Annotated in this window: 50 protein-coding genes (1 of these 50 running past the window's edge); 24 read left to right on the top strand and 26 right to left on the bottom strand. The window is 53.3% G+C overall.

What is annotated here, in order from left to right; translation table 11 throughout:
* From ACCI49_RS10950 to ACCI49_RS10925, 6 genes are all read right to left on the bottom strand, one after another.
* A protein-coding gene (locus ACCI49_RS10950; protein WP_371839000.1) for a DUF6515 family protein crosses the window boundary here: on the bottom strand, positions 1–168 show its beginning. It extends 510 nt beyond the left edge of the window; 168 of the gene's 678 nt are visible here — the first part of the coding sequence; the start codon lies at positions 166–168; its stop codon lies beyond the left edge, outside the window.
* 108 nt (positions 169–276) lie between these two features.
* Positions 277–1,146 (bottom strand): agmatinase, encoded by an 870-nt coding sequence (gene speB, locus ACCI49_RS10945; protein ID WP_371838999.1) that lies wholly within the window; start codon positions 1,144–1,146, stop codon positions 277–279.
* A gap of 72 nt (positions 1,147–1,218) precedes the next feature.
* A complete protein-coding gene (gene nspC, locus ACCI49_RS10940; RefSeq protein ID WP_371838998.1) occupies positions 1,219–2,412 on the bottom strand; it encodes a carboxynorspermidine decarboxylase in 1,194 nt (397 codons plus the stop codon).
* A gap of 73 nt (positions 2,413–2,485) precedes the next feature.
* Positions 2,486–3,679 (bottom strand): saccharopine dehydrogenase family protein, encoded by a 1,194-nt coding sequence (locus tag ACCI49_RS10935; RefSeq protein WP_371838997.1) that lies wholly within the window; start codon positions 3,677–3,679, stop codon positions 2,486–2,488.
* 57 nt (positions 3,680–3,736) lie between these two features.
* Positions 3,737–5,659: a biosynthetic arginine decarboxylase gene (gene speA / locus ACCI49_RS10930; RefSeq protein WP_371838996.1), complete on the bottom strand. Its 1,923-nt coding sequence runs from the start codon at positions 5,657–5,659 to the stop codon at positions 3,737–3,739.
* A gap of 245 nt (positions 5,660–5,904) precedes the next feature.
* The gene (locus tag ACCI49_RS10925; RefSeq protein WP_371838995.1) at positions 5,905–6,597 is read right to left on the bottom strand and encodes a DUF6515 family protein; all 693 of its coding nucleotides are present in this window, start codon (positions 6,595–6,597) and stop codon (positions 5,905–5,907) included.
* Between the two features lie 293 nt (positions 6,598–6,890).
* Here ACCI49_RS10925 and panC point away from each other — a divergent pair, with 293 nt between their 5' ends.
* Both panC and panD read left to right on the top strand, forming a co-directional pair.
* Positions 6,891–7,739, top strand: coding sequence for a pantoate--beta-alanine ligase (gene panC, locus ACCI49_RS10920; RefSeq protein ID WP_371839017.1), 849 nt, complete (start codon positions 6,891–6,893; stop codon positions 7,737–7,739).
* A gap of 14 nt (positions 7,740–7,753) precedes the next feature.
* Positions 7,754–8,140 carry an aspartate 1-decarboxylase gene (gene panD / locus ACCI49_RS10915; protein ID WP_371838994.1) on the top strand — a complete coding sequence of 129 codons (387 nt, stop codon included), beginning with the start codon at positions 7,754–7,756 and terminating at the stop codon, positions 8,138–8,140.
* 138 nt (positions 8,141–8,278) lie between these two features.
* Here the strand turns inward: panD and ACCI49_RS10910 are convergent, their stop codons facing one another.
* A complete protein-coding gene (locus tag ACCI49_RS10910; RefSeq protein WP_371838993.1) occupies positions 8,279–9,196 on the bottom strand; it encodes a polysaccharide deacetylase family protein in 918 nt (305 codons plus the stop codon).
* 272 nt (positions 9,197–9,468) lie between these two features.
* Between ACCI49_RS10910 and ACCI49_RS10905 the strand changes: the two genes are divergently transcribed.
* The 10 genes from ACCI49_RS10905 to ACCI49_RS10860 all read left to right on the top strand — a co-directional run bounded on the left by ACCI49_RS10905 (position 9,469) and on the right by ACCI49_RS10860 (position 18,779).
* Positions 9,469–9,834 carry a 2-thiouracil desulfurase family protein gene (locus ACCI49_RS10905; RefSeq protein WP_371838992.1) on the top strand — a complete coding sequence of 122 codons (366 nt, stop codon included), beginning with the start codon at positions 9,469–9,471 and terminating at the stop codon, positions 9,832–9,834.
* A gap of 343 nt (positions 9,835–10,177) precedes the next feature.
* Positions 10,178–12,115, top strand: a complete 1,938-nt coding sequence (gene acs, locus ACCI49_RS10900) for an acetate--CoA ligase (RefSeq protein WP_371838991.1) — start codon at positions 10,178–10,180, stop codon at positions 12,113–12,115.
* Positions 12,116–12,276: 161 nt separating this feature from the next.
* Positions 12,277–12,693: a RipA family octameric membrane protein gene (locus ACCI49_RS10895; RefSeq protein WP_371838990.1), complete on the top strand. Its 417-nt coding sequence runs from the start codon at positions 12,277–12,279 to the stop codon at positions 12,691–12,693.
* Between the two features lie 217 nt (positions 12,694–12,910).
* Positions 12,911–13,288 (top strand): VOC family protein, encoded by a 378-nt coding sequence (locus ACCI49_RS10890; protein WP_371838989.1) that lies wholly within the window; start codon positions 12,911–12,913, stop codon positions 13,286–13,288.
* A gap of 38 nt (positions 13,289–13,326) precedes the next feature.
* Positions 13,327–13,722 (top strand): DUF6632 domain-containing protein, encoded by a 396-nt coding sequence (locus ACCI49_RS10885; RefSeq protein WP_371838988.1) that lies wholly within the window; start codon positions 13,327–13,329, stop codon positions 13,720–13,722.
* Between the two features lie 170 nt (positions 13,723–13,892).
* Positions 13,893–15,392 carry a catalase gene (locus ACCI49_RS10880; protein ID WP_371838987.1) on the top strand — a complete coding sequence of 500 codons (1,500 nt, stop codon included), beginning with the start codon at positions 13,893–13,895 and terminating at the stop codon, positions 15,390–15,392.
* Positions 15,393–15,447: 55 nt separating this feature from the next.
* Positions 15,448–15,921, top strand: a complete 474-nt coding sequence (locus ACCI49_RS10875; protein ID WP_371838986.1) for an ankyrin repeat domain-containing protein — start codon at positions 15,448–15,450, stop codon at positions 15,919–15,921.
* 160 nt (positions 15,922–16,081) lie between these two features.
* On the top strand, positions 16,082–17,068 hold the full coding sequence (locus ACCI49_RS10870) for a serine/threonine protein kinase (protein WP_371838985.1): 987 nt from the start codon (positions 16,082–16,084) through the stop codon (positions 17,066–17,068).
* A 16-nt stretch (positions 17,069–17,084) separates the two neighbouring features.
* Positions 17,085–17,897 (top strand): serine O-acetyltransferase, encoded by an 813-nt coding sequence (gene cysE / locus ACCI49_RS10865; RefSeq protein WP_371838984.1) that lies wholly within the window; start codon positions 17,085–17,087, stop codon positions 17,895–17,897.
* Between the two features lie 81 nt (positions 17,898–17,978).
* Positions 17,979–18,779, top strand: coding sequence for a GNAT family N-acetyltransferase (locus tag ACCI49_RS10860; protein ID WP_371838983.1), 801 nt, complete (start codon positions 17,979–17,981; stop codon positions 18,777–18,779).
* 25 nt (positions 18,780–18,804) lie between these two features.
* Here the strand turns inward: ACCI49_RS10860 and epmA are convergent, their stop codons facing one another.
* The 3 genes from epmA to ACCI49_RS10845 all read right to left on the bottom strand — a co-directional run bounded on the left by epmA (position 18,805) and on the right by ACCI49_RS10845 (position 20,992).
* Positions 18,805–19,758, bottom strand: a complete 954-nt coding sequence (gene epmA / locus ACCI49_RS10855; RefSeq protein ID WP_371838982.1) for an EF-P lysine aminoacylase EpmA — start codon at positions 19,756–19,758, stop codon at positions 18,805–18,807.
* 56 nt (positions 19,759–19,814) lie between these two features.
* Positions 19,815–20,387: an elongation factor P gene (gene efp, locus ACCI49_RS10850; RefSeq protein WP_371838981.1), complete on the bottom strand. Its 573-nt coding sequence runs from the start codon at positions 20,385–20,387 to the stop codon at positions 19,815–19,817.
* A gap of 338 nt (positions 20,388–20,725) precedes the next feature.
* Positions 20,726–20,992 carry a class II aldolase/adducin family protein gene (locus ACCI49_RS10845; protein ID WP_371838980.1) on the bottom strand — a complete coding sequence of 89 codons (267 nt, stop codon included), beginning with the start codon at positions 20,990–20,992 and terminating at the stop codon, positions 20,726–20,728.
* A 493-nt stretch (positions 20,993–21,485) separates the two neighbouring features.
* Here ACCI49_RS10845 and epmB point away from each other — a divergent pair, with 493 nt between their 5' ends.
* Positions 21,486–22,532: an EF-P beta-lysylation protein EpmB gene (gene epmB, locus ACCI49_RS10840; protein WP_371838979.1), complete on the top strand. Its 1,047-nt coding sequence runs from the start codon at positions 21,486–21,488 to the stop codon at positions 22,530–22,532.
* A 120-nt stretch (positions 22,533–22,652) separates the two neighbouring features.
* On the opposite strand, the gene ACCI49_RS10835 is transcribed toward epmB, so the two are convergent.
* On the bottom strand, positions 22,653–23,264 hold the full coding sequence (locus tag ACCI49_RS10835; RefSeq protein ID WP_371838978.1) for a hypothetical protein: 612 nt from the start codon (positions 23,262–23,264) through the stop codon (positions 22,653–22,655).
* 790 nt (positions 23,265–24,054) lie between these two features.
* Here ACCI49_RS10835 and ACCI49_RS10830 point away from each other — a divergent pair.
* Positions 24,055–24,780 carry an autoinducer binding domain-containing protein gene (locus tag ACCI49_RS10830; protein ID WP_371838977.1) on the top strand — a complete coding sequence of 242 codons (726 nt, stop codon included), beginning with the start codon at positions 24,055–24,057 and terminating at the stop codon, positions 24,778–24,780.
* On the opposite strand, the gene ACCI49_RS10825 is transcribed toward ACCI49_RS10830, so the two are convergent.
* From ACCI49_RS10825 to ACCI49_RS10780, 10 genes are all read right to left on the bottom strand, one after another.
* The gene (locus ACCI49_RS10825; protein ID WP_371838976.1) at positions 24,777–26,315 is read right to left on the bottom strand and encodes an AMP-binding protein; all 1,539 of its coding nucleotides are present in this window, start codon (positions 26,313–26,315) and stop codon (positions 24,777–24,779) included. The genes ACCI49_RS10830 and ACCI49_RS10825 overlap by 4 nt on opposite strands.
* Before the next feature lie 96 nt (positions 26,316–26,411).
* Entirely contained in the window at positions 26,412–27,233 is an 822-nt protein-coding gene (locus ACCI49_RS10820; RefSeq protein ID WP_371838975.1) for a class I fructose-bisphosphate aldolase, read from the bottom strand.
* 31 nt (positions 27,234–27,264) lie between these two features.
* Complete coding sequence (locus ACCI49_RS10815; RefSeq protein WP_371838974.1) at positions 27,265–28,587, bottom strand: ABC transporter permease; 1,323 nt, start codon at positions 28,585–28,587, stop codon at positions 27,265–27,267.
* Positions 28,588–28,595: 8 nt separating this feature from the next.
* Entirely contained in the window at positions 28,596–30,596 is a 2,001-nt protein-coding gene (locus tag ACCI49_RS10810; protein ID WP_371838973.1) for an outer membrane lipoprotein-sorting protein, read from the bottom strand.
* A gap of 8 nt (positions 30,597–30,604) precedes the next feature.
* On the bottom strand, positions 30,605–31,339 hold the full coding sequence (locus tag ACCI49_RS10805) for an ABC transporter ATP-binding protein (protein WP_371838972.1): 735 nt from the start codon (positions 31,337–31,339) through the stop codon (positions 30,605–30,607).
* A 42-nt stretch (positions 31,340–31,381) separates the two neighbouring features.
* Positions 31,382–32,635, bottom strand: a complete 1,254-nt coding sequence (locus tag ACCI49_RS10800; protein ID WP_371838971.1) for a hypothetical protein — start codon at positions 32,633–32,635, stop codon at positions 31,382–31,384.
* Positions 32,605–34,389 carry a class I adenylate-forming enzyme family protein gene (locus ACCI49_RS10795; RefSeq protein ID WP_371838970.1) on the bottom strand — a complete coding sequence of 595 codons (1,785 nt, stop codon included), beginning with the start codon at positions 34,387–34,389 and terminating at the stop codon, positions 32,605–32,607. The genes ACCI49_RS10800 and ACCI49_RS10795 overlap by 31 nt, the downstream gene beginning before the upstream one ends.
* Positions 34,390–34,396: 7 nt before the next feature.
* Positions 34,397–35,806, bottom strand: coding sequence for a hypothetical protein (locus ACCI49_RS10790; protein WP_371838969.1), 1,410 nt, complete (start codon positions 35,804–35,806; stop codon positions 34,397–34,399).
* Positions 35,807–35,816: 10 nt separating this feature from the next.
* Complete coding sequence (locus tag ACCI49_RS10785; protein WP_371838968.1) at positions 35,817–36,926, bottom strand: NAD-dependent epimerase/dehydratase family protein; 1,110 nt, start codon at positions 36,924–36,926, stop codon at positions 35,817–35,819.
* 85 nt (positions 36,927–37,011) lie between these two features.
* Positions 37,012–38,427 carry a 3-dehydroquinate synthase II domain-containing protein gene (locus tag ACCI49_RS10780; RefSeq protein ID WP_371838967.1) on the bottom strand — a complete coding sequence of 472 codons (1,416 nt, stop codon included), beginning with the start codon at positions 38,425–38,427 and terminating at the stop codon, positions 37,012–37,014.
* 628 nt (positions 38,428–39,055) lie between these two features.
* Here ACCI49_RS10780 and ACCI49_RS10775 point away from each other — a divergent pair.
* Positions 39,056–41,143 (top strand): GGDEF/EAL domain-containing response regulator, encoded by a 2,088-nt coding sequence (locus ACCI49_RS10775; RefSeq protein WP_371838966.1) that lies wholly within the window; start codon positions 39,056–39,058, stop codon positions 41,141–41,143.
* An 82-nt stretch (positions 41,144–41,225) separates the two neighbouring features.
* Here the strand turns inward: ACCI49_RS10775 and ACCI49_RS10770 are convergent, their stop codons facing one another.
* Positions 41,226–42,887, bottom strand: a complete 1,662-nt coding sequence (locus ACCI49_RS10770) for an alkaline phosphatase D family protein (protein WP_371838965.1) — start codon at positions 42,885–42,887, stop codon at positions 41,226–41,228.
* Between the two features lie 311 nt (positions 42,888–43,198).
* Here ACCI49_RS10770 and ACCI49_RS10765 point away from each other — a divergent pair, with 311 nt between their 5' ends.
* Positions 43,199–45,142, top strand: coding sequence for a M1 family metallopeptidase (locus ACCI49_RS10765; protein ID WP_371838964.1), 1,944 nt, complete (start codon positions 43,199–43,201; stop codon positions 45,140–45,142).
* 497 nt (positions 45,143–45,639) lie between these two features.
* Here ACCI49_RS10765 and serB read toward each other — a convergent pair whose 3' ends face one another.
* Positions 45,640–46,755, bottom strand: a complete 1,116-nt coding sequence (serB, locus tag ACCI49_RS10760; RefSeq protein WP_371838963.1) for a phosphoserine phosphatase SerB — start codon at positions 46,753–46,755, stop codon at positions 45,640–45,642.
* 263 nt (positions 46,756–47,018) lie between these two features.
* On the opposite strand from serB, the gene ACCI49_RS10755 reads away from it, so the two are divergent.
* The 7 genes from ACCI49_RS10755 to ACCI49_RS10725 all read left to right on the top strand — a co-directional run bounded on the left by ACCI49_RS10755 (position 47,019) and on the right by ACCI49_RS10725 (position 55,447).
* The gene (locus ACCI49_RS10755) at positions 47,019–48,101 is read left to right on the top strand and encodes a hypothetical protein (RefSeq protein ID WP_371838962.1); all 1,083 of its coding nucleotides are present in this window, start codon (positions 47,019–47,021) and stop codon (positions 48,099–48,101) included.
* A gap of 129 nt (positions 48,102–48,230) precedes the next feature.
* Positions 48,231–48,647, top strand: a complete 417-nt coding sequence (locus ACCI49_RS10750; RefSeq protein ID WP_020411590.1) for a MerR family transcriptional regulator — start codon at positions 48,231–48,233, stop codon at positions 48,645–48,647.
* A 129-nt stretch (positions 48,648–48,776) separates the two neighbouring features.
* Entirely contained in the window at positions 48,777–49,946 is a 1,170-nt protein-coding gene (locus tag ACCI49_RS10745; RefSeq protein ID WP_108731530.1) for an isovaleryl-CoA dehydrogenase, read from the top strand.
* Positions 49,947–50,064: 118 nt separating this feature from the next.
* Entirely contained in the window at positions 50,065–51,672 is a 1,608-nt protein-coding gene (locus tag ACCI49_RS10740) for a carboxyl transferase domain-containing protein (RefSeq protein WP_371838961.1), read from the top strand.
* 72 nt (positions 51,673–51,744) lie between these two features.
* Complete coding sequence (locus ACCI49_RS10735) at positions 51,745–52,542, top strand: enoyl-CoA hydratase/isomerase family protein (RefSeq protein WP_371838960.1); 798 nt, start codon at positions 51,745–51,747, stop codon at positions 52,540–52,542.
* Positions 52,543–52,547: 5 nt separating this feature from the next.
* Entirely contained in the window at positions 52,548–54,548 is a 2,001-nt protein-coding gene (locus tag ACCI49_RS10730) for an acetyl/propionyl/methylcrotonyl-CoA carboxylase subunit alpha (protein ID WP_371838959.1), read from the top strand.
* Positions 54,548–55,447, top strand: a complete 900-nt coding sequence (locus tag ACCI49_RS10725; RefSeq protein ID WP_371838958.1) for a hydroxymethylglutaryl-CoA lyase — start codon at positions 54,548–54,550, stop codon at positions 55,445–55,447. The genes ACCI49_RS10730 and ACCI49_RS10725 overlap by 1 nt, the downstream gene beginning before the upstream one ends.
* Before the next feature lie 207 nt (positions 55,448–55,654).
* Here the strand turns inward: ACCI49_RS10725 and ACCI49_RS10720 are convergent, their stop codons facing one another.
* The 3 genes from ACCI49_RS10720 to ACCI49_RS10710 all read right to left on the bottom strand — a co-directional run bounded on the left by ACCI49_RS10720 (position 55,655) and on the right by ACCI49_RS10710 (position 57,299).
* Complete coding sequence (locus tag ACCI49_RS10720) at positions 55,655–55,906, bottom strand: hypothetical protein (RefSeq protein ID WP_371838957.1); 252 nt, start codon at positions 55,904–55,906, stop codon at positions 55,655–55,657.
* Positions 55,903–56,187 carry a hypothetical protein gene (locus ACCI49_RS10715; RefSeq protein WP_371838956.1) on the bottom strand — a complete coding sequence of 95 codons (285 nt, stop codon included), beginning with the start codon at positions 56,185–56,187 and terminating at the stop codon, positions 55,903–55,905. The genes ACCI49_RS10720 and ACCI49_RS10715 overlap by 4 nt, the downstream gene beginning before the upstream one ends.
* A gap of 569 nt (positions 56,188–56,756) precedes the next feature.
* Entirely contained in the window at positions 56,757–57,299 is a 543-nt protein-coding gene (locus tag ACCI49_RS10710) for a GNAT family N-acetyltransferase (protein WP_371838955.1), read from the bottom strand.
* A gap of 84 nt (positions 57,300–57,383) precedes the next feature.
* Between ACCI49_RS10710 and ACCI49_RS10705 the strand changes: the two genes are divergently transcribed.
* A partial coding sequence (locus tag ACCI49_RS10705) for a transposase (RefSeq protein WP_371838736.1) occupies positions 57,384–57,671 on the top strand: 288 nt, incomplete at its 3' end.

Genomic DNA, 57,671 nt, shown 5'->3' with positions numbered 1-57,671 from the left:
GGACACCCTGGGCCCACGATAGTAGCCACCCCCACGATGGTGATGGCGGGAATGATAGCGGTGATCCCCCCCACGCTCGTAGCCACGTGCGTCGGCTGAGGGGCTAAAGGCAAAAGCGGCCAGTGCCAGGAACGCACTGGCGCCGAGTACGACATTCAGTTTATTCACAGTCTCTCCAGCGAAGTGATTACTCACATCGACATACTAACCCTTATTCTGTCACTTAAGACAGCGTAATTGGTTAAGAAATGTCAAAGTGCTGGAGTGGAGCCCTGGTCAGCGATTGCGCTGGATAATACCCATCAGCTTGTACATCAGTTGTGCAGCAGCGAAATCATAGGCGTGGAAGCCCTCGATCGGCGCAAATTCCAGCAGATCGAAGCCAATTATCTCTCTCTGATGCGCCACCGATTCGAACAAGTTTAGAGTCTGGTACCAACCGAGACCACCGGGTACCGGAGTGCCGGTAGAGGGGAAGACCGATGGGTCCATACCGTCGACGTCTAGGGTAAAGAAGACTTTCCTGGGGAAATCCTCCGGTAACTGGAATTCCTGAAGGTTGTTGGGCACTAGTTGGTGGGCATCCAGGTAGCCCACGTTGTAGTCCTTGCGCGCCTGCACTTCCTCTTCGCAATAGGCGCGGATTCCCAGCTGAAAAAGGGGCACGCCGGCTTCCACTACCAGGCGCATAACACTGGCGTGGCTGTGTTTGTGACCCTCGTAGCGATCGCGCAGGTCGGCGTGGGCATCGATCTGTACCACGCCGAAGTCGGTTTCACCGGCATCCAGCAGGCCTTTGATAATGCCCCAGGTCACCGAGTGCTCACCGCCGATACCCACCGGTATCTTGCCCAGTGCCAGCACCTCTTTGGTGGCTGCGGCGATATTGTCCATTACCTGCTCGGCAGGGCCGGAAACCGAGACCGGCGAGCGGGTGTAAATGCCCAGGTCACAGGGGTTGGAGAAATTGTCGAAAGTCTCCAGCTGCCAGGAGGCTTCCAGGATGGCTGCCGGGCCCTTGCCGGTGCCGCCGCCGTAGGAGACGGTCTCTTCATAGGGAATAGGGATGATATGAAAAAGGGCGTCTTCCGGCTTCGGCTGCTCGATTTCGGAGCCGAGAAAAATGGGGTAATCGTTTTCTGACATTTTGTGTAGTTCCTCTGGCGGCGGGGCCTGATTGGTGTGATCCACCGCATCTCAATCTCGATCGGCTCGAGCTCAGGAGAGACGCCCCTTAAAGTCCTCATAGCCGAAGGTTTTAATCATTTTCAAGTCGTCAGTATCTGAATTCCACAGGGCAATGGCGGGTAAGGGGATGCCATTGAAGGTATTGGTTTTCACCATGGTGTAGTAGGCCATCTCCTCGAAAACCAAGCGCTCCCCGACCCTGAGTGGATTGTGGAAGCTGTACTCGCCAATACTGTCCCCGGCCAGGCAGCTTTGCCCACCCAAGCGGTAGGTGTGGGGCAGCTCGCCGGGGCGTGAGGCGCCGGTGATCTCGGGGCGGTAGGGCATCTCCAAGACATCCGGCATATGACAGGTGGCAGAGGCATCGAGGATGGCTTGGTTTTGTCCGTTCCAACCGGTGTCTACTATCTCGGAGACTAGGATGCCGGAGAATAGGGAAATAGCTTCGCCGGGCTCCAGATAGACCTGTACACGGTATTTATCGGCGAAGGCTCGCACGGCCTCCACCAGCTCTTCTACTTGGTAGTCTCGGCGGGTGATATGGTGGCCGCCACCGAAATTGATCCACTCCATCTGGGGAATGAGGTCGCCAAATTTCTCTTCTACCGCAGCGATAGTGCGCTGCAGCGGCTTGAAGTCCTGTTCGCACAGGGTATGGAAGTGCAGGCCGCTGATGCCTACCAGGGACTCCTCTTCAAACAGTGAACGCACAATACCTAGGCGTGAGCAGGGCGCACAGGGATCGTAGAGATCGGTGTGGCCCTCGGAGTGTTCCGGATTAATGCGCAGGCCGAAGCGCAATTCCGGGCGCTGCTTTTGTATATCCAGGCACAGCTCTCGATAGCGCTTCCACTGGGAGAAGGAGTTGAAGATTACATGGTGGGCGAACTGCAGTATCTCGTGCAGTTCCTCATCCTTATAGCCCGCACTGAACACATGTACTTCTTTTCCTTGGTCACGACCACCATATTCCTCAAAGCCGAGTTTGGCTTCATACAGGCCACTGGCACAGGTGCCGGATAGATATTCAGCCACGATATGGCCGGTACTGTACATGGAGAATGCCTTAAGGGCGGCCAGCACCTTGGCGCCGCTGCGTTTCTGCACTTCGGCGAGCACCGCCAGGTTATCGCGCAAGGCGATTTCATCAATGACAAAACAGGGCGAGGGTACGCGGTAGGGGTCAAAGCTGCCGAAATAATCTACGCGGGGAGTGAGGTCCATGGGGGGCGTTATTTCCTGATGCGGCGGGATGGGCGAAGGGGCCCATCCCAAGGAGTATGCAAAAAGTGCGCTGTTACTGGAAGGGCTTGTCTAACCAGGTTTCCTTCCAGGGCAAGCCGTACTTGTTCAGGTCGTCCATAAAGGGGTCCGGGTCCATCTGCTCCATATTCCACACGCCCGGCTTCATCCACTTGCCTTCCATCATCATCTTGGCACCGATCATGGCGGGTACACCGGTAGTGTAAGAGATCGCCTGGGACTGTACCTCTTTGTAGCAATCCTGATGGTCGCAGGTGTTGTAGACGTAGTAGATCTTTTCTTCGCCGTCTTTGGAGCCGCGGATAATATTGCCAATGCAGGTCTTGCCTTTGGTCAGTGGGCCCAGGCTGGCGGGGTCCGGCAACATGGCTTTGAGGAATTGAATAGGTATGATTTCCTGGCCCTGGAACTCCACTGGTTCAATGCCGGTCATGCCGATATTTTGCAGTACTTCCAGGTGCTTCAGGTAGCTCTCACCAAAGGTCATCCAAAAACGTGCGCGCTCGATTTCCGGGAAGTGCTTGGAAAGAGACTCCAGCTCTTCGTGGTACAAAAGGTAGATGTCCTTATCGCCAATGCCTTCGGGGAAGTTGAAGACACGCTTCTCTTCCATCGGCTCAGTGGTTACCCACTGGCCATTTTCCCAGTAGCGACCGTTAGCGGTGATCTCACGGATATTAATTTCCGGGTTAAAGTTGGTGGCAAACGGCAGGCCGTGGTCGCCGGCGTTGCAGTCGAGAATATCCAGCGTGTGGATACGATCGAAGTGGTGTTTCTTGGCGTAGGCAGTGAATACGCTGGTGACGCCTGGATCGAAACCGCTGCCCAGCAGTGCCATCAGGCCGGCCTTTTTGAACTTTTCCTGGTAGGCCCACTGCCATTTGTACTCGAACTTGGCCTCTTCCGGCGGCTCGTAGTTGGCGGTGTCCAGGTAGTGCACGCCGGTTTCCAGGCAGGCATCCATGATGTGTAGATCCTGGTAGGGCAGGGCCACATTGATGACCATATCCGGCTTCACTTTCTCGATCAGTTTGACCAACTCAGGTACGTTGTCCGCGTCCACTTCGGCAGTATCGATTTTCCGTGGCAGCATCGCTGCAATCTTGTCACACTTACTCTTGGTGCGGCTGGCGAGAGTGATATTTTCAAACACTTCCTCAACCTGGGCGCACTTGTGTGCAACCACCTGGCCGACGCCGCCGGCGCCGATGATCAGTACGTTGGCCATAAAGATCTCCTTAAACTGCAGCTTTTCTCGCCGCTATTTTCTCAAAGGCGTTGGGCCTTATTTCTCAAAGTAGGTGTAACCGCTCATGCTGGCGGTATAGGTTTGCAAAATCTGCTTGCGCTGGGCGGCTGTAATCAGCCCCTGTTTGACGGCGCGCTCCGCCAGGCGACGGAAGCGTTCGAACAGCGCTTTGGGTTGGTATTCTACGTAACTCAGTACGTCGGAAATACTGTCTCCGTGAATCTCGTGGCTGAAGTCGATACTGCCGTCTTCCTGGATACGTACACTCACTACATTGGTATCGCCAAACAGGTTGTGCAGGTCTCCCAGGGTTTCCTGGTAAGCACCGATCAGGAAGGTGCCGAGGATATAGTCCTCGCCATCCTTCAGTTCGTGCAAAGGCAGGGTTTTCTGCTCTTTTTCACGGCCGATAAAGCGGTCGATCTTGCCGTCGCAGTCGCAGGTGATATCGGCGATGATGGCGGAGCGGGTCGGCGCTTCGTCCAGGCGGTGGATTGGCAATAGTGGAAATACCTGGTCGATAGCCCAGATATCCGGCACCGACTGGAATACACTTACGTTCGCGTAGTAGATATCCGACAGCACCTCTGGCAGTGCTTGCAGGTCTGCGGGAATTTCCTCAGCCTCGTCGAGCAGTTTGCGAATCTCCTGGGCTCCTTGCAGGAACAGGTTTTCCGCATTGGCGCGCTCTCGCAGGCTCACCTGTCCGTGCAGGTATAGAGAGCGCACCTCATCGCGATAGTAGAGCGCGTCGTTGTAACTTTCCTGCAGATTTTTGGGGGTGATACTACGCACCGCATCCTGCAGATTGAGTAGCATCTGGTGGTCGCCATCGCTGATCTTGGTGTGCTCAAGCTCTACCGGTTCGAAGCGGGTGGTATCGAGGATATCGAATAGCAACACTGAGGAGTAAGCCACAGTGGCACGGCCGGACTCGGTGATAATCACCGGGTGTGCGACGCCCTCGCTATCGAGGGTGCCCATAATGGCTTCCACCACATCCACACAGTACTCATCCAGGGAGTAGTTCTTGGAGTGGGTGTAATTGGTCTTGCTGCCATCGTAATCCACCGCCAGGCCACCGCCCAGGTCCAGATACCCCATGGGTGCGCCTTCTTCAACTAGATCGGCGTAGTAGCGGCATGCTTCCAGCACGCCGGTGCGGATATCGCGGATATTCGGCACTTGCGATCCCAAGTGATAGTGCAGCAGCTTGAGACAGTCGAGCATATCGTGGTTGCGTAACTGGTCAACCATGGCGATCAGGTCATTACTGCCCAGGCCGAAAATACTGCGGTCACCGCTGGTGGCGTTCCAGTAGCCGCCCACCTTGGAGGCGAGCTTCACCCGCGCGCCTATATTGGGGCGCACCTGCTCGCGCTCGGCACAGCGGATAATGGTTTCTACCTCTGAGGGGGTTTCCACTACGAAAAAAACCTGCACACCCAGACGCTGTGCTTGTAGGCCGAGGTTGATAAACTCTTCGTCCTTGTAGCCGTTACAGATGATCAGGGATTCGGTGTTATCCAAAATGGATAGGGCTGCGATCAGCTCCGCCTTGCTGCCGGCCTCCAAGCCGTGATTAAAGCGGCGGCCGGCACTGGCGATCTCTTCAATCACTTGGCATTGCTGATTCACCTTGATCGGGAAGACTCCACGAAACACGTTACTATAGCCACAATCATTGATAGCGCGGGCAAAGGATTCGTTAATACGCGCGATCTGCGCATCGAGCAAATTCTCGATACGCAATAAAAGCGGCATGCCCAGGCCCCGCTCTGTAGCACCGCGGGCAATTTCCATCAAGGATACGTTGTGGGTCTCCCCATTGGGGGAGTCGACTTGTAGTGAGATTTCACCGTTTTCGTTCAAATCGAAATATCCGGCGCCCCAGTTGCGGATGCCGTAGAGTTCGGCCGAATCTTCGCAAGTCCAATCTTTAACTTGTTGCTTTTTCATGGCGCCTTTCTGTTGATATTTGGCGGGCGCGAATCTTGGGCCCAGCAGGGCCGGAAAGCAATAACTATAGATAAAAAAACGCTATTTTTAACCTCTGCACAACTAAATCGCTATTCGGTTTGTCGGGGTGCTATTGACGTGTTGTGACAATCCGGAATCTGTACCCGGGTATGGATGAAGTGGTGAAGGGAAGAGAGATAAAAAATGCGGCCCGAAGGCCGCGGGAGTGGGGGGATGGTAAAGAGTCAGAGCAGGCCGGGGTTCGGCACTACCCGGTAACCGCGCCGGGCCTCGTCCCACAGATAATAGGTGTCGTAGGCCACATAATAATTGTGACCGCCAACCACTACGGTGAGGGCTGAAGCTGGCAGGCTGTGTACTATGGCTCCATGGGGCGCATGGGCTACCACATAGCCGTGAGAGGCCGGGCGATAAAAAATGCCCTCACTGTAGTAAAAACCCGCTGCACCAAAGCTGATGCTGACAAAATTAGTGGGCAGGTGGCGCCAATGGTAGCCGTAACCGTAGTGTGCGGGACGGTGATGGGGGCGATGTCCGCGGTGGCCGTGGCGATAGCGGGGCCTATGTGCGGCGCGGTGCTCATGCCTGTGTCCCTTCCTATGACCTTTCCTGTGCCCCTGCCTGTAACCTTTGTTGTAACCGTCGTTGTAGGCGTGGCGAACCTCACGGCGGTGCTGCCTGCGCTGTTCCTTCTTGCGCTCCTGACGGCGCCGTTTCTTTTCCTGTTGGCGATTGTGATGTTTGTCGTGATGCTTTTTGTGCCCGCGCTCCAAGTGACGCTGCTCGCGTTGAGCTCTCCCTTGCCTGTGGTTGTCGTGGTCCATTGCACGTTGGTGTTCCCGATGAACTTCGGACAGAGCGGGGGTTGCTATCAGCAGCAGGCCCACAGTAGCGATGGCAGTCGCAAGATGTCTCATGGCAGCACTCCTGAGCCCGGATGGCTCTTTTATGTCGTTTGAGGTCTTTTGTATATCTTGGCGGGCAGTTTGCCCTGGTGGGTCTGAACACTTCCTGAACTGTTCCCACTCACTTTCGAAAGGAAGGGAAGGGGGAAGGCGGTGGACTGGCGATCCAGCCCGCATAGATTTCTCTGTGAGGGGATTGGGTTGTACACTCGGGGAAATCACTGAGAAGCGGCGATTTTGCCTTGTTGAGACACTTGGTCGCAGCGAGTATGATGCTGCGCTGGTTCATAGTGAGCGGTAGAGAGATGCAAGTCTTCCACCACGTAGCAAGCCTGCGCGAGGCGCTGGCCAACGCCCGCAGGGACGGAAAGATCGTCGGATTTGTGCCTACGATGGGCAATTTGCACGACGCCCATATTGAACTGGTCAAAATGGCCCAGCAACAATGCGACTTGGTCGTGGTATCTATCTTTGTCAATCGCCTGCAGTTCGGCCTGAACGAGGACTGGGATAAGTATCCGCGCACAATGGAACAGGATATGGCCAAACTGCGCCAAGCCAATTGCGACTTCCTGTTTCACCCGGATGAGAGTGAGATTTACCCCAATGGTATGGATCAGCAGACCCGCGTGGTTTGCCCAGCCATGACCGATGTGCTGTGTGGCGCTAGCCGCCCTGGTCACTTTGAAGGGGTAACCACGGTGGTTTCCAAGCTGTTCAATATTGTGCAGCCTGATAAAGCGGTATTTGGGATCAAGGATTTCCAACAGCTGGCGGTCATCCGTCGTATGGTGGAGGATCTGTGTATGCCGGTGGAAATTGTCGCGGCTCCGGTACACCGCGAAGCGGATGGCCTGGCAATGAGTTCCCGCAATGGCTATATCAACGCAGACGAGCGGCCCAAGGTGGCAGTGCTGAATCAGTCGCTGAACTGGGCAAAAAACGAGATAATTGCAGGGCGTCGGGAGTTTGCCGTCCTTGAAGAAGAGGCGCGCAAGCGTATCGAAGACAGTGGTTTCCGCGTCGATTATTTCTCCATCTGTTACAGCAAGGACTTACAGCCAGCTGCAGATGACGACAAACAAATTACGATTTTGGGAGCGATGTACACTAGTGCCGCGCGCCTGATTGACAACGTTTCCCTGGAACTCTGAAGGGGCATCCAACCATGCAAATCGAAATGTTGAAGTGCAAACTGCACATGGCCGCGGTGACCCAGGCTGAACTCTGGTATGACGGCTCCTGCGCAATTGATGAGGACCTGGTAGAGCTGGCAGGTCTACGCGAATTCGAGAAAATCGATATTTACAATGTGAGCAACGGTGAGCGTTTTCACACCTATGTGATCCTGGCCGAGCGCGGTTCAGGAATTATCTCCATGAATGGGGCCGCAGCTCGCCGTGTACAGGTGGGCGATCGTATTATTATTGCTTCCTATGCGCAGATGACCGAGGAGCAGGCTGATAACTATAAGCCCAAGCTGGTTTATCTGGATGAGCAAAACAAGGTTGAGCGCAGCACCAATACTATACCGGTACAGTTGGCAGAAGCCTGAGTCTCCTGGCTATAGGGCGCTGGTGCCCTGTAGCTTCTTCCCAGAACCTTGTACCTAGTGGCCATTTTCTTACTGCTTGTTATTTTACAGCGGCCCAGCTTCCCTCTCGGCAAAGAAAATTAAGGCATTTGGATGTCACTAATTTTCCGAGAGTAGCAGGACTTCTTGCTCGAACCTCTGCTCCAGATAGGACTCATCCAGTGTATAGTGCCACAGGCCTTTTCTCTGCCCCTTGCCCAGAGCGATCTCCCCAATTTTTCCAGGATTGTACTTTAGTGGTTTTTCCGTTTCGTATTTGGCAATTGGATCTTGATAGGCCTCTTCCATAGAGATAATTTCCCAGCCCTCCCCGCGCAGCTGCTCTATGAGATCGCCGATAAACAGTGCGGATATATCCATTTCATGCAATAACAATACATGTTTTGGCGAGCGCCCTAGGTGTTTAATCGCCAAATTATCGTAATAAGAGATACTTTGCATTAATACATCCACATACATGTGCGACAGTCGTTGTAAGTCTACCTCTTTACCTTCCCGAAGGGCCTTCTGGAATAGATCTTCGATATACCAATCGTAGTTGTTCAGCGTGATGTAGGCATTCTTGTAACCATATTTGCTTAGGGCCTCGCGCATGCCGTCGCGTTTCTCCAGAGTCTCCCCCTCCCTTAAATAAGGGAAGCGAAAATAGGGGGCAAAATTATGGAACTCTTTGAGTAGCCGGTGAGCTTGCAAAAAATCCTCATGATAGTTTGCAAGGTTTGTTTCCAGGAAATTTGGGTGACTGTGAGTATGGTTGGCGATCAGGTGACCGGCATTATCGTAAAGCTGCATCCTCTTCATGCCTTCGTCATTCAGTGCGCGACTATTAGAGAAAAAGGCAACCTGACCGATATGATACTTTTTGAGGTTTTCAATTAGGGTTTTGGCACGGGTCTGACCATCCATGTAGCCATTAGCGGAGCGTGGAGCATCATCAAAGGTAATAGCCAATTGTTTGGCATGGGAAATAGAGCTTAATGCTATCCAAATCAGCAAGGTAAAGATTAGATTTTTCACGGTTAATCTCCTTGGTCTCAGTGTCATAAGTTGCCCATCAGGATTTTATCGAATTTAAGCCCGGTTAGTTGTTAGGTTCCAGCTTATAATCTGTCTCAGAGCCCTGTAATGGATAGAGCAGCATCTTATTGGTTGCATTTACAGGGGCAATAAGTAGCAAGTTTGCAGTTTTCCCCTGTATTCAATGTTGTATAAACAGGTAAATTGCTATCCGGAATATAGTTTTGTTCACGGAAAGTAATACTCTTCGCGTACCAGTTATTGAGGCCTAAATGGTGAAAGTGCTTGTACTAAAAAGAGGGAAGGAAAGAATACACTGCGCTCGGGACCGTATGAGGCATGGATGCCGATTACGAGCTTACAGGGATGTATTCACAGCGAGTCTCGAGTGCAGTGTATTCTTTCCTTCTGACCCAGTAGTAAGTTCCTGCCTCCTGGGAAAGGGGGTGCGTTACAACGGTAGTGATGTTGCAGTCGACAACGCCGATTTTGACTGGTTAGTGGAAGCTCAGAATATTATCACGTTTTGCCCGGAAATTTCGGCTGGTCTAACGATTCCTCGCGCGCCTGCCGATGTGAAATATTACTCGTTGAGTCGAGGGGAGAAGTCAATAATGGTGAGGCTGGTAGTGAGTTGACTGCTAAAAATGATATTTTGATTTAAGTTGGCGGTTGTTTTCTATTAGTTAGTGAGCTTTCCGTTTCTCTCCAGTGGAGTTAATTCGAAAAGAAAATCCTTTAATTAGAATACTCTTGGGTTTATGCAATTTTTCTGGCTGCAATTGAGCCCCCTACTTTTTGCCGGGTGCTCTTCCAGTATTTATGATTTTCATATTATTGCAGCTGCCCCTAAAGATTGTGGCCCATTGGGAGGTGATTGTTTTGGGGCTAGGATGCTATAAAGGGGTTGAGCACAGGCTTTGGAAAAGCTTCAGTCTTCCTGAGACGATAAGCGCCGCACTAATAATAAAGGAGAATACGATGTCAGAGGTCCACACCCGCCCAGTACCTTCAGAATTTGCTGCAAATGCACTGATTGGCGCAGAAGACTACGAAAGAATGTATCGCCAATCAGTGGAAAACCCGGAGGCATTCTGGGCTCAGCAGGCCAAGGATTTCCTGCATTGGGACAAGCCGTTCACACAGGTGCTTGAAGAAGATATGCACAAGGGACATGCTGCTTGGTTCGCCGATGGACAGCTTAATGTCACGGTGAACTGTATTGACAAGCACCTGGCAACCCGTGGGGACCAGACAGCAATCCTGTGGGAAGGGGATGATCCGGCACACAGTCAGGCGATCAGTTACCGCAACCTGCACGAGAATGTTTGTCGCCTGGCCAACCTATTGAAATCCCGTGGCGTGAAGAAAGGCGATCGGGTCTGTATCTATATGCCGATGATCCCGGAAGCGGCCTATGCAATGCTTGCCTGTGCCCGTATCGGTGCAGTGCACTCTGTCGTATTTGGTGGCTTCTCCCCGATATCCTTGAAAGATCGTATTCTCGATTCCGATTGTCGCTTGGTGATCACCGCTGATGAAGCCATCAGGGGCGGTAAGCATATCGCTCTCAAAGCGAATGTGGATCAGGCCCTGAGTGAATGCCCCAATGTGCATACAGCGATCGTAATAAAGCACACTGGCACGCCTGTTGACTGGGATAGTCAACGGGATATTTGGTACGGGGAATCGGTGGCGCAGATGGACAGTGAGTGCCCGCCAGAAATCGTCAATGCGGAAGACCCGCTGTTTATCCTCTATACCTCCGGCTCAACTGGTAAGCCCAAAGGAGTATTACACAGCACTGCCGGCTATTTGCTGATGACCACCATGACCTTCAAGTATGTGTTCGATTATAAGGAAGGCGAGGTTTTCTGGTGTACCGCGGATGTAGGCTGGATTACTGGACACAGCTACATCGTTTATGGACCGCTCTGTGCAGGGGCTACCAGCCTGATGTTTGAAGGGGTGCCCACTTATCCGGACGCTTCTCGTTTTTGGCAGGTTGTGGATAAGCATCAGGTCAACATTTTTTACACAGCGCCAACCGCAATACGCGCGCTTATAGGCGCCGGTGATAATTATGTGACCGGCACTGATCGCAGCTCACTGAGGTTACTGGGCACCGTGGGTGAGCCGATTAATCCAGAGGCCTGGGAATGGTATTACAACGTGGTGGGGGATAAACGTTGCCCGATTGTGGACACCTGGTGGCAAACGGAGACCGGCGCCCACATGATCACGCCGCTTCCGGGGGCTATGGCACTCAAGCCCGGCTCCGCCAGTAAACCGTTCTTCGGTGTACAACCGGCTCTGTTGGATGAAAACGGTAAGGAAATCGAGGGCGCCGGCGAGGGCTCACTGGTGATAAAGAGAAGCTGGCCCTCTATGATCCGTGGTGTTTATGGCGATCGCCAGCGTATGATCGATACCTATTTTTCCATGTACCCCGGTTACTATGTCACCGGTGATGGTGCGCGCCGGGATGAGAGTGGTTACTATTGGATTACCGGGCGTATTGACGATGTACTGAATGTTTCCGGCCACCGCCTCGGCACCGCGGAGATTGAAAGTGCGCTGGTTCTACATGAAGATATCGCTGAGGCCGCCGTGGTGGGTTACCCACACGATATTAAAGGGCAGGGAATCTATGCATTTGCCACCCTCAAGTCCGGCCACCAACCCAGCGACATATTGCGTCAGCAATTGATCGATCTGTGTGCCAAGGAAATCAGTCCTATCGCCAAGCCCGATATTATTCAGTGGGCGCCGGGTCTGCCAAAAACCCGCTCAGGCAAGATAATGCGTCGTATTTTACGCAAGATCGCCTGTAACGAGCTGGATAACCTGGGGGATACTTCCACTCTTGCAGACCCTTCGGTAGTTGACGAGCTTATAGACCATCGCGAAAATCGCTGATACGAATCAACAGCATGAACGCTAAAACCGGCCTGCATGCTTACTAGTGCGAAAAAGAAAATGCCGGGCATTGCCCGGCATTTTCGCTGCTTAGTATGCCTTTAAATTCATAAAGTAATAACAAGCCTGGATAAAACCCAGAGCAGTAAAGGAGAATCCGCTTGGAGCAGGGACAGTATCTTTGTGAGCACTATCGTTTTGCCGCAGACCAGCGCCTTAAGGTTTTTAATTTTTTTGTAGTCCTTACCATGTTTGTCGAAGGTGGCATCTTTACTGCGGTGGAGAAGAATTTTCACCCCCTGATCCTGGCCCTGCTCGGTGGTTTTGTTGTAATTCTGGTGACGGTGTTCTGGTTGATGGATATCCGCAGCAGACAGTTGCTTAAGCTTGCGGTGCCCGCGCTGAAGAAACTGGAGCAGGGATTCCCGGAAGAGGCTCGAATTTTTTCCAATGACTCTGTGCGAAGGGGGGATGTTGCCCGCTACACTTTTGCATTTCGTGTACTTTTGATCGGCCAGCTTATCTTCGGCCTCGGGGTGGCGGTTTATGGATTACATCAATGGTATATTACCCCGTAGAGACCCCTCCTCGCCTGTTTATTTCTTGCAAGGTAAAAAATATCTGGTCGACCGCTGAATATGCTGGTATCCGGCCTGACGTTAACTTCCTTATTTCACCCCACCTTATGAGCTGAGAGCTCGACATGATGCTTTGTAAGGAAGGCGTATTCCGCTCCCCTGAGCTATCTTGCAAGTTGGTGGTATAGCCGCCGCAATTTTTAGGGGATATTTGCCAATGTTGGATCACATAAGGATTCCGGTACAGGATTTCCCGCGCAGCAGGGAATTCTACCGCCAGGCTCTGGCGCCTTTGGGCTATGAGTTGGTGATGGAGTTTGATCACTCGGCAGGGTTTGGTTGGGCGGATAAGCCGGAATTCTGGATTTGTGAGGGTGCCACTCCAGGCCCGCAGTTGCACCTCGCCTTTCGCGCTGAAGAGCGCGAAGTGGTGCGTGACTTTTATCGCGCGGCACTCCACGCGGGCGGCACTGATAATGGTGTTCCGGATGTGTATGAACAGTACCACCCAGACTACTATGCCGCCTATGTCTTAGACCCGGATGGCTACAATTTGGAAGTTGTTTGTCATCTGCCAGGTGATCTACAGGACTAACCCTGACTGCTGAACATTTCGGATAAACGGAAAAAATCATGGATGATATTACCCGTGCTAAGTACCTGCCGATAGCCCTGGTAGTAGTTGGCTTAATTTTTATTGTTGCCATTTACCCGATGATGATGTGGATCTGGCCTTCGGGTTGGGGTTGGACACCGCGGCAACCGGAATATGAACAGATGATTTTGGGAATCTATGCGACTCTGGGTGTATTCCTGATTCGTGCGGCAAAAAATCCTGCAGCCAATGTCAGCCTGATCTGGTTTACCATTTGGTCGAGCCTGGTGCACGCGACCATTATGCTGTTTCAGGCGTTGGTCGACCACACCGAACGAGCAAATTTGATGGGAGATATACCCGCACTTTATTTGGTTGCTGCAATACTCTGGTACTTGATGCCCAGGCACAAATTCAAACAACAGGATGCTTGAAAAAATGTAACGCCAGGGAATTATGCTTAGGGTCCCTAGAAAGTAATTTATTATTAATTCTTAATTAATTTCTACTATAAGAATGATAATAAGGTCTAATTTCCCGTTCATTGTGCGCCCCTATAAGTTCTGCTCCTGTAATAGAGAAAACTATAGGGGCGACTCCTCCGATGAAATACCTTCCTTTATTTGTATTAACTATTGGCTTGATAGGCGGTGCCAATGCAGAGACCCTGACGCGTGATAACGGTGCTCCAGTAGGTGACAATCAGAATGCACAGACCGCGGGTGAAAATGGCGGTAACCTTTTGCAGGACGTTCACCTGATTCAGAAATTGCAGCGCTTTGCTCGTGAGCGTATTCCCGGACGGGTGGTGCATGCACGGGGAACCGGTGTCCATGGCGAATTTGTGGCAACGGCGGATATCAGCAATCTGACCCGTGCTAGGGTATTTGAGCGAGGGGGTAAGACCCCGGTGTTTGTGCGCTTCTCCACGGTAATCCATTCTAAAGGCTCTCCGGAAACGTTGCGTGACCCGCGTGGCTTTGCGACAAAGTTTTATACCCGCGAAGGTAACTGGGATCTGGTCGGCAACAATCTGCCAGTATTTTTTATCCGCGATGCCATTAAATTTCCGGATATGGTCCACTCGCTGAAGCCCTCACCGGTAACTAACCAACAGGATCCAAACCGCTTCTTCGATTTCTTCAGCCATGTACCTGAGGCGACACACATGCTGAGCTGGGTATATTCCGATTACGGAACCCCAGCAAACCTGCGTCAAATGGATGGCTGGGGAGTGCACGCTTACAAGATGGTTAATGAGAGAGGCAAAGTGCACTATGTAAAATTCCATTGGAAATCCCGCCAGGGCATTAACAATCTGACAGCTGAAGAAGCTGCGGAAATTCAGGCGAAAGATTTCAGTCATGCTAGCCGCGATATGTATGCGGCGATTGAAAAGGGGGACTATCCCAAGTGGGACCTATACCTCAAAGTACTGAAACCATCACAGTTGAATGACTTTAATTACAACCCACTGGATGCAACCAAAATGTGGTTGGATGTGAAGGAAACCAAAATTGGCACCATGACCCTGAACCGGGCACCTACGAATTTCTTCCAGGAAACGGAGCAATCTGCTTTTGCACCGGCAAATACTGTACCGGGAATTGAACCCTCTGAGGACCGCTTGCTACAGGGCCGAGTTTTCTCTTACTCGGATACGCAGATGTATCGTCTTGGCGCAAATCATCAACAGTTGCCAATCAATCGGCCCCGTGTTGCGGTGCAGAACTGGAATCAGGATGGTGCAGGAAATTACGGCCTACAAACTTCGGATGTGAATTACCAGCCGAGCCATATTGATGTGCGCAGTGAAGACTCTGCAGGTCTTTACAGTAGCAAGCGGCTGACAGGCAATACACAGCAAAAAGCGATTGAGAAAAAGCTGCCGTTCGCCCAGGCGGGCTCATTTTACCGTGGCTTGAGCCCAGAGGAGCGCCAAAATTTGATTGAAAATCTCGCGGGGGACCTCGGTAAAGTTCGCGATAGTGGCACCAAGCACGCGATGCTGAGTTACTTTTATCAAGCTGACAAAGACTACGGCAAGCGTTTGACCAAGGCTGTGGATGGGGATCTGAATCGGGTCAAAAAGCTGGCTCAGTAATATCTTCTCCGACCGGGCGGTAATTACCGCCCGCAACTATTTGAGAGGTGAAACCATGAGGTGTATGTTTCTCATATTGGCTTTTGTCGTGTTGGGGGCTCAAGCGCAGGAGTCAGCGGATTTTGACTCTGCTTTTGCTGAGCTTTCCCAATACTATTTCGCTGCAGCCCGTGTCGGCGATATTGAAGTTTTAAGCGAGTTTTCCGAGGCAGGCTTCCCTCTGGACCTGAAGAACCCCAAAGGCTATACCGCATTGATGATCGCTACCTACAATGGCAATGAGGCTGCGGTGGATTACTTGCATGGGCGCGGCGCAAATGCCTGCGTAGAGGACCGCCACGGCAATACTGCCCTTATGGCCGCGATTTTTCGCGGGGAGTTTGCGATTGCACGGACTCTGCTGAAGCGGGAGTGCGATATTACTCAGGTGAATAAGGCGGGGTATACCGCAGAGGATTTTGCCCAGGTGTTCGGCCGCAAGCAGCTAAAACAGCTTCTTGAGCAGCGCCGAGCGGCACCGGAGGTTTGATTTCCCAGGGGGCTGTACCTGCTCTCGGGGGCGCACAAAACCTTTCTTAAAGCAAATCTTGCGTGGCGCATCACACCAGGGGGCGACCGCCCAATCAGTGTTTGTCGCCGCCCCCGCCACCGCGTTAGCATAGCCAGCTGCAATCCAGTTGGTAACCGCTATGACTCAGAGCCATCATCCTTACGAAGCCCTCACGCCTGACGTGGTGATTGACTGTGTCGAGAGCAGCGGACTCATTTCTGACGCGCGTATTTTTCCCTTAAACAGTTATGAAAACCGTGTATACCAAGTGGGTATTGAGGATGCTGAGCCTCTGATTGCCAAATTCTATCGCCCCGGTCGCTGGACCGATGAGCAAATATTGGAGGAACACCAGTTTACCCTTGAGATGGCGGCGGCAGAGATCCCCGTAGTAGCACCGCTGCAATTCGATGGGCGTACCCTCCTGGAATCTGAGGGCTTCCGCTTCGCCCTGTTCCCCCGTCGTGGCGGACGCCAATTGGAGCTGGATAACTTCGATCACCTGGAACAGGTGGGTACCATGCTCGGCCGCATCCATGCTCTAGGCAGTGCCAAGCCTTTCACCTATCGTCCGACCCTTACACTTCAGCACTTTGCCATCGACAGCCGCGAATTTATCCTGGATGGAGATTTCCTGCCGCGGGAAAATCGCCAAGCCTATGCCTCGATTACGGGACACATTATCGAACAGGTGGCGCCGCTATTTGAGCGCGAGTGGAAGTTATTACGCTTGCACGGGGACTGCCATAGTGGCAACTTCCTCTGGCGCGATGAGACGCCCTGGTTTGTCGACCTGGATGACTGTCTGATGGGTCCGGCCATTCAGGATATCTGGATGCTGATTTCCGGTAATCGCGCAGAGCAGACAGCCTATCTGGATGCAGTATTGGAGGGCTACGAAACCTTCTATAGTTTTGATCCCCAGCAGTTGCAGCTAGTGGAACCGCTGCGTTGCTTGCGCCAGATGCACCATGCCGCCTGGTTGGCACGCCGTTGGCAGGACCCGGCGTTTCCCCAGGCATTTCCCTGGTTTAATACGCCCCGTTACTGGGCGGAACACATACTGGCATTGCGCGAACAACAATCGGCACTGCTTGAACCACCTCTAACACTGGGAGCGGTTTGAAATGGAGAGGCCCGCAATGGACGTCACATGCGCTGAGACAAAAACGGATTTACTCTGGGAAAGAATTCGCACTGAAGTGGCTCAGCAGGTTGAGCGGGAGCCGATACTGGCGAGCTTCCTGCACGCTACAATCTTGAATCACAGCTCGCTTGAGGCGGCACTCAGCTTTCACCTGGCGAATAAACTGGATAACGCTGTGGCGCCGGCGCTGTTGGTTCGGGAAGTGATTGATGAAGCCCTGGCGGCGGATCCCGGCATTGGCCAGGCGGCTCGTGCAGACCTAAATGCGGTCTACTTGCGCGATTCCGCCTGTAACTCCCTCTGTGAACCCTTTCTCTATTTTAAGGGGTTCCATGCCTTGCAGGCTTATCGGGTGGCCCACTGGCTTTGGAAGCAACAACGGCGCTCTCTGGCGTTGTTTTTACAGCATCGGGTATCGGTGGTGTTCAGTGTGGATATCCATCCCGCGGCAAAGGTCGGGGAGGGCATACTGCTGGACCATGCCACGGGTATTGTGATCGGTGAGACCGCAGTGGTGGAGAATAATGTATCCATTATGCAGTCAGTGACCCTGGGAGGTACTGGCAAAGAAATCGGCGATCGTCATCCAAAAATTCGCCGTGGCGTCCTGATTGGTGCTGGCAGCAAGGTGCTGGGAAATATTGAAGTGGGCGAGTGTGCCCAGGTCGCCTCTGGCAGTGTAGTGCTCAAGTCGGTGCCGGAAAAACAACTGGTGGCGGGTGTACCGGCCAAGGTTCTGGGGCCGGCGACCTGCGCTCAGCCAGCGATGTCTATGGACCAGTGCGCCCTTTCACAAGCGGAAAAGTAGCGAATGTGACCCCGCTTGTAACAGCGGCAACGGAGTTATGCTTCCCTAGGGAAATGGATAAATGGAACTATCCTTGTACCCATGAAATACAGTCTCAGCGCTAAAAATCTCGTCTGTCGAAACCTAGAGACCCACGCCAGCTACTGTGCGGGCCTGCTCAATCCCAATCACACCAAGGAAATTACAGGCATAGCGCGAAGTGACAGCGGCCTGCTTTCGGGCCGCCTCAACCAAGCGGTTTCAAATGCGGTAATGCAACCGCGCATATTGCAGCGCTTTGCCCTGGATTATTTTGCTGAGCGTCACAGCCCCTTCACCCTTTGGCACAGCGCTACTAAGTCCCTCGACGATAATGCATTGGCGCAGTTGGGCTTGCAACGCAAGCAATCCCAGGTTGCCATGACCGCGGAGATACAGCGGCTCGCCCCCGGCGCGATTCCGGCAGCTGAAGTGGCGGACAAGTTGGTGATCTCAGCGGTAAAGAAGGAGGATTTGCCCGCTTATGCGAATGTGCAGGCGGTGGAATGCGGCAGTGCTCAGGAAGGAACTCAATTAAAAAAGTTTTATGAGGCGCTGGCAGAAATTCCCGAACAAAAGCGTGCGCGGCTCCGTTTTTTCCTGGCGCGATTGGCAGATACTCCCGTGGCTGCCGGTTGCCTGTTTGCCTCCGCCGATGCCCTGGGGCTATACGACCTAGTTACGCTGGCGGATTACCGCGGGCAGGGAATAGGGGGGGCGCTCTTTGGTCACCTGCTGCAACAGGCCCAGGCCAGCCATCACCGCAGCCTGGTGGTCCTGGCCCCAGCAGATAAGCAACAACTGCCTTTAGACTGTGGTTTTTTTGCTGTGGGGGAAGTGGCGCGTTACGTTTACACCCCGTGATGCTGTTATACGGAAGGTTAAGCAATTAGGCGCGCTCTATGGGGAAGGCGATCACCTCCTCGATAGATTCGTAGCCGCCCGCTAGCATCAGCAGCCGGTCCACCCCCAGGGCAACCCCAGCGCACTCTGGCATTCCCGCCTGCAGGGCAGAAACCAAGCGCTCCTCGAATGGATTAATGGTGTGACCGTTGATGCGCCGGTAATCCAGGTCCGCCTCAAAGCGACGCAGCTGTTCGGCGCTGTCGGTCAGTTCCCAGTAGCCATTGGCCAGCTCCAGCCCACCTACGTAGGCCTCAAAACGCCGAGCCACCTGGGTACCCTGTTTATCGGCTGTCACCCTGGCAAGTGCGGCTTGCTCGGCGGGGAAATCGTAGAGCAGAGTAATGCCTTCGCCCATAGCGGGCTCAAGGCGGTGGCTCATTAAAAGGTCCAGGGATTCACTCCGGTCATAGGGAGAGAAGGACAGTTCCATTTCCCGTTCAACACAGCGGGCCAGGTCTTTGTCACTGGCACTGTGAGGGTCCAGTTGTAGCTCGTGCAGAAACAGCTGACGATAGCTTAGAGATCGCACTTGACGGATATCCAATACCTGGCTGAGTAAAGTTGCCACCTCATCCATCAGCTGATGGTCATCCCAGCCGCAACGATACCACTCGAGCATAGTGAACTCCGGGTTGTGGCGACCGCCGGCTTCGCCCTGGCGAAACGCTTTTCCCAGGTAATAGCAGTCGCCGATACCGGCGGCCAGCAGGCGTTTTAAGCCAAATTCAGGGCTGGTGGCGAGATAGGCACTGGCCCCGCTGCACTGTGCTGGGATGGATTCGATATGGGGGTCGCTGGTGGCACGGCGGGATATCACCGGTACCTCGACTTCCATTACTCGGCGTTCGGCAAAAAATTGGCGGATGTCTGCCAGGAGCGCAGCGCGTTGGCGCAGAGCTTCAATAGTGGCGCTGGGGCGCCAGAGATCAGCGGTCATGGAAAAGGCTCAGGTAGTGAGCGGTCGGTAGACCGCCCACGTGGAGAAGGGAAAAATCAGTCTTCTTTGGCGCGACCCAAATATTCACCGGTACGGGTATCCACCTTAATAGTCTCGCCGATTTCCAGGAATAGGGGCACTTTAACGACAGCGCCGGTGGCTAGGGTAGCCGGCTTGGTGCCGCCCTGGGCGGTATCGCCGCGCAGGCCAGGGTCGGTGTCGGTAATTTCCAGGATCACGTGGTTGGGCGGGGTCACTGCTAGGGGGGCGCCGTTGTACAGGGTCACAGTACAAATATCCTGCTCTTTGAGCCACTTGGCCGCATCGCCTACGGCATCAGTGCTGGCCTGGTGCTGTTCAAAAGTTTCCGGCTCCATGAAATGGTAGAACTCTCCATCGTTGTAGAGATATTCCATTTCGCGGTCCATCACGTCCGCGGCTTCCAGGCTTTCACCTGAGCGGAAGGTACGCTCCCAAACGCGGCCGGTTTTCAGGTTGCGCAGTTTTACGCGGTTGAATGCCTGGCCCTTGCCAGGTTTAACGAACTCGTTTTCCACGATAGAGCAGGGGTCGCCGTCCAGCATTACCTTGAGGCCGCCCTTGAATTCGTTGGTGGAGTAATTAGCCATAGCAATTAGAGCCCTTATAAGTCATTTATCTCTTGATATTTAACGAGTTTTTCCTTATTGGCCAACCTGGCCCAGAGCCTGTTAGAGCCCGGGGAATCCCGTTAGCTTTCGCCAAAAATGGTAGCCGCAGGCGACTCGTCCGGCCGCGGTGCAGAGACTTTACCTGCGGCCCTGAAATGATGGGGCGCGATTATACAGGAGGGGGGCGACTTGAACGAATATCGACAGGTATTTGCGTCATTATACGGCGATATTGTAAGGGGGCAGCTTGCGTTTGGTGAAATAGTCCGTGAACTACCGGAGTCCACGGACTCGAGAGAATAACCATCGCCGGTCAATCAGGTCAGGGACTCAGCGAGGATCTGTAGTCGGGCGGCGCGCTCACCCTGCAGTGCCATGGAACAGGCCTCCTCCACTGACCGACAAGCGAGGATCAGGCCATGATGGGCGAGGAGAATCGCACGCTTATCGCCGATGGCGCCGGCAATAATTTCTCCTTCGCTATTACCCACCGGTACGCCCGGCCACTCCTTAGGGAAGGCGATATCGTCAAAGCTAAGTCCCAGCTGTTGGGTTTGATAATAACCTGCTTTCTGCGCGGGCAATGTATTCTTTCCTTCTGACTCAGTAGTAACTCCAATGTTCGCGGCACAGGGCTTTTATGGAATTCACAAGTTCAAAATCCCCGATGATAATTTCCCATTTTGTTCTCTGTAATTCCATTTCACCAAGTCAATAATGTGGTGCCTTGATGTGAATTATTTTTGCTGAATTCCGAGTGTGCGAAATTCTTGAAAGACAAATTTTTTTCGACTTTATATTGCTGCTTATGTGACAAGGTTGAAATGCGGACTTTGGGGAAATCAATCCATGAGTCCCGAATATGATTGGAATTGCAGGTTAAATTGGCCATCCAAACGACGGCTGACCAATCTGAGCCCGACATTTGTTGGTTTGCCAGATTGGTGACCGGCTGGTGTTGTTCTAGTCGCACCAGGGTTGGCTGATGTGCTGCGCGGTAGTTTGGACGAGGCTCCCTAGGCCTAATCTGGTATAATCCTCTTTTCCTCTGTGTTTTTCCTTTCTCTGTGTGCCCTTATGGCGAAATACTCCATCGTCGACAGTAAACTGATTGATATTCGCGAAAGCCGCCGTTGGCAGGATGAACTGGCAGACCTGGTGACAGATCCTGATGAATTGATTCGGCTGTTGCAACTGGATCCGGCTCAGCTGCCCCAGGCCCTATCTGCCAGCAAGCAGTTTACTTTGAGAGTACCTCGCCCTTTTATTAAACGTATGCGCCATTCAGATCCGGCTGATCCCATACTGCTACAAGTGCTGCCCGGAGCGGCGGAGTTGGAGACCGTAGAGGGGTTTAGTGCTGATCCTTTAAAGGAGGCTGAGGCAAACCCACTGCCAGGTATAGTGCACAAGTATCACGGCCGCCTGCTGTTCATCACCGCCGGGCAGTGTGCGGTGAATTGCCGTTACTGCTTCCGCCGGGAGTTTCCCTACGGGGACAATCACCTGAATCGAAACCAGTGGCTGGCGGCATTGGACTATGTACGTGTGCATACGGACTTGCGCGAGGTGATATTAAGTGGCGGTGACCCCTTGGTGGTGAGCGATCGCCAACTAACCTGGTTGAGTGGTGAATTAGCACAGATAGCGCATCTCGATAAGCTGCGTATCCATTCTCGATTGCCGATCGTGACTCCAAGTCGTATTACTGATGAACTACTTTCTTGGTTTGCCGGCTCGCGTCTGAAACCGGTGTTGGTGTTGCATTGCAATCATGCGAATGAGATAGACAATGAGGTGCGCGCATCTTTGGCGAGTTTGCGCGAAGCAGGTGTTACCCTCCTTAATCAGACGGTGCTATTAAAGGGTGTGAATGATAGTTGTGAGGCCCTGGAAAAGTTGAGCGAGACGCTATTCGCGGCAGGGGTGCTGCCCTATTACCTTCATCAGTTGGACAAAGTAAATGGTGCAGCACATTTCGAAGTAAATGACGCAGTTGCCCTGGCGCTCATTGAGCAATTGCGTCATCGATTGCCAGGCTATTTGGTACCAAAACTGGTGCGTGAAATCCCTGGAGCCCTCTCAAAGTCGCCGCTGGATCGCAATCTGAACCCGTCAAGTTAACCGGTTTTTGTGATACAAGCGTGTGCAGTCGCCGGCTACAGAAGGGTGGGTATTTGATTTGGCACCATGAATACGTCCGTCTACAGGGATGTGGCTTGCCATAGAAACTATAGCGAGTGATCAGCATTTATTCAGACAATACTCGCTGGGTAGCGCTATTGGGTAGTAAGTTCCACTGAAAGTGCTGACGATGGTTAAGCCAAGAATAAATCCTACTGTCATTACGCCTCCAGCGGCTCGGTTGAGGAATTGCGTCGATAGATGTTTTTGTAGAACCCAGCGAAGGCCGCAGGCCAGGTGAGTAAAGTAGGCTACGACTGCGAGCGTGTAATACGGAACAAAAAAAATTGGATAAGCTCTGGGTTGTAACCCGGCAGCGGCAAAGAAGAAGTTGGTATCTAGTCCCTGTACCAGCCTGCCATACAAAACGGCAGAAACGTGAAAAACCAGGAAAAATGCTAAGTAGCCCCCTGAGATTGCCTGAGCATGATCGAAGAACCCGCGACGCTGCCCCCATCTCCGTACTATAAAAGTTATTCCTGAGCCCACCTGGAAGAGTGCACACAAGAGCAGTATGGGCTCTATTAGTGTTGCCCGGTAGATGGGGCGGAAACCTTCCATAAAGCGGATATGAGCTTCAACCCCATACAGGGCGATAACATGATTTGTTAGGTGGAAAAGCACATATAAACTGATTAAAAGTGCCGAGATTCGATGTAGCTTGTGTAGCATGAGTTTAAATCCCTGTCGCGGTGATATTTGCCCACTTTCCTTGCAGACTATTTAGGTTGATACGTTTTAGATTCTTTGTCTTCCTTGTTTGATCACTGTTTCAAATAAAACTTTTTTGGTTAACCTAATGTCGATTTACACGTTATTACACATGGTATCACTCTATTAAAGATATTTGCTTAAGACTGTGCTTGTTTCAGTTTGCCTAGCTGTTTGGGTGCTTGTTGCTATGCCTCTTTAGTTATGTGGGAGCTTTTGTGCATATGATTGGCGCATTTTTATTTCTCTTGGGTTGTTTTGATGTATATCAAGGCTTTAATAAATTTAGAGTATTTTTTTGTGTTGGGTTTTGTATAAAATAAGAGTGTTATTTTTGTGGTTCTCCATTTCAGTGAAAAGTTGATTTTTTTGTAAGTTTTTAAAGGTCTGGAAAGTATGTTTTTTGAAGGTGGTTTGGGCGAGGTTTTTGTTTTTGAATGATTGTTACAGCGTGTGCATTTAAGTTTTTTCTGCAGTAATTTTCCATGCGATTCCATTCTGGTTTTGGTCGTTGGTCTAATATTCTCGTATATCTATGGCTGATATTGCTGCTTTGCGTTTCTTTATTTTATTTTTAATATTTCTAAGTGTGTTCCTTGTCGAATATATTTGTTGATTGTTTTTTGGGAAGGATTTGTCGGGAAAACTGATAAAGGAGTTTTCTTTATTTGTCATATGTTGAAGTTATTATCCGGTTTTTGGTGGTGGATAAGTGTAAAGTTGTTTTTATAAAAAAGTTGGGGAATAAATTTTGTGCCCGAAGAAACAAGTTATTCAGGCCCTGCCAGAACTTTTGAATGCGCAGACTATTCAGCAAGTAAAAGATCGCGTACAGCGTTCTATTTGTGCCATAGGATTTGATTACTACCTTATTGGCCTTGAAGACCCCGCAGGTGCGATTGATCAATATTCTGTGGAAACTAATTATCCTCGAGATTGCGTTGAGAGCTATAGCCGTCAAAAGTGGATCACTCGCGATCCAGTGGTACGCCATTGCCGCCAATCGCCAGTACCGATGATTTGGCATCGTGAGCACTTTCCAGGTGAAGCTTGTCGACTGTATGAAGAATCTGAATCTCATGGTATTGCAACAGGTGTGGCAACTGCATTGCGCGGCGCCCGGTACAATCGTCTGATGATGATTTCTGTGGCTAATGGGGCCACCTATACTCCGAGGCTTGGTAGCTGGCTGCAAGAGACTATGCCCATGGTTCAACTGTTGGCCTCCTACGCTTATGAGGCTATCAGTCGCATTGACAGAGAGGCCATTGCAGCGGAAATCGGCCTTACTCGGCGTGAGGGTGAGTGTTTGCACTGGGCAGCGGTCGGCAAGACCTCCTGGGAAATTTCCCGGATTCTCGGTTGTTCGGAGGCTACTGTGAATTTTCATTTTCGCAATGTGATCCACAAGCTGGGTGTCACCAATCGCCGTCAGGCCGTGGCGCGTGCACTGTCCGTTGGCCTGATTAGGCCCTAGGCCAATACTACGCCAGCGCGCGCGGCCGTTTGCCCTACAAAACTGCGCAGCTCTTGACGTTTAAGTTTGCCACTTGGCGTACTGGCAATATCCTCAACCAGTTCAATGCGGTCTGGACACAGTGCACGGGGGTGAAGATGTTCACGGATACGCTTCATCAGGTCATCCACTAAAACGGTAGCGGGATAGCCACTATTGTTGGCAACCACGTAAGCGCGCAGCCTGGTAAGTCCTTCGGGTGTTTCGATAGGTAGGGCTGCAGCCTTAACCACGCGTTTGTCTGAGATCAAGAATTCTTCAAGTTCCTGCGGACTGACCCAATGTCCCGCGACTTTGATTCGTTCGCTGTCGCGGGAAATAAAGTGATACCCCTCTTTGTCACGCATAAACAGGTCGCTGGTTTCAAAGTTTTGTGGAGCTATTTGCAGCTCCCCGGTGGTTGGGGTGAGATAGCCGAGCATTAAACATCCTCGGGAAAGAGACAGGCTAAAGGCACCTGCATCTCCGTGGGGTGCTTCAGTGTAACGAAATCCCTCCACCCGCTGTAAAGCACCGCCAGTCTTGGACAGTTCGGATAAATAAGGCGCGAAGGTTTCAGTGGTACCAATGGAATCAAGGATCTTTGCACCACTCCATTGCTGCCAGCGCTCACGTACCACTGGGGGTAATCGTTCGCCAGCCGATAGTGAAAGCCGCAATGAATTCAATTGATACTTCCGATTGGCGCGGGACATCAGCAGGTGGTAAAGCGTGGGTACCGCAAGAAACACGCTGACATCTTCTGTTTCGATCACATCCAGAAAATCCGTGTGCTGCTCCCATTGAGGCAACATGACGGCAGTGGCTCCCTGGCTGAGGGGCACGTGCAGGCCCTGCAGGCCAAATGAAAAGAAAGGACCTGTACTGGCAAGTACCCTATCGCTGGCCTTGATATTCCACATTGACTTGCTGACAGTGCGTTCAAACTCCCAAAAGGACCGGTGGCTGTGCACACAGAGCTTGGGTCGCCCCGTGGACCCGGATGTGGCGAGAACCAGGGCGGGCCTCAAGTCGAGGTCAGCGGCAAGCCGGCCGATTTCATTAGTTTTTAGCGGCTCTACAGCGATATCGGATAGTGCCTCAATAGTTGACATAGGCTCTAAGGGCGCGCGCATATCTGTGGTGGTAACGCTGCTATCTGCCAATATCACTTTGGGGTCAAAATCTGCCCATAGGCCACGATAGTGATCTTTGGGCAGCGCTGGGTGGACCATAAATGGGAGGTGCCCGGCTCGCATGGCAGCCAGCCAATAAACGGAGTTTTCCAGTGTGGCTGAGCCAACCAGGGCGATACGTTGCTGGGTACGACTGCCAGCCAAGTGCAGGTTGAGGTCAACTGCTGCTGCAATGGAGAGTTGTTGCAACTCTCGGTAGCTGATACTGCGTCGACCAGAAGGGCCAAGCTCAACGAGTGCAGGGTGCTCACCGCGACCCGCACGAACATGACGGTCGACCAGTAAATCAACGCATCCGGGGTTGGAAACAATGTAAGTCACTACAGGACTCCTCTTGAATTACCTGTTCGCGCCGGCTTGGTGCTGGCGCCTGATAATGAGTAAGTGGCATACGCCGGGTTCAGCTTTATGTCTTCCCTAAAGGGCTAACTCCGGTTCCCGCTGGCGCATTGTCAAAGAACGGGCAAAGCCGGTTTCTGAGAGCATGTCATCGCGGAAAACACTTTGTAGTTGCGTCAGGGTGGCGGTGGGGTTGGTGCGCTGGAACACATTGCGCCCAACGCAAATACCGCCGGCATTGTGCTCGACAGTGGCAGCGGCCAATTCAATTAGTGCGCGCTCATTGGCCAGTGTGCCGCCGGCAAACAGCACAGGGGTATGGCTTTGAATACCATCGAGCATTTCTGGAATTTGTTGAAAGTCTTTTGGGGCAGCTACCTTGAGCGCATCCACGCCCAGTTCCACTGCCGCACGCATAAAGTGGCGTATCGATGCGAGATTTTCTGATCCGTTGATGCTCTTGTCGTAGACCATGTTTAACACTGGCATTCCCCAGGCGTGCGCCTCATCAACGACGTGCCCAACCAGACGCAAGTTGTGAGAGGCGGTGATAGCGGAGAAATTGGTTTGTACTGATACAGCATCTGCGCCCAGGCGCACTGCCGCCTCCACCGTGGTGACCAGCTGTTTTAAATCTGGCTGTTCATCGGTATTTATCGAACCATTGAGGTGAATAATCAGGCCGCAGTTGAGCTGCCCGCCGATACGCTCTGCAATCCCTTTGTGCAGAACAACGCCGGTGACGGCCTCGGTATTGACCCAGCTGAGCATTTCTTCTGGGCGATTAATTCCGCGAATTGGCCCCATGGTGAGGCCGTGATCCAGAGGAACAATCAGGGCTTTTTCGGATTGGGGGTCGATAAAGCGCTTCCAGCGCCGATTGCGTGCCATTTCAGTCATTGAAATTTCTCCTTTGCTACGAGAGCGGTGGTTACGCGTCGGAGAGCACAGCGCGAATTGGCCGTCTCAAAATTTTGCGTGTGGGAATAGCGCTGGCAACGGCAGCGATGAGTACCACGGCAAATGCTGTCACCAGATAAACAGGGATGACCCAAGCGAGGTCTACAGGTATTGCATTACTGGAGCCCGGTGGCGTCCACATAATCTGCGCCTCACGAACGACCCAAACGATAACGGCCGTTACCCCGATTCCGAGCGTTGCGGCTCCTAGAGCCAGCCAGCTGTTTTCCAGCGCGGTAAGGGTGAGTACAAAGCGTCGGGTAAAGCCCAAACTGCGCAGAGTGGCGAATTCCCGTGCGCGCTGAGAGAAATTCATATAACTCGCATTCAACAGGCTGGTGAAGCCGATAGCACAGGCGATCAAAGCGATGAAATTGAGGAAGCCACCGAGGACTGCCTTGAACTGGTGATAGAAAGCTGCGCGGTCGGACCACAGAAAGACCTCGATATCATTGAGGCCAGCTTGTTTGAAGTGCTCTGCAAGGCGAGCCTGCGCAGCAGTGATATCGGCTTCCTCACTGAGTAGAACGTGGTATTCACTGACATCAGAGGTGTTGAGCAGGGCTTGGGCATCGGCCATGGGCATCACTACGAGACGGTCGTTAATCTCCTTGATGCCCCAGTCCATGATGCCAGTAGGCACTGCGCGAACCGCATTTACACGGGATTTTCCGCGGGTGGTGGCGGTCAGTTCAAGGGGGCCCGGAGGGCAATTGATTGGGCGCGATGCGGGCGTGTCCCCCGGTTGCAATGGCGCGAAGCCCACATCTGGGATTTCGCAGCCGAGGATCGCCGCCAGGCCCTGGCCGAGAATAAGCGGCTGAGCGCGGGTTTCCATCCACAGAGGGGTGCCGGCGACCACGTCGTACTCGTAGGCGGGCCCTTTAATTTTGCGGATTTCTGCCACGTCCTGACCGATTCCGGCGAAGATACTGCTTACTTGTGCATTGGATACCATCCCGGAGATACGCAATATACGGGCGCTGGCGATGACATCTGGATCGGCGCCAAGCACCGAGTTGATATCCCGTTGAATGTCGGCGGTTAGGGGTAGCTGGCCGGCGCCCTCCACTTGGCGGGCCAGATCGGAAGCGGGTCTCTCAATCACCAGGTGGCCCCGCGCTCCCCAGTGCATAAAGGCATCGCGGATCAGCTCCACGCTGGATTGCGTGTAGCCGGCCAACAGGCACAGGGCGAGCACAGAAATACTCATCACCACGAAGGTGCCAAGGGTTTTACGACCCTGGCGCCACAGGTTGCGTAGGGACATTGTCAGCAATAATTTAGCGTTCATGTCTGCTCCTATAGGGTCATTAATGTATCGACGGTAAACAGGCTTTCCGGTGGGTTGGCCGGGGAAACCTGGGCGTACTCCAACACGCTAAAGCGCTCTGGAAAGTTGGCATTAACGATTTTCATACGCGACACAAAGGGTTGCGCCTTGCCCTCTACCTGCACTTGGTTACCGTATTCAAACAGAGCGATTTTGAGCGGTATGCCACTGGCGGTTAGGAACTCAGCCTTCACACCGAGAAGGGTACCTCGGTCGAGGTAGTAGATGATGGATTCATAGGTGGCGCTGTCAGTCGCGGCGGTAAGCATGAGCTTGTAGCAGGGAGTGCCGTCCAGTGTCTCAGTGCCCAGATACTGTGGCGTATAGTCGCGAGCGTACTGGGTGGAGGCGATATCACCGTTGGCGGCTTCTCCTACCAGACGCTGTTGTGGGCTAATACTGACTGGCTTGCGCAGGCCAGGTTTGGCATACCACATTGCTCGGGAGGCAATCAGTATCTTTTCGCCACGGTAGCGCCGCGGTGCAGTGGTCATTGCCAGGGCGCGACCGTTGCGTACGGCGATATCGTAATCGGTGTCGGTAGCGCCGGCGGGGTCTTTAGTATGAATGCGTAGCTTCCACTGGTAGCTGCCCCATCCGCCGCGGGCGAGGTCGGCCGCGCGCAACCAGTGGCGCATGGTTTTCTCATCCGGAGTAGCAGTGATTTCGACTGTCTGGCGCTCCATCGCCTGGGGTTGTGCTGGTAGTAGGGCTACCGCGGCGACAACACTGGCTGAAGCGGCCAATAGATGAGTGAGCGGTACGCTGCGGCGACCTGGACGCACCTCGCCTCCGACTCGCTTACGTGCGGTAAGCAGGGCGCCGAAAGTGATCCCAGCTGTGGCACAGGCAATGGCGCTCAAGGCCCAAACAAATGGTAATTGCAGGTTTAGTGTCGCCGCTTCAGAGATCCTGGGCAGCTGAGTTTCTACGCCTACTATGGCCAGCGTAAACATTGTGATATAGGCAAGTGTGGTGGCAACCACTGCTGCAGCCAGCGTCGTTAAAACGCTTTCTCTGACAAAAAGCCCGGCGATACGCCGACGCCCAAATCCGAGGGAGCGAAGCATGCCAATCTCCCTGATACGATCGGCCACATTCATCGCCACTGTGTGTTGGATAGTGGTAAGGGCGATGGTGAATACCACAATCCCGGTGAAGGCAAACACCATGTTAAAAAAGCCCATAAAACTGGTGTAAAGTTGGCCGATCTGGGGGTGGTCCCAGGTAGTGACCTCGAAATGTCCCGGGACCTGATGCTCGAGCCCAGCGGCGAGTTGCTCGCGGAATGTTGCGCTGTATTCGCGGTTGTCGAGTTGAATCACGACTCGTGACACGGCGTCGGTATCGTACAGGGACTGCAGTAGTGCCAGAGGTGCTTTAAGTCCCTTGTCCTCGATGGCTTCAATGCCGGTAGAAAAGTCACCTAGCAGAGGCGCTTCGATGGCGTTTATGCGATTCGCGTAAGATGCACTGAATAGTTGCAAGTCGGTGCCTTTGGACGGATAGCCCAGCAAATCCTGCAGCTGAGTAGTCAGCAGCAGACCGCCTTCCGGTGGTGGTTTTGTGGCGAAGGGGCTCTGTTCCTGTAGGGCTCTTTCAAAATCCGGGTCGATACCGCGAGCTAGAAATACGGCGTCTTTATTGTCTGCCTGTACCACGCCGACCCCGGCTAGCTGATTCGAGGCTCGAAGGTAGTGTGGCAGTTCAGCACTGATTTGGTGGATTAGTGCCTGTTCTTCACGGTTGAGAGAATACTGCGCCGGGGATGCTGCGAGTTGCTCCGGGCCATCTTTGCGATAGACCTGAACATGGGCATTGGCATCGCGGTAGATCACTACTGAAGCCAGCGATCCTTCTACAAAGCGGATATAGCTGAGGAACATTAGCACAGCGAAGAGGCCGGCAGCGACAGCTATGACTGTTGCCGCCGTACGCCGACGATCGCGGTAGAGATTGCGGAAAGCCATGGACCACATCACGCCACCTCGCTTTCATCAGTTTTTGCGGCGGCCGCCTGCTGTGCTGACTCGATCGAGGCGCTATCGGTTAGGCGTCCATCTCTCAGTTCAACAACACGTTTAACGTGTTGCAACAGGCGCTGGTCGTGGGTTGAGAACACAAAGGTAACTTTGCGCTCGGTGTTAAGTTGCTTCATCAGCCCAACCAGAGAAAGCGCACTGGCTGTATCAAGACTTGCAGTGGGCTCGTCGGCCAGGATCAATTTGGGCTCTGTAACCAAAGCACGGGCAACGGCGACGCGCTGACGTTGGCCGCCGGACAGTTGATCGGGGCGAAAACCGGCAAAGCGAGTGAGGTTGACGGCCGCGAGAGATGCCTGGGCGCGATTGCGCATTTCCGCCTTCGATAATCCATGTAAATAAAGTGGCAGCATCACATTTTCCAGAGCACTCAACACTGGAACCAAGTTGAAGTTTTGAAATATGATCCCGTAGGTGCGGCTGCGCAAAAGATCCAGCTCTCGGTCATTGAGTTTACTTACCGGTTGTCCCGCTACTCGAATCTCGCCAGAGGTGGTGCTGTCCAGACAGCCGATCAGGTTCAGCATGGTGGTTTTACCACTGCCACTGGGGCCAGTAATGGCAACGAAATCGCCTTTCTGTACGGTAAAATTGACACTGTTTAACGCAGTAACTTCGACTTCGCCGAGCTGGTATCGCTTGGTGACAGATTCAAATTCGACCAGGTTCATCTTGTTCTCCTTCCTGTTGTTTTCTGTATTTGTTTTTTCCATTCAGAAAAAGATATCCACTGCCAAGTAGCTGCTATGTGTCACTGGCTGGGTTAACTCCAAGTCTTTACCCGCACGGCTATTGGATAGGCCCAGGTAGACGGTGGTGGTATCACTGGGGCTGTAGGAGATCTCGGCAAATGTACTGGTGCTCGCTCGGTCGAGCCCCTGTAAAAGTCTCGCGGTCAGGCTCCAGCGGCGATCGCCAAACAACTTTGGCCAGTTGGTCTGCAGTAGTGCGTAATGTCGCTGTACATATGGGTGCAGAGGGCGATTGCGGGAGGGGCCGCGGCCGGCGGAGGGGAGGGCCGCAAGTTGCGGATTGAGAAGTTCTTTTTCACTCTGCGCATAGCCGTTGTAAATGAGCTCCAGTCCAGTTTCGGCGCCGGAGCTGGCGCCGTAGCGCAGATTGATAATACCGTCCCAGCGCCAATGGCCACGGTTTTGCGCTAACTCCAAAGCCCCGCCGGTGGACTTTGCATAACCTCGCGATGTCGCCAGCTCGGCGCCAATCGTCCAGGCATCGCCGAGGGTATGTTGGAAATAGCCTCCAACGTAGGAATGGAAGCCCCCACCGCCGGCTGCTACAGCACCAATCGTGGTGATGTGGCCCTCCACCCAGTTCCACTCGGCTCTGGCCATCTGAAAGCTGCCGCCGGTGGTGATACCAGCAACATCGTCCAGACGCGGATCGGCTACTAGAAAACTAGTGCGACCATGTGTGGATAACTCGGTACTGGCATACACCATGGGTTTTCCCGGAATATCTCGGCGAGGGGTTACTGCGCCGTTGTCGGGAAACAGGCGGTTGGTAGGGCTATATAACAATGATGGTCCCCAACCCTGCAGCCGCTTGCCCACGCCGACACGGGCTCCGCCTTTCATTTCGTAGAGCAGGTATCCTTCAGCAAACCAGTCCGGATAGGGATCGGGCATGGAAGCAGGGCGTTCGTCTTCGTCCAGGGTTAAACGGGGTTTCAGAATGATTCGTGTGCCTTCACAGGGACTCTTGCTACAGCGTAATTGCAGGTCTAATCGCAGTTCTGCAGCGTTTCGTCTGGTGTCGTCATCACCCAACAAATCAATCAGTCGCTCCCGTTCATGAATCAGCTGCAGGCTCACCTCGGAGTCACTGGTCCAGGTCTGGGTATTTCCATTGGTATCAAAGGCCCACTCACTTTGGCCTGCGGCAGGAAGGCTTGTAACTGTAGCGATGATTGTGGCAATCAGGCAGGTTCTAGAGCTTCGTTGTGGCACGATGCTTCCTCCCTGGTTGCTCCCTGGGGCTGTTCCAGCAGTGTGTTATAGCGGTTGCGTAGTTGGCGCTTGAGGGTTTTTCCTGTGGCTCCCAAGGGGAATTGTTGCCAGTCAATCAGCCACAAGTGTGTCAGCTGTTGATTCTCAGGGAGCTGCGCGTTGAGGGACTGTCTTAGTGAGTTTACCTCCCGCAGATGCGTATTTGCCTGGGGGGCGATTACCGCAGCCACGACTTCGGAAGCTTCTGGATGGGGACGAACGCCGAATACGCAGGTATCTAGTACGCTCTCTTGTTTAAGGACAATCTCTTCGATCGGCAGTGTGTACACCGGTCCCTTGGCGGTGTGAATAACGTCTACTTCGCGGTCCAAGTGCACTATCTCGCCATCACTGCCTTCCCGTACCATATCCCCAGTAAACCACCAGCCGTCCAAGGTTGATGAGTAAAAGACATCGTGGGCATTCCAGTAGCCATCGAACATACTTTTACCTTTGATCATCAGGCGTCCGACCTGCCCTTTGGCAACTGGCCTACCGTCAGCGTCGGCAATCTTGATCATGGGCCCAAGGGGGGTTTTGCGTCCCACGCGCCGCTCGAAGTGCTTGGTCCAGGGGGTAGCAATACGCAGCAGGGCGGCAATACCCACCTCGCTGGAGCCCAGACCATCTACAAATAGCGATCCACGTACGGGAATACCCAGACGTGTAAAAAAGGAACCATGGGCGATAAAGGCACGTTGCTGAACTTCGTGGCTTGCGTCTGCGGTGGTACCCCAAATACGCACGCTATCCATCGATTGGTCCAACACTCCGGATTCCATTAGTCGTGTGTAAGTAATGGGAAAAGCAAAAAAAACCGTAGGTTTACGCTCGTGTAGTTGGTGGATAAGGCCGTCAGCTTCGAGATTCTCATCGAGAATCACATGCATCCCCATCAGCAGTACCCCGTGCAGATAGAGATGAGAAACTTGATGGTTGAGTGGTAGGGCGAAGCAGGCCAGATCGCGGGTGGAGATCGGGTTGAATAACACGATAGAACGGAGTGATTGAGCGATACCTTCCTGTTTCAGGATTACCCCTTTGGGTACCCCGGTAGTTCCGGAAGTATGCACAATATACAGTGGGTCAGCGGCGCCACGAGGACATTCGGGTACGGCTGATAAAGGTTCCTGTAACAGCGCGGGCAGACTGTGAACCTGTGCAGTTTGACCGCTGTCGTGTAGAGGCGCATCAGTCAGGACGACTCGTTCCAGTCCTTGTTGCAGAGGACCCTTGTTGCCGAGCGCGACCAACTTTTGCCAGCCGCTGCGATCACTGATCAACAGCTTCACACCTATTCGTGCCAAATAACCTTTGGTGATATCCGGTGCGACCTTGCCATTAATCGGTACCGCTATGGCACCTATACGCAGGGCGGCAACTGAAAACAGGAAATAGTCGAACTGATTGGTTTTGTAGATAGCGACTCGGTCTCCCCCTCTCACTCCAAGTTGATACCAGCAGGCGGAAAGTGTTTTCACCGTGTCGAGTATTTGTGCTGCACTCCAGTGTTGCTCCCGTGTCCAGGCCAGTGGTCGGGTTAACTCAATCAATTCCCGCTCTCCATGTCGGCGGGTGGCGAACTCCAGTGTGCGATCAATGCGATCATCCCAGGTGGCCAGCAGTGTCAGGCGTCCGACATAGCCAAGGCGGAGGATGACGAACATCAGGTACCCGAGTATCAGGGCGGCGAAAGTTATGATTGCGTAGGTCATGGTGGTATCAACTCAGAGGCGCAGGGGACAGTTCGTCCAGAAGGGACCGCAGTGCATCCAGAAAAGGTGCTACAAACTCCTCGCGGATGTCATTGAATGCTGAACGGCGATACACCAGGTCAAGCTGCATTCGGCCGTTCACGGTGGGGGTGTAAAGAATGAAGTCGTAAGGTGGCACCAAACAGCCAAACCCCACATAGCTTTGTGTTTTATGGTGGTCTGAACCAAAGGAGGAGAAGTCCTCATCTATTCGACCTGGATTTGAATAGCAGGCATTGGTGCCTAGACACAGGTTGAGTAGGCGGCGCGCCAAGCTGTGCAAAGGGCGTAGCCGCAGAATTAACAGTAACGTTTCCAAGCGGGCGAGCTCGGTACTCACTTGGCCATCACTTCGCGCCAGCGTCATGGCGCTGTGCATATTTTTGACCAGGGCTTGGGTATCCTGTCCCGCTCGCAACCTGATGGGACTGGGGACCAGGTAGTTACGAAAGCTGTGATCGTAGCGTTTGTCGATCAAGCGACGCAGGCTGACTGCGCAGGTTATGCGCAAATAACCGGAGCGATAGTTGCCGGTATTTTCCAAAAGTCGGGCGAGCGCTGTGCAGAGCAGTGTATTGATGGTTACTCCACTGCTTTTGGCCGTGCTGATAAGATGATTTTCCAACTCCCTGGGCAATAGACTCTGAAAAAAGTCGAGTCGGCCAATTTCGTGATTGCTTTCGTCTGTCTCCCATCTCTGCCCCTTTAATTTCACAGGCATCCCCTTGTCCTTACGCAGCAGATCAGTGGCAACACTGACCAGAGCGCGCAGCCATCGGTGGCCGCGATGTAGGGGACGGAACCAGTCGGGACGAATTTCAGGGAGGGGGGCGTAAGGGAGTGGTCGGCCCGGATCAATTTCAGCGGGTATTCCGCTGATATGGGCGTAATGATCAATGATGGAGCGCAGGAGAAGACAGTCACTGCGCGCATCGGCAACGCCATGATGGCTGCTGAGATACACGCAGGAATTTTTATCTTTGCTGCCATTAACCAGCAATACCTGCAGTGGCGGTCGGTTGCGCCACTGCAGTCGATGTCTCGAGCTGAAGTCCATCAACAGCAGGCGAAAGTCGGGGTCGTTAAAGTCGCAGGGGCCCAGGTATTCCCTGTGGTGGACCCATTGGGTCCCGGCTGTGTCTACTTCTTTTAGCAGGGTTCCATCGGGGCGAGTGCGCAACAGAGGTATTTGTAGGACCGCCCGTTGCACACTCTGCTCCATAACTTCGGGAAGTAGGCGCCCACTGACGATCAAGATCTGGTTGGTGTTGACGTTGGCCAGCTCACCCAGATGCACAAAAAATTCCGCCATGGAGTCGATTGGCCGGGGGGTGGCAATGGCTATATCGGTTGCTGTTGATGCACTGAAACTATTCACGGTGATGCCCTCAGCCGACTTGGGCGACTGCTGTTTCGGGTACCTTGCTCACTTCGGTGGTACTAGGCTTGTCCGCATACCAAGAGCAAAGTGCACGGACTTCTTCTTCCCTAAGGGGCTTTACTGGATCTTTCCGCCCAGTGGCTGCATCCAGTCGTGAGCGGTCAAATCGCCACTCTATGCGCACGAAACGTTGGTTGAGGCGCACTGCTCGATCAAACTTCTGCTCAATAGAGGTAGTAGGTGAGCCCAGATGCGCTCTGATGCCTGCCACGCTTGCCCAGATTTCCACGAGCTTTTCTGCTGGCACCTCTACGCCACCCGCACAGTGAAAAACCTCAAACTCACCGGCATCTTCGTTGCGTAAAGTCAGTGAGCAGGCGTCGGCACAGAGTTGGTCGACACTAACCAGGTCGAGGCGGGGTTCTGGCAGAAGATCAACAGCAAGATCGCATTTGCCAGCGTTAGCGACCGCGAGCATGGCATCCTGGAACATATAGAACCCAAAGCCATTGCGGTGCACCCAATGGGTGTGGCGGTGTCCGACCACGACACTGGGGCGGAATATGGTGACTGGCAGCCGGTTGCGCAATGCGAGCAGGTGTAGGGATTGCTCGGCGCACCACTTGGTGGTTTGATAGGTGTTTACCATCTGGCTGAAAGGATGCAGTTCTTCCTTGACCCGGCCACCAGCCATGCCTGCTACATAAGCGGTGGAAACGTAATAGAAGCGGCGACAGTTTGGAGCCAGTTGCTGTACGGTTTCGTAAAGTCGTGCGCTGTTGCCCACATTGGTATTGATGGCAGTTTCGAGTTTATGCGGGGAATAACTCATCTCGGCTGCTACGTGCCAAACTTCGGTGACCCCAAGGAGATCGGTAGTGGCTAGGGTGGTTTCCAGTTTGCTGAAATCCGTATTGATGATTTGCAAGTGGCTTTCCACGGCGCCGCTCACATCCAGTTGGCAGCCATGAGCTGCAGTGAGAACAGCGTTGATCGTGCGCATGCTATCTGGGTCGTTGCGGGATAGGGCTATAACCTTTACGCCGCGGGCGAGAAAATTTGCGGCTAGTGCGCTGCCCACAAAGCCGGTTGCGCCGGTAATAAGTACCTGGTGCACTTTCGCACTCCTTATGTTTCCGAGTATTTCCGATCGGTGGTTGAGGAGGCGCCGGTCAAAGAAAAGCGCCTCCGGCAGGAAGAAATCAGAGTTCGATGATATGTTCGTCGACCTTGACGCCAACGTGGCGCCCTGGCTCAGTGCCAAAGCCGAGGACGCGGTCACCGGGTTTTAATTCGGTAACATTCAGTGGCTTGGCCTCATCGGAGAACACTCGTACATGCCAGTCGTCTTGCATGATGATGTTCACTTTACGGTCTTGTGGGAATGTGGCTTCGATCAGCAGCAGGGGACGGATTTCGGTTTTGGTGCGTCCGACGTAAACCTGGCGGGTCTCACCGCGGGAGTTCACAGTGGTTAGCTGACTGCCAGCGCGTAGCTCACTGATATAGCTGGTGCGATCATTGCTTTGGAACACGTAGCTGTGGACCGATGCAGCATTGATGCGGAAGGGGCGCAGTTCCATATAGGGCAGGTGGAACACTTCAGGACAGCACAGGATGCCGCCAGTAGAGGTGGAACCCACCAGGATCCCCTCATCCGGGTTGAACATATGGGTGGTGTCGATGCAGGCTCGATAACCGAGCCCCAGATGGGTGATACGGTCGATAGTACCCACTTCAATGTCGACCTTTGGTGAGTCCTGCGCATCCATTTTATTGGCGAAGCGATCAAACTGCGCCATGGTTGTGAACGAGGCTAGCACGCCATCACTGCCCAGTTCGAGAACGCCGAGTGCGATCACGGCATCATCGACATCCTGATGCACTTCCTTCAGTAATACGGTGTTGGTCTTGTGCAACTCGGCAATCACCAGTTCCAAAGGAATATTGGTGGGATCTTTAAAAGACACCATCAGGTGATCGTAATGCATGCCCTGATGGAAGGAGGTGTGCAAACTGGCTGCATTATCCACATGTATACGCAGGCTGGTTCGGAAGCCTCCCTCGCTGGCTGCTACCAGTACCTGGGCTTCATAGCTGGAGACTACTGGTGTCTTGTTATTGGCAGAAAATTCCTCGAGGCGCTTATTGAATTTTTCCCACTCTTCACTGTTCTCCAGGTGCAGAATCCGTTGCAGCCTGGGGGAAGTGGCTTCATTCAAGCTGTCAAAATTATCGGCATAGAGAACGATACCGTTATAGCGGCCTTGACCGAGACGCTGCAAAATAGCTTTGCGGGTTTCCTCGTCCAGAGAATTTAACACCTTGGAGTCGTACCAAAGTACATGCTCACGATTTTCCCGCACTTCTGTAGTCGCTGGGAACAGTGCATTGTTGGCGGGTGGTAATGGCTCCAGTGGCGTTGTTGGTTCGAGCTTTGCTTGCGTAGCTTTGGCAGAGGCGCCTTTGCGAGAATTTTTTGTGGTAGCAGGGCGTTTGCTCTCAACTTGTTCCATGTCGGTTTCCTGGTGACGGTTGAAAATCTTTGCGTAGCTGACAGAGGGAATTTGAATGTGGCCCATAAAAATCAGGGCGATTGACAGAATAGGAGACTGCAAAACAGCACCTGTCGATTGCTTCCCTGCATCAGGCCAGCGGCCATCGATGTCGGCCAATAGACTAAGTTGGGGGGATGGAAGCGTCACCTAGCAAAAGTGTTAGGTGTTATTGTCTGGCGCCTCTGTTAACTCCTTTTTGAGACTCCTATTTGCAGGTGGAGTTATCTTGCTCAAAGGTCCAGTTAAGTGATGTTGCAACTCGCTATGCTGGGATTTTGGTGATGTGGGGTTTGGCTATGCGTACGTGTTTTTGTTTGCAAGTAACCAATATAAATTTAATGTTGAGTAGTACAGTGATGAATCTTTTGAACAAAGCGTCTGTGGCAAGGTAGCGTTAATATGGCGTTGAATTGATCTAGGCTAAATAAGTGGCCTCGTCTATCTATATAGTTGCCGCTGTGCTTGTTGGCGTGGTTTGGCAGTTAGCCGCGCGAGAAATAGTTTTCAGATCCGATTAGTGATTACTAATTAGCAGATATTAATTCTGAGATGCGGATTTGCGGCAGGGGGAGTTGTGTGACTTGAGTCACGCGTACTAACCAGATGTGCCCTTGTATGCCACCATAGGGGCCCCCTAAACTTACCGCTCGCGGCAGCGGTGCGCCGCCTTAGAAAAATAGAGCAAATAATGAGTAGCAACGACACTATCCGACTCCTCCTGATTCACGATACCCCGTCTGAGGCACAGCGCCTGGTAAGCATGTTGCATAATGCGGGCCGACCCAACCGGGCCCAGCATGTTGCCAGTGAAGCGGTTTTTACCCGGTTGCTACAGGATAAAACCTGGGATTTGGTGATTGCCGCAGAAGGCAGCACCCAGGTTCCTCCAGCGATAGCCCTCCGTACTATCAATAAGCTGCAAAAAGATGTGCCGGTGATCATGCTGACTGAGCGTAGCGGTTCCCAACCGGTAGTTGAAGGGTTAAAACAAGGCGCGCGGGATGTAGTGACAGTAGATGAAGACCAGCACTTGTTACTGGTGATCCAGCGGGAGATGCTCGGCCTCGACAACCGCCGCCAGGCGCGCCTGCATGACCGCCGTTATCACGCTACCCTGCGCCGCGCCAAGGAACTGCTGGACAGCTCCAAGGATGCGATCGCCTATGTTTCCGACGGTTTGATCGTCTACGCCAACGATTCTTTTGCCGAAAGGTTTGGCCATGACAGTGGAGAGGATGTCGAGTATCAGCCACTGATCGATATGCTCACGGAAAATGAGCAGGAAGGAGCGCGGGAGTTTCTCAAGCGCTGCGCGATCGACAACAATGAGGTTGAGGCCAGGGAGTGGAAGTTTACCGCCAGGACACTCTCTGGAGACCCATTGCCGACCCGGGCTGAAGTGCTCAGTACCACCTATGAAGAGGAGCGTTGCCTGCAGATCCGTATTGCCACACGCCGTGGTGACACCGAGCAGTTGGAAGCCCAACTGAGCGATATCAAATGCCGCGACCCACTCACTGGCTTGTTTAATCGCCAGCACTTTTTGCAGTTACTCGATTCCACGATTAAATCCGCGGCGGATTCCCGCCGCACTGGCGGTTTGATGTATATCCAGGTGGACCGCTTTGCTGAAGAAGTGCAAAAAGTGGTGGGAGTGGCTGGCGCAGATGCATTGCAGAAGGCTATGGCCGAGCTGCTGCAGGGGTGCCAGCGCAGTGGTGATACCCTGGCGCATTACAGCGATGACAGCTTCTGCCTACTAACGCCTGACACCACACCGGATAGTATCGAGCAACGCGCGCGAGATATGCTTAAGAAAATCTCCGACACTATCTTCGATGCCGATGGCAAGACCCAGCAGATTACTGTCTCTATTGGCATATCCTTGCTCAGTGAGGCCTCTAGCGGTGCCCAGCAAGTGCTGGAACAGGCACAGGTGGCACATAAGCAGGCCCTCGGTGAGGAGGGGAAGGGCGGGAACTTTGCCCTGTATGAGCCGGATACTGATAGCGGTGCAGATGCGGATACCTACCATCGAGCGCGGGTGGTACAGGCCCTGGAGGAAGGCAACCTGAAGCTGCTATACCAGCCGATCCTGAGCCTGCAGGGTACCGGTGAGCAGATGTATGAAGTGCTGGTGCGTATGCTTGATGACAAAGAAGAGCTGGCGCCGCTGGCTTTCCTGCAGGAACTGGGCGATGCCGGTCTCTCCGCCAAGATGGATCGCTGGGTAATTCTTACTGCGATCAAGGCTGCCGCTGCGGCCCGCGCGGAGGGTAAGGATGTATCGCTGATGCTACATATGACCACCGCTTCCCTGGTCGATACGAGTTTGCCCGCCTGGCTGGGGGTGGCTTTCAAGGCCGCCAAAGTTCCACCAAGCACGGTGATTTTCCAGTTGCGCCAGGAGGATATCACCAGCAATCTGCACGCAGCGCGTGATTTCACCACCCAGGTGCAGCAGCTCGGTTGCCGTGTGGCTGTGTGCCACTTCGGTACCGGCTTGAGTCCCTTCAAAGCGCTGGAACATGTAAAGGTGGATATTGCCAAGGTAGATCCGTCGTTTGTGCGTGAAGTCCAGGACGAGGGAGAGAGCAGCGAATCTTTAGCCGGACTGGTACAGCGATTGGGTGAGGCAGAGACCAAGGTGATTGTGCCCCATATCGAGCAAGCCAGTATGTTGCCCACCCTGTGGCAAACCGGCACTGATTATATCCAGGGCTACTATGTGCAGGCTCCGGCGGAGGAAATGAGTTTCGACTTTAGTCTGGATTAATTCCCGCTAGCCTATATCGCTAAAAAAAGCGCGCTTCCCATCGGGTTGCGCGCTTTTTTTCACAGGACCTAGCTCTGTAAGGTCATACGTTGTAGCGGTTGCGCAGGGCAGCGATAGCATTACGAGCCAGGGCGCCATATTCAGGCGCAGGCGCCGGTGCATTCTCCGGGGCTGTGCTCTCGCTCCATGCGCGCTGTACGTGGTTTTGGCCGGCCTTCTGCTTGTACATCCTCGCCAGTCTAGCGTTGTAGCTCTTACTGGTAACGGTATCCACATGGTACCAGTGGGCCTGGGCACGGGAGTGGGAAACATCCATCAACAGGTAGCCGCGCTGGGTAACATTGACCCATTTTAAGTGCGGAATTAATCCGTCCATGGCGATCGCGGCTACGTCAGTAAGATGTGACTTATCGAGGAAGCTGGAGGTTACGCCGGGAGTTACAAATTCTCCCCCGAGAGCGCCGCGGCCGGTAAGGCGTCCGTATTCGAGAATGCTGAATGGGTTACTGGCCAAGTCCCAGGCCCAGGAACTGTGGATATCTCCGGTGAGCACAAAGAAGTTTTCGATGTTGTTGTTGGCAATGTGATCGAATAACCGAGTACGGGAGGCAGTATAACCATCCCACTGGTCCATGTTGATGGAGAAATCCTTGGCCAGGGTGAGCTGCGCCATCATCACCTGTTGCCCGAGTACCCGCCAGCGTACACCGTCCGATTGAGATTGGGTGAGGCCGCGGTACAACCATTCTTCCTGCTGTCGGCCGAGTAAGCTGCGCTCTGGATTGTCGGCGGTTTTCTGGTCAAACCAGTTGGCCTGTTCATCCCGTGCGGCGATGCGGGTATCCAGCATCATCAGGTCCATCAGGTTGCCGTAACGGAAACTGCGGTAAATGGCCCTATCCCCAAACAGGTCCAGAATGCCGTTGTCGCGGATGGGCATCCACTCAAAGTAGGCCTTATTTGCCACTGAGCGACGCACATACCAGTCACCTTCGCCATCTTGGGGATCGTGGTTTTCTGCCCCACCGGCCCAGGCATTGTTTGTGGTTTCGTGATCGTCCCACACACAAATAAACGGGTGTTGGCGATGGACTTCCTGCAAGTCGGGGTCGGAGCGATACTGGGAGTAGCGCAGGCGATAATCCTGGATATCCACCATTTCCTTCGCGGGGATAGGTTCGCGTCCAAGCCCGGTGCCAGTGCCGAAGCCGCCAGGGCCGTATTCATAGATGTAGTCACCCAGGTGCAGTACCACATCCAAATCGGAACGCTGGGCGATTTCACGGTAGACGTTGAAAAAGCCCATGGGATAGTTGGAGCAGCTGGTAACGGCAAAACGCAGGCGGTCCACGTGGCCTACCGGCAGGGTTCTGGTGCGCCCTACTGGAGAGTCCATATTGTTGGAGTAGAAGCGGTAGTAGTAAGTGGTCCCAGGTTGCAGTCCGCTGGCATCCACCTTGATGGTGTAGTCCACCTCGGGCCCGGTCAGGCCGTTGCCGCTGTTCACCACCATCGCCATTTCCGGATCCAGGGCGATTTGCCAGCTATAGGGCACCTTGGACTGGAATAAAGGGTCTTCCGATGGGGTAATTCTGCTCCAGAGAATCACGCGATCGGCCAGGGGATCACCGCTGGCAACGCCGTGCTGGAAGGGCTGCTGGCCGGAGCCGTAGGCTTTTAGAAGTGGCAGGGATGCCAGGCCGGCGCTGGAAAATTGCAGAAATCGCCTCCGGGACAGAGACATAGTGCTCTCCTTTTTATGTGCTTGTTATAAAGGACACGCAGTCTGTCTTCGAAAGGTGAACGCTTTGTTAATTTTCAGTCAGATTTTTTCTTAAGCAGCTCAATTAGTCGGTAAATTCGTCCGCAGCTAGCTAAAGTGAGACTTTTGTCTATTTTGAGAGCTTTAAAAAGCATGACTGTCGGCCTGAGGATACTTTGGGGGATGACCTTAGGGCTGTTACCGCCGTCGATTAACTCCCTATCATTCCGCATCTGTGCACTCTCGGGTATGCTGTGTCGCGATTAAAAACAGAACACCCTGGGAGTAGATCCATGTTGCCCCGCTTACTTTGCACCAGCCTGATTGTCGGCGGCCTCGCCGTAGCCGGTGGGTGCTCTAAGACCGAGCCGTCTAAAGTCGAAGCTGAGAATGCAAGCGCGTCGGTAAAAGCAGCCGCCGTGATTGAAAAGAAAAGTGCCGCTGAGAAGGCGCCTGAATCCGGTGTGGATTACCACTCCTTTGCCAACAGCAATGACTACCAGGTACAGCACCTGGATCTGGACCTGACTGTAGACTTCTCCCGCAAGGTTCTCGAGGGCGAAGCCAAGCTGGACTTCAAGCGCCTCAACGACAAGAACCTGCCGATGGTGCTCGACACCCGCGAGCTGGAAGTGGTTTCTGTTTCAGTCAATGGTGCGCCGGTGAAGTTCTCCATGGGTGAGAAAGACAGCCATCTGGGCACCCCGCTGAATATTGAGCTGCCGGAAGATGCCAGCAGCATCACTATCCGCTACCGCACAGCGCCGGGCGCCTCTGGCGTACAGTGGCTTGAGCCCCAGCAAACCGCTGGTAAGAAGCATCCGTTCCTGTTCACCCAGGCCCAGGCGATCCACGCGCGCAGCTTTATTCCGCTACAGGATTCCCCGAAAGTTCGTATCACTTACAACGCCACCGTTCGCACCCCAAAAGAACTGCGCGCGGTCATGAGTGCCAACAACGACCCGCAGGCGGCCATAGATGGTGTCTACGAGTTTGAAATGCCCCAGCGCATTCCCTCTTACCTGATCGCCCTGGCGGTTGGCGACCTGCAATTCAAACCTATGGGCGAGCGCACCGGTGTCTACGCCGAACCCTCCATGTTGGAATCTGCAGCGGCGGAGTTCGCCGATACCGAATCCATGCTGGAAGTGACCGAGAAGGCCTACGGCCCCTACCACTGGGATCGTTACGACCTGCTGATCCTGCCGCCCAGCTTTCCCTTCGGCGGTATGGAAAACCCACGTCTGAGCTTTATCACCCCGACCGTAATTGCCGGTGACAAAAGCCTGGTGGCCCTGATCGCCCACGAGCTGGCCCACTCCTGGTCCGGTAACCTGGTGACCAATGCCAGCTGGCGTGACCTATGGCTGAACGAAGGCTTCACCACCTACCTGACCAACCGCATTATGCAGTTTGTCTATGGTGACGAGCGTTACCAGATGGAAATGGCCCTGGGTTATGACGATCTGCAAGCGGACCTCGCGGACAAAGAGCCCCGCGATGAGATTATGGCGATCGACCTGCGTGGCCGTGACCCCGATGAAGTCTTCTCCAATATTCCCTACGAGAAAGGTTCCCTGTTCCTGTATGAGCTGGAGCAGAAAGTGGGTCGCGAGGCGTTTGACCGCTTCCTGATGGAGTACTTCAACCACTTCTCCTTCCAGAGCATCACCACCGAGGACTTCGTCAAGTACCTCGACAAGACCCTGCTGGTTGAGCACGCCGATAAACTGGACCGCGAGCGTATTCACCAGTGGATCTTCGAGCCGGGTATTCCCGAAGGTGCACCACACCCGCAGTCCGATGCCTTCAGCAAGTTGGACCCGGTGCGTCAGCAGTGGCTGGACGGCAATTTGGCGGCGAAGGATATCGATACCAAAGGCTGGACCTTCCATCAGTGGAAGTATTTCCTCGATGGTATGCCGGAAAAGCTGACGGAAGCGCAATTGAAGGAACTGGACAGTGCCTTTGGCTTGACTCAATCCCGCAATAATGAAGTGGCCTTCAGCTGGCTGATGATCGCTGTGCGCAATGACTATGAGCCGGCCTTCGATCGCCTGGAGAACTTCCTCACCAGTATCGGCCGCAACAAGTTCCTGCGCCCGCTGTATCGCAATATGGTTGAGTCTGGGAAAAAGGATGTGGCTGCACGCATTTTTGAGCGTGCCAAGGCAGGGTATCACCCGCTGACGGTGAAAGTGAACAGTCTGGTTATCTACGGTAAAAAAGAGGGCTGACCTTCTTTTTACCGTCCCTGCGATTCCGGTACTCTGCCGGAATCGCGCTTTTTATATATCGCTTCAGTGCAATACTAGCTGAGAAATCTCTACGCTAAATTTCCTTTAAGATTCTATTTTTGGCTACTCGCGTGGTTGCCTGTCTCTTAACAAAACTTATCTTGTTTGGTGCGAGGCACGGGTGAAAATCACCGTGTAATCTCTTGTGTAGCAAAGCTGAACAAATTGGTACGAAAAGAAGATTCTTACGTCAATTTTCTGGCATAAAAATCATTAAACTGCTGTTCAAAGTGGAACCCTTTGCGTACCCTGCAGCTCGAATAAAAATCCATTTAGGCAAAGGGAGGTACCTATGTACAGACGGATTTTAATATTGGCTTTTTTCGCCTGTGTGGCTGCAGGTTGTGGCCATGAGCCCAGTGCTTGTTCGGATGACAGCAAGCCGCGCCCATTCCCTTTTCCCCACGCGATTATTTGATCCCTTTATTGGGGCGGCCTTAAGGCTGCCCCAGCTTGGCAATTTGCTGGTCATTAAGACCAAACAGGTAAAGTGCAGCATCCAGTCCGAATAAGGTGATAGCCTGCGGCGCCTCAAGGCGAACTTTTGGCTTCGGGTGAATCGCGATACCCAGAGCACCCAGGTTTAACATGGGGATATCATTGGCTCCATCTCCAACCGCGACCACTTGTTCCAGCGGCAGCCCCATATCCCTTGCTATTTCCTCCAGCAACAACCGCTTACGCATTCCGTCCACGATAGGTTCAATCACCTCACCAGTGAGTACGCCCTCGGCAAATTCCAGTTCATTGGCGTATATCAAGTCTACAGCGAGACGTTCCTTCTGCAGGAAATTGGCAAAGTAGGTAAAGCCACCGGACAGAATGACGGTCTTGCAGCCAAGCTCACGCAGGCAGTGCAATAGTTTTTGTGCCCCTTCTTTTAGGAGCAATTGTTGAGCGATTTCTGCCAAGCGCTGTTCAGAAAAACCTTTGAGTAGCGCCATACGTTTTTTGAAGCTATCTCGGAAGTCCAGCTCGCCGCGCATCGCGGCTGTGGTGATGGCCGCTACCTGATCGCCGATACCGGTAATCTTGGCCAGTTCGTCGATAACCTCGGCATCAATTAGGGTGGAATCCATATCAAAACCTGCCAGTGTCGGTACTCTCTGGCTGGCGCTGTCCTGTAAAACCAGGTCGGCTCCGATTTCCTCGGCCAGTTGCAGGCAAGCGAAACGTGCTGGGGAAAACTCCAACTCAGCATTAAGCTGGAGGCGAATTACCATGCACTCATGCCGGTGGGCGAGAGTGTCGATAGCGTTGATTTGCCATTGTTGTTCGGCACAAAACTCTAGTACGCGTTGTAGCTGTGTCAGGGTAGCGGCTGGGCTCAGAAGGGTTAGGCACCAGAGGGACTCTACGGCTGATGGTGTAGTGCTGGGTAAATTCAGCTCACAACTGGTGGTATCCGGGAAAGGGGCAGCACCCATGTATTCAAGCCCTAATCGCGCATAGTCGCCACTATAAGTAAGGTAACGCACAGAGCAATCTAGGGGTGACTGGGTAATTTGTGCCAGAGGCAGGTGAAATTCTTGTGCTCTAGTCTCGTTACCCATGGCGCAGCTCTCCAATTTTATTCTATAAGCGACGGATTATAGCGCTAGCTGTAATCTTCGCTAAAATCAGCGCCGCAACGCAAAGACCAGTTTATTAGCTGGAGATTAAAAGTTGTTGTGGAACTATTTTGACGCCGGATCAACAAACGGCACAGGAAATTACAGCGCGCATTAATGGGCCTGTAAGGCGATTAAAATAGCGCCGTGGCCACAGGCCGTCGCAAAGTAATAAGAAACAAGGCAAGGTATTTCAGCCGCTTTTTATGTCTGTATCGATAATTTCTCTGTTGCGCAAGTTGCCGGAACAGTTTGCACGTCTATCTAAACGTATTCGCCAGCGCCTGCTGGCCGTAGCGATCTGGGTGATCCTGGCCGTATTCTGCAGCGCTGCTCTCGGTCATTACTATGGGCAGCGGCATGCTGACGCAGTGGAGAAAGACCGGGCCTCGGCGCAAGCTGCTGCCAGTTTTCTCGCTGGGCAGAGCCTGGAGCGTATCGTTGCTGATGATCGAATCAGCATGCAGCTATTGGCCCGGCAGTTATTAGAGCTACCTGCCGTCACTGGCATCGCTATTGAAGATGTGGAATCCAATAGCCTGGCAGAAGTAGGTGATCTGAAAAATGGTGAGACCATCAGTGTGCCAGTTGTATTGCACGATAGTATCGCCGGCAATGTTACCGTGGCCCTGGCTCCCGGTACGGATGTTACTTTTCCTTGGGCCAGTCTGTTGCTGACCCTGGTCTTTGCATTGCCTTTCAGTGCAGTGGCGGCACTGATGGCAGGGGGCTTCTCCGCACCGCACAGTCTGCCTTCTGAAGAGTCTCACGCATCGGTGAATATTCCTGAAGAAAAAGGGGACTCCATAGGCCTTTACCTGCGCCCCCTGAATTGGGCTCAGTTGACCAACCAACTGAGCCGCAGCGCGCTCGAGGGAATACAGCGGGAGCTGGATGGGCGTATGCAGCTACTGCGCCGAATTTACGGCGCCCACCCTTTGAGTAGCGCTGGGCCGCAGGTTGGCCTGGGGTTTTCCGGCACCGATGCGGCCTTTCGCGCGGTCTGCTGTGGTCTATTGTTGCGGGAGATGCAGAGTGTCAGCCGAGCCACTGGTCTGAAGCTGGCCCTGGCTGTGGCACCTTGCGAGCCTGGCTCGCCGGACTTCTCCGCTGAACAGCTGCTAAATCAATCTCGTGGATTGTTCCTGCATCCGGAGCTGCTGGAGGAAACCTCCCTGGCTGGACGCATCGAGCACCATGGCGCTGGCTGGAACCTGGAGGTTACGGGGCTGACGCCCTCCTATCAAAAGTTGCTAAACAACCAGTTGCAACAACTATTGGGCGCCTGAATACCTACCGCTGGTCACAGCGGCGAGTAAATGACCCGTTTGCTCTCCGTAGTTATTTTTTGGTACATGCCTTACGTTTACGTTAACGTAAACTCTTGTTAGGCTTGGTTGCGTCTCGAGGAAGTACTTATGAAAGCCAAAGCCAGTATTGTAGAGCCCCATAGTTACAGTATTTCGGAGCTGGCCCGGGAATTTGATATCACCACCCGCGCCATCCGTTTCTATGAGGACAAGGGACTGCTCAAACCTGAGCGGCGCGGCCAGACCCGTGTCTATAGCCCTGAGGAGCGGGTACGGCTGAAGCTGATTTTGCGCGGTAAGCGCTTGGGTTTCTCCCTGGATGAGAGCCGCGAGATTATCGATATGTACGATCCCGCTCATGGCAATGTGGAGCAGTTGCAGCGCCTGCTGGAGCGCATTGCCCAGAAGCGTGCACTGTTGCAGCAGCAGCTGCGAGATATAGAAAGCCTGATGGGGGAGCTGGACGAAGCCGAGGTCCGTGCACAAGCGGCCCTGGTGAAGAGCCGCAGAGAGGACAACCCCTAAACCAAAATCCTGAAAATTTCGGCAAGTGTGCGATTGCCGGCGACCTCCAGAGGTTTTACGGGGGCGCCTGATGTAACGGGCAGTCGCAGCCAATTCAATTAAAAATCGCAAATTTAACGTGGAGTCACTATGAATACCTCCTACCCAACCCTGAATTTCGGTCTCGGTGAAGACATCGATATGCTCCGTGACATGGTCTACAAGTTCTGCCAGGCGGAGCTGGCCCCGCGCGCGGCGCAGATCGATGAAGACAACCTGTTCCCAGCGGACATGTGGAAAAAGTTTGGCGAGCTGGGTCTGCTGGGCATGACCGTGGAAGAGGAGTTCGGCGGTTCCAATATGGGTTACCTGGCACACGCTGTGGCCATGGAAGAGATTTCCCGCGCCTCCGCTTCTGTGGGCTTGTCCTACGGTGCCCACTCCAACCTGTGTGTAAACCAGATTCGCAAAAATGGCACCCGCGAGCAGAAGCTCAAGTACCTGCCCAAGCTGTGTTCCGGTGAACATGTAGGCGCACTGGCCATGAGTGAGCCCAACTCCGGTTCCGATGTGGTGAGCCTGCAGCTGCGCGCGGAGAAGCGCGGCGATCGCTTTATTTTGAACGGCAATAAAATGTGGATCACCAACGGCCCGGATGCTGATACCTATGTGATCTACGCGCGCACCGAGCCGGGTATCAGCTCCGGCGGTATTACCGCATTTATTGTTGAGCGCGGTTTTGCCGGTTTTTCCCAGGCACAGAAGCTCGACAAGCTGGGTATGCGCGGTTCCAACACCTGTGAGCTGGTGTTCGAAGACTGTGAAGTGCCGGAAGAAAATATCCTCGGTGAACTGAACGGCGGTGTACGCGTATTGATGAGCGGTCTCGACTACGAGCGCACCATTCTCTCCGGAGGCCCTGTCGGTATTATGCAGGCCTGCCTGGATGTGGTGGTTCCCTATATTCACGAGCGCAAGCAGTTCGGCAAGGCCATCGGCGAGTTCCAGCTGATGCAGGGCAAAATCGCCGATATGTACGCTGACCTGAATGCCAGCCGCTCTTACCTGTACGCTGTGGCCCGGGCTTGTGATCGCGGTGAGGACTCGCGCAAGGACGCCGCCGCTGTAATCCTGTTTACTGCGGAGCGCGCAACCCAGATGGCCCTGCAGGCTATCCAGACTTTGGGCGGCAATGGCTACATCAACGAGTACGCTACCGGTCGTCTGCTGCGCGATGCCAAGCTCTACGAAATCGGCGCGGGCACTTCTGAAGTGCGCCGTATGCTGATTGGTCGCGAGCTGTTTAAAGAGACCCGCTAAGGCTGGGCATTTCTTCTCGCCGCCGACGCCTGTCGGCGGCAGCTGTCTCCAGCCGGGCACTGCGGCAATAAGCTGCGCCCTGTGGAGGTCTTTTCTCCGGGAAAGTGAATCGGACTTTATGAATCAGTTGCAGAGCAAAATAAACACGCGCGATGCCGCCTTTGGCGAAAACCGCGAGCAGATGCAGGCGCTGGTGGCAGACCTGCGCGAGAAAGTGGAAGCCATCGCCCAGGGCGGCGGCGAGCGCGCAAGGGAAAAACACCTGGCGCGAGGAAAATTATTGCCGCGGGACCGTATCGATGCGCTGCTCGATCCGGGTAGCCCTTTTATGGAATTTTCCCAGCTGGCCGCTCACGAGGTTTATGGTGAAGATGTCCCGGCCGCGGGCATTATTACCGGCATCGGTACAGTCTCCGGTCAGCCCTGTGTGATAGTGGCCAACGATGCCACGGTAAAAGGTGGAACCTATTACCCCCTCACAGTAAAAAAACACCTGCGTGCGCAGACCATCGCCGAGCAGAACAACCTGCCGTGTATTTACCTGGTGGATTCCGGTGGCGCCAATCTGCCGCGCCAGGACGACGTTTTTCCTGACCGTGAGCACTTCGGTCGCATCTTCTTTAACCAAGCCAATCTCTCTGCACAGAATATTCCACAGATTGCGGTGGTTATGGGTAGCTGCACCGCCGGTGGAGCCTATGTGCCGGCCATGGCAGACGAATCCATTATGGTGAAAGAGCAGGCCACCATCTTCCTGGCGGGCCCGCCCTTAGTGAAAGCGGCCACCGGTGAAGAAGTTTCCGCCGAGGAACTCGGCGGTGCCGAGGTGCACTGTCGCACTTCCGGGGTTTCCGATCACTACGCCAATAACGATGTGCATGCGTTGCAGTTGGCGCGCCGCTCTGTAGCGCGCCTAAATCGCATCAAAAATCCCGGCCTGGATATCCAAAAGCCGGTGGAGCCGATTTATCCACCGGAAGATATTTACGGTGTGGTACCCAAGGATTCGCGCCAGCCGTTTGACGTGCGCGAGATTATCGCGCGGGTTGTGGATGGATCTGAGTTCGATGAATTTAAAGCGTTGTACGGCACCACCCTGGTAACCGGTTTTGCCCGTATCCAGGGCTACCCGGTGGGAATTGTTGCCAACAACGGCATTCTGTTTGCGGAGAGTGCGCAGAAGGGCGCGCACTTTATCGAGCTGTGTGCGCAGCGCAAGATTCCATTGGTTTTCCTGCAAAATATCACCGGCTTTATGGTGGGCAAACAGTACGAGGCGGGCGGCATCGCCAAGCACGGTGCCAAGATGGTGACCGCTGTAGCTACCGCCAAGGTACCCAAAATTACCATCCTCATCGGCGGCTCTTTCGGCGCCGGTAACTACGGTATGTGTGGCCGCGCCTACGATCCCAACTTCCTGTTTATGTGGCCCAATGCGCGCATTTCGGTTATGGGGGGTGAACAGGCTGCTGGCGTATTGGCCCAGGTGAAGCGCGACCAGATGGCGGCGCGAGGTGAATCCTGGAGCGAAGAGGAAGAGCGCCAGTTTAAACAGCCGATTGTGGATAACTACGAACATCAGGGGCACCCCTACTACGCCTCCGCGCGCTTGTGGGATGACGGCGTTATCGATCCGGCGGATACCCGCCGCGTGCTCGGCTTGTGCCTGGCGGCGGCCAGCCACAAGGAACCGGAAGAGACCAAGTTCGGCGTGTTCCGCATGTAAGGAACCGTGGTTGCGGCGCCAGCGAAATGTTCCGGTGCCGCTTTTGAGAGACGCCCCAATCGAGGAATTACAATGAGCGATAAATTGCTGTGCGAAGTGGATAGCGAGGGCGTGGCCACGGTCACCCTGAACCGGCCGAAAATCCACAACGCTTTTGATGATGAACTGATCCACGAGCTGGCCACCACCTTTGATACCCTGGGGCAAAACCCCGCTGTACGTGTGTTGGTACTGGCCTCCAATGGCAAGAGCTTTTCTGCCGGAGCCGACCTCAACTGGATGAAGCGCATGGCGACTTATTCAGAAGAGGAAAACCGTCGCGACGCAGCTGCTCTTGCTGCCATGCTGTACAAGCTCGACACTTTTCCTGCACCCACTATTGCGCGAGTACAGGGCGCCGCTTTTGGCGGGGCCGTGGGCCTGGTGAGCTGCTGCGATATGGCCGTGGCCTCTGAGCGCGCCAGCTTCTGTTTGTCCGAGGTCAAAATCGGGTTACTGCCCGCTACCATCAGCCCCTATGTCATTAATGCTATCGGCACCCGCCATGCGCGTCGTTACTTTGTCACAGCGGAGCGTTTCTCCGCTGAACGCGCAGAACAGATGGGCTTGGTATCCGAAGTCTGCGCCGAGGGCGACCTGGACCTGCATGTGCAGAAATTAGTGAATGCCATTGCCGACAACGGCCCCAAAGCGGTCGCAATGGCCAAGCAACTGGCCATGTCCATGTCCAACCGGGTTATCAACGATGAATTGCAGGGGCAGACCAGTGCGCTGATTGCCGCCGTGCGCGTATCGCCGGAAGGGCAGGAAGGGCTGAGTGCGTTTTTGGAAAAGCGCGCACCCAAGTGGATGAATGGTGGCGAAGGGTAATTTTTATGATTCGCAAACTGTTAATAGCTAATCGCGGCGAAATCGCCTGCCGCATTATCAAGACCGCCCGCCGCCTGGGGGTGGCCACCGTCGCCGTCTATTCCGATGCGGATGCCGATGCCCTGCATGTGCAGATGGCGAACGAAGCGGTACACCTGGGTCCGGCCCCGGCCAGGGATTCCTACCTGGATATCGACAAGGTATTGGGTGCTGCCAAGCAGACTGGTGCCGATGCCATCCATCCGGGTTATGGCTTCCTGTCGGAAAATGCCGAATTTTGCCGCGCCTGCGATAGCGCCGGCATTATTTTTGTCGGCCCGCCCACCGGCGCGATTGAGGCGATGGGCTCCAAGTCCGCCGCCAAGCGTATTATGGAAGAGGCCAATGTGCCCCTGGTGCCCGGTTACCACGGCACCAACCAAAATGAAGAGCTGCTGGAAGGCCACGCCAATCGCATCGGTTACCCGGTATTGCTGAAAGCCGCTGCCGGCGGTGGTGGTAAGGGCATGCGCCGTGTCGACAGTGCCGGTGAGTTCCACGAAGCACTGGGCGCTGCCAAGCGTGAGGCCATGAATGCCTTTGGCGACGACATCATGTTGCTGGAGCGCTATGTGGTGAGTCCCCGCCATGTGGAAATCCAGGTGTTCTGCGATCAGCAGGGAAACGGTGTCTACCTGTTTGAGCGGGATTGCTCGGTGCAGCGCCGCCACCAAAAAGTAGTGGAAGAGGCCCCCGCACCGGGCATGACTCCGGAGCTGCGCGCCCGCATGGGTGAAGCGGCCCTGCGCGCGGCCCACGCGATTGGTTACGTGGGTGCCGGTACGGTGGAATTCCTGCTGGATGCCAGCGGTGCCTTCTACTTTATGGAAATGAATACCCGCCTGCAGGTGGAGCACCCGGTTACGGAAATGATCACCGACCAGGACCTGGTGGCCTGGCAGCTGTCAGTTGCCGCTGGCGATACCCTGCCCATGAGCCAGGATGAGCTACAGATCAACGGCCACGCCATGGAAGTGCGTATCTACGCGGAAGACCCGGACAATGATTTCCTGCCGGCAACCGGCGTGTTGGTGCGTCACCAGCCCCCGGCGGAAGGCGAGGGCGTGCGGGTGGACACCGGTGTGCAGACCGGCGATGAAATCAGCGTGCATTACGACCCGATGATCGCCAAATTGATCTGCCAGGGCCGCACCCGCAAAGAAGCCCTGGCCAAACTGGATCGCGCACTGCGTGATTACCAGATTGCCGGTGTGCGCCACAATATCGAATTCCTGCGCCGAGTGATCAATCACCAAGCCTTTGCCAGCGGTTGTATTTCGACTCACTTTATCGAGGACTACGAGGCGGAAGTACTGCATCAGGAGCAGACACTGACGCCGCTGAAATGCGCCGCTATTGCCGGTTATTTACAGCAGCGTGAAGAACGCGATCTGCGCAATAGCGCACCGCAGCGGGATCCTTTCTCTCCCTGGCACAATGGCGATAACTGGCGCAATGCTCTGGCTGGCAGTCGCACCCAGACGGTGGACTACCGTGGCCAGCACGCACAAATTCGCTTTGTTGCGGAGGGCGATAGCCTGCGCTGGACTTGCGATGCCTTGCCTGAGGAACAAAACAGCGGTGACATTCGCCTGCTGCCGGGGCGCGACTTGATGCTGGTGGATGGCCGTCGCATGAGTTTCTCCGCCGTGGATACCCGCGATGGTGGCGCTGTATTTATCGATGGCACTCAGGTGGAATTTAAATTGCTGCCACCGGATATGGGCGAGAGCAATGACCAGGCACACGGCCTTGACGCCCCCATGAATGGCACCATTATTTCGCTGCTGGTTGAGCCTGGCTCTACGGTGGAAAAAGACCAGCCGCTACTGGTAATGGAAGCCATGAAAATGGAACACACCCTGCGGGCTCCAGCCGCTGGCACCGTGCAGCAGTTCTTCTGTGCCGAAGGTGAATTAGTGGATGGCGGTAGTCTGCTGGTGGATTTTGCCGGGGAGGAGCAATAATGACTTTGCCCAAACAGGTCAAAATCGTCGAAGTGGGGCCCCGCGATGGGCTGCAAAATGAAAAGCAGCCTATCTCTGTGGAGACCCGTATCGCTCTGGTGGACAAGCTCAGTGCCAGCGGGCTGTCGGTTATTGAAGCCGGCAGCTTTGTCAGCCCCAAGTGGGTACCGCAAATGGCCGCCAGCGAGGAAGTGCTGGCGGGTATCCAGCGCAAAGACGGTGTTATCTACAGCGCGCTCACGCCAAACTTAAAAGGCTATGAACGCGCAGTGGAAGCCAAAGCGGATGAGGTCGCCGTTTTCGGCGCGGCCTCAGAAGCCTTCACCCAGAAAAACATTAATTGCAGTATCGCTGAGAGTCTGGAGCGCTTCCGCCCACTGGTGGAAAAAGCCAGGCAAGACGGCATCCCCGTGCGCGGATACGTATCCTGCGTACTCGGTTGCCCCTATGAAGGCGATATTGATCCGGCCAAGGTTGCCGAAGTCAGCTCCGCGCTGTTGGAAATGGGCTGCTACGAAATTTCCCTCGGCGACACCATTGGTGTCGGCACCCCGGAAGCCGCCAAGCGTATGCTGGAACAGGTGATGGCCCGTGTACCTGTGGAAAAACTTGCTGTGCATTTCCACGATACCTTCGGCCAGGCGTTGGCCAATATCTACGCAGCCTTGCAAATGGGTGTCGCAGTAGTAGATTCCGCCGTAGCCGGCCTGGGCGGCTGCCCCTATGCCCGTGGTGCTTCCGGTAATGTTGCCAGTGAGGATGTGCTCTATATGCTCAATGGCATGGGTATTGAAACCGGCGTGGATATAAATTTGCTGGCAGAGGCTGGGAACTTTATTTCTGAACAGCTGGGGCGGGAGACAAATTCTCGTGTGGCTAAGGCATTGGTACCTTGTTGAGGCTTTACAAGAATCTCTCCTGGGCAATGGGCCCTGGAGAGGTTTTGCTTGGACGTTATTAGTTGGCTTCGAAGGGACGTTTTGTACTAGAACCCCAGCCGTAAATTAGAAGTTTCAAAAACACCATTTAGCATGACCTGAATTTTCTGATTTGTGTGTATTCTAGCTAATAGATGCGTGTTGATTAACTTTCATATCCAATTTCTTCTATGTTATCTTCAATAACATCACAGATTTTTCTGCATCAGATGTCTTAATAGGTTGCTTAAGCACTACTGTATTTTTCTGAGCGTCTTTTGCAATTTCAGTGCACATAGAATCGAGAAAAGAGAGAATGTACTTTGCCTCAATTTTAGACTCAATGGAGTCTTTTTGTAATATGTCTAAAACTTCTTTATTTGATAGTTTATTGGCGTAGTAAGACATCATGTCTTTAATTGATTGGTGAACGCTTTTCATGGGGCGATCCTCATAGTTCCAATTTTATCCATTCGATCTGCAATAAGTTTAAATTTGTTTATCGGGTCAGGGATGGTCATTTTCTTGGTAACAATTAAGCTGGCGTGCCCTGGACAATAATGTACGATTTTAAGTCCGTCCATTGGTAGTAATATCTCATCAATGGCATAAATATCACACTCGGTGTGAAATCTGGATTTTGACTTGATTAGTTTTTTGAATTTTTTCATGTTGGTGGCAAAGGATAGACCTACTTCATTGCTTGCCTCTATATATTCCATATCTTAAGAAACTTGAAGTCAAGCTCACGAACTGTCCCGTCTGTCAGTGTTGGATGCGAATGTGGGTCCACCACCCTGATAAGTCGCTGTTCAGCGCTTAAATGACCGTTCCAGAAAAACGTTGAGCTATAAAACTCCTAGACAGGTATTGGAGGAGTATGAGTTTGCCGCAGTGACCTAAACGGCGATGCACTTCAGAGTTGAATGCAGATATATGGCTTGATAGGGTACTGTTTTTTTATTTTCGAGATAAGAAGTTTAGGGTCATGAAATACTGAAATTATTAATAAAGTTTAGTGTGGTTGATACAGTTGTATTTTCTAGAGGGGCGTCGAAAGTGAAATTTTTATGCAGATAAAAATGCGATATTATGATGTAAGTTGCTAATTTTAGGCGTGAATTTGTTGGGTTAGGACTAGGGATTTAGAGGAATAAATGAATTAAGAGATGTCAAGATTTATGGGGTTGGATGAAGTATATAAGTACAAATGCAAACCCTAGATCTAGAATCAAGTCCTCTGGAAACTTTTAGCATGTTGCACATTATAAAGGTAACTTCTGATTTTTTATTATAGGTTGTTATACTCAGAGTGTAGCAGAGCATACAGATACTCATCGCTCCACGAGCCTTTAAAAAATATATTTTGATGAAAATGAGCCTCACGTCTAAAGCCTAGTTTCTCTAGTAATCGGTAAGAGGCAATATTCCGAGCGTCAGTTTTTGCTGTTATTCGATGTATATTAAGCTTTTCAAATAAGTAAGTCGTTAGGGCGGAAACTGCCTCAGATGCAACATTCTGTTTTTGATATTTGGGGGCAGTAGTAAACCCAATTTCCACTTGGCTTTTGTCAACAAAGTGAACTGCTAAGTCTCCCACTAATATGTTACTTTCCCGGATGCAGATAGCTAATTGATACCATTGACCTAAAATTGCAAATTTTGAATAATCAATTTTTTCGAATAGCGCTAATGAATCAGTATAACTAAAATCTGTCCAGCTTTGGTATTTTGCCACTTCTGGAAGTGATCGATATTTTGAAAAATATTCTAGGTCACACTTTTTGAAAGCTCTTATGATGAATCTATCAGTTTTTAGGGTCGGCGTTATCATGCGAAATCCCTTAAGGGTACCTCTAAAAATTCACTAATTTCCGGTAAAATAGCCTAAACGCTCACTAGTAAAGGTTATTGTCAAATGCAGCCGAGTTTTTTCGGTCTTGATGACCGCCATCGCAAGCTAAATGAACGTGATCCACTGGTTGCTCTTCGTAAGTTGATTGACTGGGAGGACTTCCGGAGTACTTTGAATAAAATCCCCACACTTCCAAGAAAGAGTAATGCTGGAAGAAGACCCTTTGATAAGGTACTGATGTTCAAGGCACTTGTATTACAGCATTTATATAACCTATCGGATGATGAGCTGGAATATCAGATACGCGATCGATTTTCATTTTGTCGATTTCTCAGCCTAAACCCGGAGGAC

Source organism: Microbulbifer epialgicus (assembly GCF_041447265.1).
Taxonomy (GTDB): Bacteria; Pseudomonadota; Gammaproteobacteria; order Pseudomonadales; family Cellvibrionaceae; genus Microbulbifer; species Microbulbifer epialgicus.
The sequence above is the reverse complement of the archived record's forward strand: the minus strand, read 5'-3'. Positions and strand labels throughout refer to the sequence as shown.

What these genes read in the sequence shown, in the direction of transcription:
- speB (WP_371838999.1), bottom strand. Translation starts at nt 1,146, where the DNA reads ATGTCAGAAAACGATTACCCCATTTTTCTCGGCTCCGAAATCGAGCAG.
- nspC (WP_371838998.1), bottom strand. Translation starts at nt 2,412, where the DNA reads ATGGACCTCACTCCCCGCGTAGATTATTTCGGCAGCTTTGACCCCTAC.
- ACCI49_RS10935 (WP_371838997.1), bottom strand. Translation starts at nt 3,679, where the DNA reads ATGGCCAACGTACTGATCATCGGCGCCGGCGGCGTCGGCCAGGTGGTT.
- speA (WP_371838996.1), bottom strand. Translation starts at nt 5,659, where the DNA reads ATGAAAAAGCAACAAGTTAAAGATTGGACTTGCGAAGATTCGGCCGAA.
- ACCI49_RS10925 (WP_371838995.1), bottom strand. Translation starts at nt 6,597, where the DNA reads ATGAGACATCTTGCGACTGCCATCGCTACTGTGGGCCTGCTGCTGATA.
- panC (WP_371839017.1), top strand. Translation starts at nt 6,891, where the DNA reads ATGCAAGTCTTCCACCACGTAGCAAGCCTGCGCGAGGCGCTGGCCAAC.
- panD (WP_371838994.1), top strand. Translation starts at nt 7,754, where the DNA reads ATGCAAATCGAAATGTTGAAGTGCAAACTGCACATGGCCGCGGTGACC.
- ACCI49_RS10905 (WP_371838992.1), top strand. Translation starts at nt 9,469, where the DNA reads ATGGTGAAAGTGCTTGTACTAAAAAGAGGGAAGGAAAGAATACACTGC.
- acs (WP_371838991.1), top strand. Translation starts at nt 10,178, where the DNA reads ATGTCAGAGGTCCACACCCGCCCAGTACCTTCAGAATTTGCTGCAAAT.
- ACCI49_RS10890 (WP_371838989.1), top strand. Translation starts at nt 12,911, where the DNA reads ATGTTGGATCACATAAGGATTCCGGTACAGGATTTCCCGCGCAGCAGG.
- ACCI49_RS10885 (WP_371838988.1), top strand. Translation starts at nt 13,327, where the DNA reads ATGGATGATATTACCCGTGCTAAGTACCTGCCGATAGCCCTGGTAGTA.
- ACCI49_RS10880 (WP_371838987.1), top strand. Translation starts at nt 13,893, where the DNA reads ATGAAATACCTTCCTTTATTTGTATTAACTATTGGCTTGATAGGCGGT.
- ACCI49_RS10875 (WP_371838986.1), top strand. Translation starts at nt 15,448, where the DNA reads ATGAGGTGTATGTTTCTCATATTGGCTTTTGTCGTGTTGGGGGCTCAA.
- ACCI49_RS10870 (WP_371838985.1), top strand. Translation starts at nt 16,082, where the DNA reads ATGACTCAGAGCCATCATCCTTACGAAGCCCTCACGCCTGACGTGGTG.
- cysE (WP_371838984.1), top strand. Translation starts at nt 17,085, where the DNA reads ATGGACGTCACATGCGCTGAGACAAAAACGGATTTACTCTGGGAAAGA.
- ACCI49_RS10860 (WP_371838983.1), top strand. Translation starts at nt 17,979, where the DNA reads ATGAAATACAGTCTCAGCGCTAAAAATCTCGTCTGTCGAAACCTAGAG.
- epmA (WP_371838982.1), bottom strand. Translation starts at nt 19,758, where the DNA reads ATGACCGCTGATCTCTGGCGCCCCAGCGCCACTATTGAAGCTCTGCGC.
- efp (WP_371838981.1), bottom strand. Translation starts at nt 20,387, where the DNA reads ATGGCTAATTACTCCACCAACGAATTCAAGGGCGGCCTCAAGGTAATG.
- epmB (WP_371838979.1), top strand. Translation starts at nt 21,486, where the DNA reads ATGGCGAAATACTCCATCGTCGACAGTAAACTGATTGATATTCGCGAA.
- ACCI49_RS10835 (WP_371838978.1), bottom strand. Translation starts at nt 23,264, where the DNA reads ATGCTACACAAGCTACATCGAATCTCGGCACTTTTAATCAGTTTATAT.
- ACCI49_RS10820 (WP_371838975.1), bottom strand. Translation starts at nt 27,233, where the DNA reads ATGACTGAAATGGCACGCAATCGGCGCTGGAAGCGCTTTATCGACCCC.
- ACCI49_RS10815 (WP_371838974.1), bottom strand. Translation starts at nt 28,587, where the DNA reads ATGAACGCTAAATTATTGCTGACAATGTCCCTACGCAACCTGTGGCGC.
- ACCI49_RS10810 (WP_371838973.1), bottom strand. Translation starts at nt 30,596, where the DNA reads ATGGCTTTCCGCAATCTCTACCGCGATCGTCGGCGTACGGCGGCAACA.
- ACCI49_RS10805 (WP_371838972.1), bottom strand. Translation starts at nt 31,339, where the DNA reads ATGAACCTGGTCGAATTTGAATCTGTCACCAAGCGATACCAGCTCGGC.
- ACCI49_RS10795 (WP_371838970.1), bottom strand. Translation starts at nt 34,389, where the DNA reads ATGACCTACGCAATCATAACTTTCGCCGCCCTGATACTCGGGTACCTG.
- ACCI49_RS10775 (WP_371838966.1), top strand. Translation starts at nt 39,056, where the DNA reads ATGAGTAGCAACGACACTATCCGACTCCTCCTGATTCACGATACCCCG.
- ACCI49_RS10770 (WP_371838965.1), bottom strand. Translation starts at nt 42,887, where the DNA reads ATGTCTCTGTCCCGGAGGCGATTTCTGCAATTTTCCAGCGCCGGCCTG.
- ACCI49_RS10765 (WP_371838964.1), top strand. Translation starts at nt 43,199, where the DNA reads ATGTTGCCCCGCTTACTTTGCACCAGCCTGATTGTCGGCGGCCTCGCC.
- serB (WP_371838963.1), bottom strand. Translation starts at nt 46,755, where the DNA reads ATGGGTAACGAGACTAGAGCACAAGAATTTCACCTGCCTCTGGCACAA.
- ACCI49_RS10755 (WP_371838962.1), top strand. Translation starts at nt 47,019, where the DNA reads ATGTCTGTATCGATAATTTCTCTGTTGCGCAAGTTGCCGGAACAGTTT.
- ACCI49_RS10750 (WP_020411590.1), top strand. Translation starts at nt 48,231, where the DNA reads ATGAAAGCCAAAGCCAGTATTGTAGAGCCCCATAGTTACAGTATTTCG.
- ACCI49_RS10745 (WP_108731530.1), top strand. Translation starts at nt 48,777, where the DNA reads ATGAATACCTCCTACCCAACCCTGAATTTCGGTCTCGGTGAAGACATC.
- ACCI49_RS10740 (WP_371838961.1), top strand. Translation starts at nt 50,065, where the DNA reads ATGAATCAGTTGCAGAGCAAAATAAACACGCGCGATGCCGCCTTTGGC.
- ACCI49_RS10735 (WP_371838960.1), top strand. Translation starts at nt 51,745, where the DNA reads ATGAGCGATAAATTGCTGTGCGAAGTGGATAGCGAGGGCGTGGCCACG.
- ACCI49_RS10730 (WP_371838959.1), top strand. Translation starts at nt 52,548, where the DNA reads ATGATTCGCAAACTGTTAATAGCTAATCGCGGCGAAATCGCCTGCCGC.
- ACCI49_RS10725 (WP_371838958.1), top strand. Translation starts at nt 54,548, where the DNA reads ATGACTTTGCCCAAACAGGTCAAAATCGTCGAAGTGGGGCCCCGCGAT.
- ACCI49_RS10720 (WP_371838957.1), bottom strand. Translation starts at nt 55,906, where the DNA reads ATGAAAAGCGTTCACCAATCAATTAAAGACATGATGTCTTACTACGCC.
- ACCI49_RS10715 (WP_371838956.1), bottom strand. Translation starts at nt 56,187, where the DNA reads ATGGAATATATAGAGGCAAGCAATGAAGTAGGTCTATCCTTTGCCACC.
- ACCI49_RS10710 (WP_371838955.1), bottom strand. Translation starts at nt 57,299, where the DNA reads ATGATAACGCCGACCCTAAAAACTGATAGATTCATCATAAGAGCTTTC.